Genomic DNA, 56203 nt, shown 5'->3' on the forward strand with positions numbered 1-56203 from the left:
GGTAAAAACGCGCTGATTATCGCGCACAGCAGGCAGACGGCGGTGGCGCTGTAGCACAGCAATGCGAAACCGGATATGTCCATCAACCAGCCGCCCAACACCGGTCCGGCCAGGGAGCCTACGGCAGTGGCTGATTGCAGCCGGGCAAGAATGTGCCCCCGTCCGCCGTCGCCGCAGCGGGCCAGTGCGTAAGCTTGGGCTGCGGCGATGAAACCGGCCAATGCGCCTTGTACCACGCGGATGGCCACCAGCCACCATGGATCAGGCGTAATCGCAGCCAGCGCCTGGCACACCGCCAACGCCAGCAGCGCGCGGATAATCATGAGCTTATGGCCGGTACGGTCGCCGAGTCTTCCCCACAGGGGCGTGAGAATCATCGCCGCCATCATCGGCCCGGCATACACCAGCGAAGACAGCAGGCCGGTGTACTGGGCATTTGCAGTGCCCAGCAGCTTCTGGATTTGCAGCGGCCAGAACGGGCCGCTCATTTCCATCGCCCCCATCGACACCAACTGAATCACCACCAGCAGCCTTAGCGCTGTGTTGTTAGTCGGCATTGGCGGCCGCGCTCAACGGGTTAGGCAACCGCCCGACGATATCGGCATGACTCTCCAGCAGGCGCATGCGCATGAACGACTTGGCCGGCCACGCGTGCTCCAGCAGTGCTTCGCGCTCGGTGGCCCAGCGCTGCGGATCAACCTGCGAGCGCAGGTCGTCAAAACACTGGTTGACCTGAGCCGACAGTTCATTCCAGAGCAGCGCCTGGGGGATGTCGAAGTGGCGCGCGGCAAGCAGGATGAGCTCGCCCAGATGGCACATGAATACGGTGTGCAGCAGCTTGTCCCGTACGAAACCAGCGTCGTCGTACAGCGTCATCTTCGGGTCGTGCAGTTCAATGTCCAGGCCGTGGGCGTGCAAGGTCTTGCGGTCGATTCGAATATCGCCGAAGTCGCGCAACAGAAGGCGGCTTAATTGTCCGTCTGCGGCCATCACCATGAAGGAGTTCTGTTGATGGGCCTCAAAAGCGATGCCGTAGCGCAAATACATGCCCAGCAGCGCCGGCACACTGATCGCCGCGTAATCATGGAAGAAGGCGAGCATGGCCGCCGCGTCATCCTTGCCTTGGCTCAGGCGCACCCATTGGCGCAGTAGCGGCTGGCCGTGTTGATCAATGGCAAACAGGCTGCCCACCGGCACCGCCATTTCGTCCGGCTGGAGCTGGCTCTGGGGATTGTCGCGATAGAGCACCGCCAGGTGGCGAGAGTGCTCATCATTGGCCGGTTGTGGCTGGAAATGCACACCGATCCGCTCGGGCACGATGTTCAGGAGTTGTTGAATCGCAGGCTCGCGGTCCAGGATGCTCAGCAGCAGATGGCTGATCCGTGGGCCCATGCGTGCTGAACGCGGCGATACGGTGCGCTGTACGCTGGTCAGGCGCAGTGACACTGGCAGTTTGACCATCGGCGCATTGCGACGGCCTTCAGGCAACACGGTTCTGAATGACATGGTGGGGTGGGCGGTGAACGCGACGATATCGGTCAGCACCAGCAGTTTGTCGCCGATTTCGTTGGCGAACAGTTGAGGCAGCTCCTGATGGGCCTGCCAAGGATGGGCAGGCAACGGCAGATAATCGCTTGCCTGAAGGCCGTGTGCTTGCAGGGCTGCGGTCAATTGCTGTGCCGCTTGTGGAAAGTGCTCGCTCCACCACTGCCAGTAATCTGCGGTGCCGCCCAAGCGTTCGACATGGGCAAACTGGCGATGTAACGCGCACAGCAGCACCGGGAAGCGTGCTTCGAACTCAGGCGAATAGTCGATGACTTGTGCGGTATTCAGGCCCAGCTTGGTCTTGTAGTTGGGGTGCCATGGATGACCCAATGTTCCCCACTGTTCAAGCACGGAAGTCGGATTGATAACGCTCGGGCTGTTCTTGAGATGACTCAGCAGATTGTTTTGATGCACCGGGCCCATGGACGCATGCAGCTTGAGCGTCCATTGCTCATGGAAGGCGAGGCACAAGGTGTCGTTGATGAAGCTGTCGTCGATCTCGACGTTGAGGCGGTTGAGCACTTCCCGGTCGGCAGGCGACTCAAGGCTGGCGTTAAGCAACGTCAACAACTGTGATGGGAACTGGATTTTCTGTTCGGGCTGGCCTTCGCGCAACAGGATGACTTTGCCACGCAGGTCCCAGCTTGCCATGCGGCCAGGACGCAAATGATCAAAACGTAGGTGAGCCTGGCAAGGCAGTGTCAGCGAGCATTGCCCATGTTCGTCATAAGTGAGGGTGCTGGGGTCCAGCAGGCTTTCACGAAACAATGCTTGGATCAGGCGTTGGAAGCTACGTTCGGCGGCGGGGGCCAGCGTATTGATCAGGGCGTCGAGGCTGATGTGGCTGGCCTGAAATTGCGCGGTAGCAAGCGCTTCGCTCCAGCGTTCCAGCAACGCATTTTCTGGCTTCCTGCTATTTCCGTGCATCAAATTGATTCCCTAAACGTGAGCCTGAATGAAAGGCGCACGAATGATATCGAGAATCATTATTTGTGTGTGCTTTTGTTACATTAATTTATACCGAATCTTTGACAAAAAAACCGCGCTCGAATGGCGCGGTTTTTGATGTAGACGGCCCGGCTGCGTGGGCCGGGCGTCAACATGATTTCAGAGCTTCAGGAGCTTTTTGCCTGGCGTTGCAGTTCGAGAGTTTCCAGCTCGTTTTTATAATTGTGGGCGTCGCTCTCGTTGTGAAACATGCCGACCAATACGTCTTGCTGATGGACATCCCAGATGTGAATCCCGTGGCCTACTGCTTCATGGGACATATGTTCATCGTCGCGTTCAGTTACTTTTACAGTCATCTGCTTGCTCCAATCTCTGGTTGATCTGCGGCAAGTCGTCGCAGGCCTCTGTTATATGATTTGTTAGCTTGCTAAGTAAACTGATTTTGCGCGCAACAATTCATTGCAGGGAATGCAACAATGCTGGAGGCCGTGTAAACCAAGGCATTGCGTCGCCATCGCAGAGGTTTTATGACAAAAGTTTCATGTTCAGGCCGGCTAGGTTGACCTCGGCACCGCTATCGCAGGCAAGCCAGCTCCCATCTTGGAATGCATTCCACTGTGGGAGCTGGCTTGTCTGCGATAGCGGTAGTGGCTCCCCCTAAAAATCTCAGGCAAAAAAAAGCCCCGCATTCAGCGAGGCTCTTTTCCAGCACATCAGCGCAATCAGCTGCCTTTGACGGCCTTACCGTCAACGGTGCCATCCTGCAGCATGATGTTGTATTCCTTGCCGTCAGTCTCGACCTGACGCAGGGCAACCAGGATGCCGCCCTGGTCCTTGGCAAACCACATCTGCGTGATGCGTTTGCTCTGCGACGGGTCGCGCACGCGCTCGACCTTGATCGCGTCGATCGAACCGACCTTGGTCTGGACCTTTTCCGAGCCGATCACGCGGAAGTCGTAGGTATCGGTATCGGTACCCTCAACCACACGGTAGCTCATGCTCTTTTTGCCAGCGGCAACATCGCGTTGCAGAGCAAGCTGGTAGGTGGACTTGTCGAGCATGCCGCTTTCGAGAGTGACGTTGACCGGGTCTTTGTTTTCAAAGCCGGTGACTTTCTTGGCGCTCTGGTCGAAGTCCAGGTTGATCTTCTTCGCCTTGCCCAGGCCGCCGCGTTCGAAGCTGTAGCTCTTGGGTTGCAGGGTGTCCTTGTCGAACAGGATCACACTGGTTTCGGTCAGGCTGGCAATCATCATCGAGGCCTTGAAATTCAAGGTCCAGGTACCGTCGCCATTCTTGCTCAGGCTGCGTTCAGCCGAACCGCTCATGGGCAGTTGTTTCCAGTCGGCGGTGTAGCTGACGGAGAAGGGGTGAAGGTCTGCCGCTTGTACGGCAGGCAAAGCGAACAGCGCAAAAGCGAAAAGCAGGGCGCGACGCATAAAATCTCCTAGGTTCGAATCAAGTGGCCGCTGGCCGCGAGTAACTGGCCGTCCAATAATGCACCCTGGTCGCCAAGAATCAACCGTCCTTCGGCAAACCAGCGAACAGCCAGCGGGTAAATCCTGTGTTCCTGGGTATGAACCCGTTGCGCAAGCGTCTGCGCCGAGTCGCCTGACTCTACCGGAACCACTGCCTGTACGACCAGAGGCCCGCCATCGAGTTCCTCGGTCACAAAGTGCACGCTGCAGCCATGTTCACGGTCGCCGGCGTCGAGAGCGCGCTGGTGGGTGTGCATGCCTTTGTACTTGGGCAGCAGGGAGGGGTGGATATTGAGCAGGCGCCCTTCGTAGTGCCGGACGAAATCTGCGCTGAGGATGCGCATGAAACCGGCAAGGACCACGAGTTTGGGGTTGAAGGCGTCGATCAGTTCGATCAAGGCGCTATCGAAAGCCTCGCGACCGTCGAACGCCTTGTGATCCAGGGCGCGGGTGTCGATACCCGCGTCCCGGGCGCGTTGCAGACCGTAGGCGTCGCTGCGGTTGGAAATCACCGCAGCGATGCGCACCGGGCTGTCGCCGGTGCGCGTGCTGTCGATCAGGGCCTGCAAGTTACTGCCGGTGCCGGAAAGCAGCACCACGACATCACAGGTCTGGGGCATCAGTGAGCCTTGAGGTTCTTCAGTTCAACCTGGGCTGCGCCTTCGGCGGCAGTGGCGATCTGGCCAATGACCCAAGGTTGCTCGCCGGCCTCACGCAGCACGTTCAGCGCGGTTTCAACGTGTTCCTGCGCGACGCAGATCACCATGCCTACGCCGCAGTTCAGCACGCGGTGCATTTCGGTTTCGTTGACGTTGCCTTTTTCCTGCAGCCAATCGAAGACTGCCGGGCGCTGCCAGCTGGCCACGTCGACAATCGCCTGGGCGCCTTTTGGCAGTACGCGCGGGATGTTGTCCAGCAGGCCGCCACCGGTGATGTGGGCCATGGCCTTGACGGCGCCGGTGTCCTTGATCAGCTTGAGCAGTGGCTTGACGTAGATGCGGGTCGGCGCCATCAGCAGGTCGGTCAGTGGCTTGCCGTCGAGCTGGATGTTCTCGATGTCGGCGCCGGACACTTCGATGATCTTGCGGATCAGCGAGTAACCGTTGGAGTGCGGGCCGGACGATGGCAAGGCGAGCAGGGCGTCACCGGCGGCTACTTTGGAGCCGTCGATGATCTCGGCTTTTTCCACCACACCCACGCAGAAGCCGGCCAGGTCGTAGTCTTCGCCTTCGTACATGCCTGGCATTTCAGCAGTTTCACCGCCGACCAGGGAGCAACCCGACAGTTCGCAGCCAGCGCCGATGCCGGTCACGACCTGGGTCGCGGTCTCGACATTGAGCTTGCCGGTGGCGTAGTAGTCGAGGAAGAACAGCGGCTCGGCGCCGCACACCACCAGGTCGTTGACGCACATGGCGACCAGGTCGATGCCGATGCTGTCGTGCTTGTTCAGGTTCAGGGCCAGGCGCAGCTTGGTGCCCACGCCGTCGGTGCCGGACACCAGTACAGGCTGCTTGTAACCGGCCGGAATTTCGCAGAGGGCGCCGAAACCGCCCAGGCCACCCATGACTTCAGGGCGCGCAGTGCGCTTGGCGACGCTCTTGATGCGTTCGACCAATGCTTCACCGGCGTCGATGTCTACACCGGCGTCCTTGTAGCTCAGGGAGGGTTGCTTGCTCATGATCCAGGCCTTTAGGGGGGATTTCTGGGTAACGACCGGGCGGGCGGGGGCTTTTGGAAAGGGCCCTGCCGTTGACGGTCTGCGAAGGCGCGCGATTTTATCAGGCTTGAGGGGCAGCGGCCATCCTCGGGCCGACGGGCAGGGCATATGAGCTCAAAAAAATGCAAATCGGGCCGGTAATCGTGCGTATTAAGGTATAGCCTTGAACCCGCTATCGTTATGACAGTACAAAAACTTACCGAGGCCCTGTGAATGTTTTGCCGGGTGCTGTGGTCACAGCCTGGCTAAACCGATTCACGCGGTCTGTTCCAGCCGCTAAATTTGTCGTTCGGGAATCTTCCATGCGTCTGTGTAAATTCTTCTTTGTAGGCTGCTTGTCGTTGGTCAGCCTGGCGAGTCATGCCGAAACCCTCAATGGCCTCTATCAAGTACTCGAACCGGTCAGCAGCCAGTCGCCCCAAGAGCGCGACCAAGCCACCCAGCGTGCCGTACAGACCCTGGTGATCCGCCTGACCGGCGACGCCAAGGCCGCCGATGGCCCGGGCCTGGCGGCGATCCGCAAAGACCCGCAACAAATCATCAGCCAGTACGGCTACGACGCCGGCCCGCCGGAAAGCCTGCAAGTGGACTTCGACCCGGTCAGCACCGACCGCGCCTTGCGTGATGCGGGCCTGTCGATCTGGGGCAGCAACCGGCCGTCGATCCTGGGTTGGTGGCTGAACGATTCAACTGAAGGCAGCAGCCTGGTCGGCGATGGCCAGGCCGTTGCCCAAGCCTTGCGCCGGGCCGCGCAGCACCGGGGTCTGCCGCTGCGCTTGCCGCTGGGAGACCTGGATGAACAGGTAGTCGCCACCGCGCCGAATCTTGAAAGCCCGGACGCCACGCCTTTGCGTGCAGCGTCCGAGCGTTACGGTGCCGATGCTTTGCTGGCCGTGCATGCGCGCCAGGAAGGCAGTCAATGGCAGGCCAAATGGCGCCTGTGGCTGGGCGACAAGGCTGAGGAGGGTACCGCCCAAGGCGCTGACACTGCCGCGCTTGCCGACGCGGTATTGCTGGCGGTCAGCCAAAAGCTGGCGCCACGTTTTGCGGTCAAGCCTGGAGTGAGCAGTGAGCAACTGCTTGAAGTGCAAGGCATGAATCTGGAGCGCTACGCCGCCCTGGGTCGCTTGCTGGAGCCCTTTGGCGGCCAGCCGCAGTTAGTGGATGGCAACCGGATTGTGTATCGCGTCAATGGCAGCGCCGAACAACTGCGCACCCAATTGAGCCTGGCCAAGCTGCAGGAAATTCCTGCTGGTGAAGCCCCGGCCCAGCCAGCCGTGATCGAAGGCACGCAACCGGCTGTTGCACCTGAGCCACAGGCGCAACTGCGTTTTCGTTGGTAAATAGTGTTCCTCTTTCTATATAGAAGAAGGGCGTAAAACAGATGGAGTGGTTTATGGCGGATACGCGTCGTTGGGTGTGGCTTGGCGGGATTGTCCTGCTGTGCGTTTTTGTGTTCTTGCTGCATTCGATCCTGACGCCATTCCTGGTGGCGCTACTGCTCGCCTATCTGTTCGATCCCGTGGTGGATCGCCTGGAAAAAGTCGGCATGTCGCGCACCTGGGGCGTGATCACGGTGTTTGCGCTGTTCACGTTGATCATCACGGCGCTGGTGTTGATATTGGTGCCGATGTTGGCCAAGCAGCTGTTTCGTCTCTATGAACTGGCGCCGCAGATGCTCGACTGGTTGCAGCACACGGCAATGCCGTGGGCCCAGTCCAAGTTCGGGCTGGCGGATGGCTTCTGGAAGTTCGACAAGGTCAAGGCGGCCATCAGCGAGCATATGGACAAGACCACCGATATCGTCACGGTGGTGCTCAGCCAGGCGACTGCGTCGAGCCTGGCGCTGATCGGCTGGTTGACCAACCTGGTGCTGATCCCGGTGGTGGCGTTCTACCTGCTGCGAGACTGGGACATCATGATGGCCAAGATCCGCAGCCTGCTGCCTCGTGACCGCGAAGAGCGTGTTGTTTCCCTGGCGGCGGAGTGTCATGAGGTACTGGGCGCGTTCGTACGTGGCCAGTTGCTGGTGATGCTGGCCCTGGGGGTGATTTACGCTGCCGGCCTGATGGCGATCGGCCTGGAGCTGGGGCTGTTGATCGGCTTGATCGCGGGCCTGGCGGCCATCGTGCCCTACATGGGCTTTGTGATCGGCATCGGTGCGGCGCTGGTGGCTGGGCTGTTCCAGTTCGGCGGCGACCTGTATCCGATGCTCGGGATTGTCGCAGTGTTCATGGTGGGTCAGGCGTTGGAAGGCATGGTGCTGACACCGCTGTTGGTGGGCGATCGGATCGGCCTGCACCCAGTGGCAGTGATCTTTGCGATTTTGGCGGGTGGCGAGCTGTTCGGCTTTACCGGCATCCTGTTGGCGCTGCCGGTGGCGGCGGTGATCATGGTGCTGGTGCGCCATGTGCACGACCTGTACAAGGATTCGGACGTGTATACAGGGGTGGATGAGCCCGAGTTGTAATCGCGGTGTCACAAACCCGGCCCTGGCCGGGTTTGTTGTTTCTGGCACCGGGTGCGTCAAACAATCTGCGTAAAACCGCCGGGTTAACGCAAACCTTTGATTTTGCTTGTGGTCTGCTGCATTGTGCGCCCGGCGTCACGGGTATAAACTTTGCAAACTTTACATAGAGGCCACTAACGGTTCGATGGGAGCCGTTCAGTCAGCATGAAACCGATTCAGCTGCCCCTAGGTGTGCGTCTGCGTGATGACGCTACCTTTATCAACTACTACCCAGGCGCCAATGCCGCTGCACTCGGCTATGTGGAGCGGCTTTGCGAAGCCGACGCCGGGTGGACTGAAAGCCTGATCTATCTGTGGGGCAAGCATGGCGTGGGGCGTACCCACCTGCTGCAGGCCGCGTGCCTGCGTTTCGAGCAGACGGGCGAGCCGGCGGTCTACCTGCCCTTGGCCGAGTTGATGGACCGCGGGGTCGGTATCTTCGATAACCTTGAGCAATATGAACTGGTGTGTCTCGACGACCTGCAGGCAGTGGCCGGCAAGGCGGAGTGGGAAGAGGCGCTGTTTCATCTGTTCAACCGGCTGCGCGACAGCGGCCGGCGCTTGCTGATCGCCGCGTCCACCTCGCCGCGTGAACTGCCGGTGAAGCTGGCTGACCTCAAGTCGCGCCTGACCCTGGCGTTGATCTTCCAGATGCGCCCGTTATCCGATGAGGACAAGCTGCGTGCGCTGCAACTGCGCGCTTCCCGTCGTGGCCTGCACCTGACCGACGAGGTCGGGCACTTTATCCTCACCCGCGGCACCCGCAGCATGAGCGCGCTGTTCGATTTGCTTGAGCAACTCGACCAGGCTTCCCTGCAGGCGCAAAGAAAATTGACGATCCCTTTCCTGAAAGAAACCTTGGGCTGGTAAGGTCTTGATTTCCCTTGTGTCGGCATTTTCAAGGCGTCAGAAAACCTGCGTTTGAGCCCGAAGGGCTACGCAATTGCAGCGATAAATGGAATCACGGCTTAGATGGCATAGTCGAAACGATAAGTCACATAGATCGCGATTGAATTTGCAAATCGATGTGATAGAGGGCATAGTCTCGGCTTCTTTACACATCAGCCACGGTCGTGCCCATGCTAAATCGCTTCGCACCCCTCGTGCCTCTCGCACTCGTTACCCTGTTGTTTGGTTGCGCCTCCCACCCTCAGCAGGTGGCAGAACAGCAAAAACCACAGGTTCAAAATCAGGCAAAGTTCGTTGCTGCACAGTCTGCTTCTGTTTATGAAGAAGAGGTGGCAACCGAAAAAGAACTCGCCGAGTTCTCTGACAGCAAGCCTTACCAACTGCCTCTTCTGGCCGACAGCATCCTTGAGCGCGGCATGTCCTTGATCGGTACCCGTTACCGTTTCGGCGGTACCTCGGAAGCCGGTTTTGATTGCAGTGGTTTCATTGGCTACCTGTTTCGTGAAGAAGCCGGCATGAATCTGCCGCGCTCTACACGCGAGATGATCAACGTGAATGCACCGTTGGTCGCACGAAACAACCTCAAGCCCGGTGATCTGCTTTTCTTTAGTACCAGTGGCCGCGGTCGTGTCAGCCACGCCGGTATCTACCTGGGCGATAACCAGTTTATCCACTCCAGCAGCCGCCGCAGCGGTGGTGTTCGGGTCGATAACCTGGGCGACAGCTACTGGAGCAAAACCTTCATCGAAGCCAAGCGCGCACTCGCCATGGCCCCGACTACGGTTACCGCTAGTAAGTAAAGTTAAAGTGATACTTGAAGTTTGACGTGTAAGCGCTAGAATCCCTGGACATTGTTGTTATCCGTTCGCGCGAGCTTTGCTTGCGCGTTCTGGTTTTCAACGTTCGGCAGCGAAAGCCGCATCCAGACCAGGATTGTTCTGCACATGTCGACCTCGGCCCGCCTGATGCTTATTGTTTGCGCCGCGCTGCTCAGCGCCTGCGCCAGTCGTACACCGCCGCCCGCGCCCGTCGCGGTCAAGCCTAAGCCGGTGTTCAACTATGCCACCCAGAATTTCTCGCCTGCTGCCGAAGACGTGCTCTTTCGTGCGCTGGGCCTGGTCGGCACGCCTTACCGCTGGGGCGGCAACACACCAGACTCGGGGTTTGATTGCAGCGGCCTGATCGGCTTTGTATTCCGCGACGCTGCTGGCATCTCATTGCCGCGCACCACCCGTGAATTGATCGTGATGCGTGGCCAGGACGTCAGCGAACAAAACCTGCAAACCGGCGACCTGCTGTTCTTCGCCACCGGTGGTGGTTCGCGGGTCAGCCATGCGGGTATCTATGTGGGGGAGGGCCGCTTCGTACACGCGCCGCAAACCGGCGGTACGGTGAAGCTGGATACGCTATCCAAAGCGTATTGGCAGAATGCCTACCTGAGTGCCAAGCGAGTACTCCCGGGGAACCTGGCGCGTAACCCCTAGCCGAATACAGCACCCTATGTGGGAGCGGGCTTGCTCGCGAAAGCGGTGGTTCAGTCAGAAAATTTATTGACTGATACTCCGCCTTCGCGAGCAAGCCCGCTCCCACATTGTTTTTGTGGTGCTGTTCAAATGGATTATTTGGCCGCCGACACCCGCCAAACCTTATTGCCCACATCATCGGCCACCAGCAAATCCCCCTGCTGATCTATCACCACGCCAACCGGCCGGCCCATAGCTTTCTCATTGCTATCAAGAAACCCCGTCAGCACGTCCACCGGTTGCCCTTTCGGCTGTCCCCCTTCGAAGGGGACGAAAATTACCTTGTAGCCACTATGCGGCTTGCGGTTCCAGGAGCCATGCTGGCCGATAAATGCGCCATTACTGAAGGGGGCGGGGAGTTTGCTGCCCTCGGCGAAGGTCAGCCCCAGCGACGCAGTATGAGGGCCTACCGCATAGTCGGGAGCGATGGCCTTGGCGACCATGTCCAGGTTCTGCGGGGTCACACGCACATCCACATGCTGCCCGTAATAGCTGAAAGGCCAGCCATAGAAGCCGCCATCCTTGACCGAGGTGATGTAATCCGGCACCAGATCACTGCCGATTTCATCGCGCTCGTTGACCGCCGTCCACAGCTTGCCGCTCTGTGGTTCCCACGCCATGCCGTTGGGGTTGCGCAGGCCGGAGGCAAAAATGCGGTGTTGGCCGCTGGCGCGGTCGACTTCCCAAATGGCGGCGCGACCCTGTTCGGCTTCCAGGCCGTTTTCGCCGACGTTGCTGTTGGAGCCGACGCTCACGTACAGCTTGCTGCCGTCCTGGCTGGCCACCACGTTTTTGGTCCAGTGGTGGTTCAAAGGGCCACCGGGTAAATCCACCACCTTGGTGCCTGGGGAGGTGATTGCGGTTTCACCGGGCTGATAGGGGAAGCGCAGCAACTTATCCGAATCGGCCACATACAGGTCGTTGCCCACCAAGGTCATGCCAAAGGGCGAATTGAGGTTTTCCAGGAACACCGTGCGAGTTTCTGCCACACCGTCATGGTCGGCATCGCGCAGCAAGGTTATGCGGTTCGGGCTCGGCACCCCGGCGCCAGCGCGATCCATGACTTTTTCCATCACCCAGCCGCGCAGGCCTTTGGCATCGTCCGGCTTGGGCGGTGCATTGGTCTCGGCCACCAGCACGTCGCCGTTGGGCAGCACGTAGAGCCAGCGCGGATGATCCAGACCTTCGGCGAACGCGGCCACTTGGGTACCGACGGCAGCGACGGGCTTGGCGCCTTCGGGCCAGCCGATGGCCGGGGCGATATTGACGGTGGGGATCAGCGTCTTGTTTGGCTCCGGCAGCTTGGGCGAGGGCCCGGTGCCATCGGCGACCTGCAGGGTCGAGCTTTCGCCGCACGCAGCGAGGCTGCCGGCGAGCATGATCAGTAGGGCGAGGCGGGTCTTAGGCATGGTTTTCTCCTTGATACCTGTAGGGGTAGAGAAGCACGAACGGCAGATGGTTCAAGTCCAAGGCCAGCTTTAATTGACGCTCCACCCCCAACCCACTAACCTTCGCGGCTTGTTCCAGGTGCTCTGTGGCGTGCGCGTCGACAGAGTGAAACAGGGAAGCCGGTGAGTGAGCGCACTTGTACACAGTGCAGCCGCGATTCCGGCGCTGCCCCCGCAACGGTAAATGAGTCAAGACGGTGCTGTTTGCCACTGTATCGCGTGCGATATGGGAAGGCGCATCCTCGGCTGCTTTCTATCAAAAGCGCCACTCATGAGCCCGGAGACCGGCCTGGATCATCCAACAGCATCACGGTGGGCGATGCTTGGCTGTCTGTTTTTTCTTTTTCCTGCCCGCCGTTTTTGTCCAGCCCCAACGGAGAGCTGCCATGACTGATTCCCCCGACCGCGACGAGCGCCACCTGGCGCGCATGCTGCGCAAAAAAGCCGTGATTGACGAGCGCATCGCCAATTCCCCCAACGAGTGCGGCCTGCTGCTGGTGCTGACCGGCAACGGCAAAGGCAAGAGCAGTTCGGCGTTCGGCATGTTGGCCCGGGCCATGGGCCATGGCATGCAATGCGGTGTGGTGCAGTTCATCAAGGGGCGTAACAGCACTGGCGAAGAATTGTTCTTCCGCCGCTTCCCCGAGCAGGTACGGTTTCATGTGATGGGCGAAGGCTTCACCTGGGAAACCCAGGATCGCCAGCGCGATATCGCCGCTGCCGAAGCGGCTTGGGCGGTGTCCCGGGCCATGTTGAATGACCCCTCCATCGGCTTGGTGGTGCTGGACGAACTGAACATCGCCCTCAAGCACGGTTACCTTGACCTGGACCAGGTACTCAGCGACCTGCAAGCTCGCCCGCCCATGCAGCATGTGGTGGTCACCGGCCGTGGCGCCAAGCCTGAGCTGATCGAAATGGGCGACACCGTCACCGAAATGGGCATGCTCAAGCACGCGTTCCAGGCCGGTATCAAGGCACAGAAAGGCGTCGAACTTTGAATCAGCCCCGTCATTGCCCGGCCGTATTGATCGCCGCTCCGGCGTCCGGCCAGGGCAAAACCACGGTCACCGCCGCGCTGGCGCGTTTGCACCGCAACCTGGGACGCAAGGTGCGCGTGTTCAAATGCGGGCCGGACTTTCTCGACCCGATGATCCACGAGCGTGCCAGTGGCGCGCCGGTGTACCAGTTGGACATGTGGATGGTGGGCGAGCAGGAAAGCCGCCGCCTGCTCTGGGAGGCAGCGGGGGAGGCTGACCTGATCCTCATCGAAGGCGTGATGGGCCTGTTCGACGGCACGCCTTCCAGCGCTGACCTGGCGCGGCACTTCGGTGTACCGGTGCTGGGTGTGATCGATGGCACCGCCATGGCCCAGACGTTCGGCGCCCTGGCCCTGGGGCTGGCGCGCTATCAACCCGACCTGCCGTTTGCGGGCGTGCTGGCCAACCGTGTTGGCACTCTGCGCCATGCGCAATTGCTCGAAGGCAGCCTCACCGAGGGCTTGCGTTGGTACGGTGCATTGTCCCGCGAGACCGGCATCGAACTGCCCAGCCGCCACCTGGGCCTGGTGCAAGCCAGCGAACTGAATGACCTCGACGTGCGCCTCGACGCCGCCGCCCAGGCGTTGGGCAGCAGTTGCGAAGTGGCCCTGCCGCCGCCGGTGACCTTTGCCGCGCCACACGTGATCGAAGCCGAACCCTTGCTGGCCGGTGTGCGTATTGCCGTGGCCCGTGACGAAGCCTTTGCCTTCACCTACGGCGCCAGCCTGGATCTGTTGCGGGCGATGGGTGCGGAGCTGAAGTTCTTCTCACCGATCCATGATCGCCAATTGCCTGAAGCGGACAGCCTCTATTTGCCCGGCGGGTATCCGGAACTGCACCACCAGGCATTGTCGGCCAATACCTCGATGCTGGACGCCATTCGTGCTCATCACGTCGCTGGCAAGCCGCTGCTCGCTGAATGTGGCGGCATGCTCTATTTGCTCGACTCCTTGACCGATGTGGAGGGTAGGCGCGCCGAACTGGTTGGCTTGTTGCAAGGCGATGCGGTGATGCAGAAGAAACTCGCGGCCCTGGCTCTTCAAAGCGTTGAGCTGCCGGAGGGGACCCTGCGTGGGCATACCTATCACCACTCCTTGACCAACACCACGTGGGAGCCAATTGCCCGTGGCCTCAGCCCTAACGGCGGGCGCGGTGCCGAAGCGGTCTATCGGCAGGGGCGCATGACCGCGTCCTATGTGCACTTTTATTTTCCGTCGAATCCTGGCGCGGTGGCCGCGTTGTTCGCGCCAGACCTTCAGACCGCTATCGCAGGCAAGCCAGCTCCCACAGGGGAATGCATTCCAAATGTGGGAGGGGGCTTGCCCCCGATGAGGCCATGACTGACAACGCCTTCCCCGAGGCCGACCGCCAGGCCGTCTACCGCGCCATCGCCGAACGCCGCGACATGCGCCACTTCAGCGGTGGCAGTGTCGCGCCTGAACTGCTGCAGCGCCTGCTCCACGCTGCGCACCAGGCGCCCAGCGTCGGCCTGATGCAGCCGTGGCGTTTTATCCGCATCAGCGACCGCTCGTTGCGCAGCCAGATTCAACAGTTGGTGGAAGAAGAGCGCGTACGCACAGCCGAAGCATTGGGCGAGCGCTCCGATGCGTTCATGAAGCTCAAGGTCGAAGGCATCAACGATTGTGCCGAGGTATTGGTCGCCGCCTTGATGGACGACCGTGAGCGCCACATTTTCGGGCGCCGCACCTTGCCGGAAATGGACATGGCCTCGCTCTCCTGCGCCATCCAGAACCTGTGGCTGGCAGCGCGCGTGGAAGGGGTGGGCATGGGCTGGGTTTCGCTGTTCGACCCCCAGGCCCTGGCCGAACTGCTGGGCCTGCCGCCTGGGGCAAAACCCCTGGCAGTGTTGTGCCTGGGGCCGGTGAGCGAATTTTACCCGGCACCGATGTTGCAGCTTGAAGGCTGGGCCGAGCCGCGGCCGCTAAGTGACATGCTGTATGAAAACAAGTGGGGAGTGAGTCAATGAGTGTGGCCTTGCTGTGTGTCGCTGCGGTGGCGCTGGATGCGCTGCTGGGTGAGCCCAGGCGCTGGCATCCGCTGGTGGCGTTCGGCAATTTCGCCGGGCGCATCGAGCAACGCTTCAATACCGGTGGGCGTGGCTGGCGCAGCCATGGCGTGACCGCATGGTTTATCGCGGTGGTGCCGTTGACCCTGCTGGCCACGGCGTTGTCGTGGGCACCTTATATCGGCTGGCTGCTGGAGATCCTGGCGCTGTACTGCGCCCTGGGCATGCGCAGCCTGGGCGAGCACGTGATGCCAGTGGCCCAGGCCCTGCGCCGTGATGACCTGGACGAAGCGCGCACGCGAGTGAGTTACCTGGTCAGCCGCCAGACCAGCGAACTGGACCACACGGAAGTCGCCCGCGCAGCCACCGAATCGGTGCTGGAGAACGGCAGCGATGCGGTTTTCGCCGCGTTGTTCTGGTTTGTGGTGGCCGGTGTGCCAGGCGTGGTGCTCTATCGTCTGAGCAACACCCTGGACGCCATGTGGGGCTATCGCAATGAGCGCTTTGAGCGCTTTGGCTGGGCAGCTGCCAGGATCGATGATGTGCTCAACTATATTCCTGCGCGGTTGGTGGCTTTAACCTACGCGCTATTGGGTAAAACCCGCCTGGCGCTCAAATGCTGGCGCACCCAGGGCCCGACCTGGGACAGCCCCAACGCCGGCCCAGTGATGGCGGCGGGGGCCGGTGCCTTGGGTGTGGAACTGGGCGGCGCGGCGATTTATCACGGCGAGGTGCATCAGCGCCCGCCATTGGGCGAAGGCCCGCCGGCCGACGCCGATTCCATTGATCGCGGCTGGCAACTGGTGCAGCGCGGCGTATGGCTGTGGCTGCTGGTCCTGTGCGTGGGGGCGCAAATCTATGCTTGAACATGGTGGTCGGCTGCGTAAGGCCGCGATTGAGTACGGCATTGCCGAAGCGGATTGGCTCGACTTGTCCAGCGGCCTGGCGCCCTGGCCGTGGCCGATTCCCGAGATTCCCTTGCGTGCCTGGGCGCGCTTGCCGGAAACCGATGACGGCTTGGAGAAGGCTGCCAGCGAGTACTACGGCGCCGCCCCATTGCTGCCGGTGCCGGGCTCCCAGGCGGCGATCCAACTGCTGCCGCGCCTGCGTCGTTCCGGCAAGGTCGGCGTGCTTTCGCCCTGCTATGCCGAGCATGCCGAAGCCTGGCGCCGTGCCGGTTATGTGGTGCGCGAAGTGCAGGAGCAGGAAGTCGACTTCTTTCTCGACAGCCTCGACGTGCTGGTCGTGGTCAACCCCAACAACCCCACCGGCTTGAGCCTGAGCCCGCAACGCCTGCTGGACTGGCATGCACGCCTTGCCCAGCGCGGTGGCTGGCTGGTGGTGGACGAGGCGTTCATTGACGTGACCCCGGACTTGAGCCTGGCCAGCCATGCCGATCAGGTCGGCTTGATCGTACTGCGCTCATTCGGCAAGTTCTTCGGCCTGGCCGGCGTGCGCCTGGGCTTTGTGTTGGCCGAGCGCAAGTTGCTCAAGCTGTTGGCCGAACAGGTCGGACCCTGGGCCGTCAGTGGGCCGACGCGGGTGCTGGGCCAAGTGTGCCTGCGCGATACCGACGGGCATGCGCGCCAGCGCAGTCGTTGCATCGCAGCCGGCCAGCGTCTGTTCGAGTTGCTTGAGCGCCGCGGCCTTCAACCCCACGGTGGCTGCGCATTGTTCCAGTGGTTGATAACCCCCCACGCTGAACGGCTGTACGAGTTCATGGCCCAACGCGGTATCCTGCTGCGCCTGTTTGTGCACAACAGCAGCGTGCGCTTGGGCCTGCCCGACACCGAGGCCGACTGGCTGCGCCTTGACGAAGCCCTGGCCGCCTACAAGGACGCCACATGACCACGTTGATGGTGCAGGGCACCACCTCCGACGCCGGTAAAAGCACCCTGGTGACTGCGCTGTGTCGCTGGTTGGTACGCCAAGGCGTCGCGGTGGCGCCGTTCAAGCCGCAGAACATGGCGCTCAACAGCGCGGTGACCGCTGAAGGCGGCGAGATCGGCCGCGCCCAGGCGGTGCAGGCCCAGGCTGCCAACCTGGCGCCCCACACCGACATGAACCCGGTATTGCTCAAGCCCAACAGCGACACCGGCTCCCAAGTGATCATCCATGGCCGTGCTGTCACCAGCATGAATGCCGTGGCCTATCACGACTACAAAGCCATTGCGATGCAAGCGGTGCTGGCCTCCCACACGCGTTTGAGCCAGGCCTACCCGGTGGTGATGGTCGAAGGCGCGGGCTCACCGGCCGAGATCAACTTGCGCGCCAATGACATTGCCAATATGGGCTTCGCCGAAGCGGTGGACTGCCCGGTGCTGTTGATCGCGGACATCAATCGCGGCGGCGTGTTTGCCCATCTGGTCGGCACCCTGGACCTGCTGTCGCCCAGTGAGCAGGCGCGGGTCAAGGGCTTCATCATCAACCGTTTTCGCGGCGATATCGCGTTGCTGCAACCCGGGCTGGATTGGCTCGAAGCGCGCACCGGCAAACCGGTGGTCGGCGTGCTGCCCTACGTGATGGACCTGCACCTGGAGGCGGAGGACGGCATCGACCAGCGCCAGATCGACAAGGCTGCCCAGGTGCTCAAGGTGGTGGTGCCGGTGCTGCCGCGCATCAGCAACCATACCGACTTCGACCCGCTGCGCTTGCACCCCCAGGTGGACTTGCAGTTCGTCGGACCGGGCCAGGCGATACCTGCCGCTGACCTGATCATCCTGCCGGGCTCGAAAAGCGTGCGCAGTGACCTGGCCTATCTGCGTGCCAATGGTTGGGACACCGCCGTGGCGCGGCATCTGCGTTATGGCGGCAAGGTGCTGGGGATCTGCGGCGGCTTGCAGATGCTCGGCGAGCAGGTCCATGACCCGCTGGGCCTGGAAGGGCTCGCGGGCTCCAGTGATGGCCTTGGGTTGCTGGCGTTCAGCACCACCCTGGAACAAGAGAAACAACTGCGCAATGTGCGTGGACGCCTGGTGTTTGAAGATGCCGCAGTCAGCGGTTATGAAATCCATGCGGGGGTGACCTCCGGCGCTGCCTTATCCAACGCTGCGGTGCTGCTGGACGATGGCCGCAGCGATGGCGCGCAGAGCGCCGATGGGCAAATTCTAGGCACCTACCTGCATGGGTTGTTCGAGACTCCGGCGGCGTGCAGTGCGTTGCTGCGTTGGGCTGGATTGCAGGATGTGCAAGAGGTGGATTATCACGGCTTGCGCGAGCGCGATATCGAGCGGCTGGCGGACTTGGTGGAGCATCACTTGGACACCGATTTGTTGCGCAAGCTATGTGGGATCTGACGGTGTTCACACGGTCCAGCTGTGGGAGCTGGCTTGCCTGCGATAGCGCCCTGGCGGTCGCCTCATGTTCACCTGGCGCATCACAATCTAACTGTGGGAGCGGGCTTGCTCGCGAATGCGATGGATCAGCCATGGGTGCATTCACTGACACACCCTATTGGCGAGCAAACCCGCTCCCACATTGTTTGCCAGGGGCCTTTGCATGTATCAATTGATCCTCGGCGGTGCCCGTTCGGGTAAGAGCCGCCTGGCCGAAAAGCTTGCCGCAGAGAGCGGGCTTGCCGTCATTTATATCGCCACCAGCCAACCGCTCGACGGTGAGATGAGCGAGCGCGTCGCGCTGCACCGCCAGCGTCGCCCCGACCATTGGGGCCTGGTTGAAGAGCCCATCGACCTGGCGCGTGTGCTACAGGAAAACGCCGCCACTGATCGCTGCCTGCTGGTGGATTGCCTGACCTTATGGCTCACCAATCTTCTGATGCTCGAAGACCCGGCTCGCCTTGCATCCGAGCGTGGTCAACTGTTGCAAACCCTGGCCTCGCTGCCGGGGGAAATTATTTTTGTCAGCAACGAGACCGGCCTGGGTGTCGTGCCGCTGGGCGAGTTGACTCGTCGTTATGTGGATGAAGCCGGTTGGCTGCATCAAGCCTTGGCCGAGCAATGTCAGCGCGTTGTGCTGACGGTTGCCGGCCTGCCCCTGACTTTGAAAGGTACTGCGTTATGACCGATTCCTGGTGGCTCAACCCCTGCAAGGCGGTGGATACCACGGCCCACGAACAGGCGCTGGCGCGCCAGCAGCAGTTGACCAAGCCCGCCGGCTCCCTCGGCCAGTTGGAGGCGCTGGCGGTGCAGCTGGCGGGTTTGCAGGGCCAGGTCAAACCGTCGGTGGATCACCTATGGATCGCGATTTTTGCCGGCGATCACGGTGTGGTTGCTGAAGGTGTGTCGGCGTTTCCCCAGGAGGTCACCGGGCAGATGCTGCAAAACTTTGTTACCGGTGGCGCGGCGATCAGCGTGTTGGCGCGGCAACTGGAAGCGCAATTGGAAGTGATTGACCTCGGCACGGTCACGCCGTCCCTGGATTTGCCCGGCGTTCGTCACCTGAATATCGGCGCGGGCACGGCTAATTTCGTGCATGGCCCGGCGATGACCCAAGCCCAAGGGCAGTTGGCCTTGCAAGCTGGACGAGACAGCGCACGCCGTGCCCTGGAAAGCGGCGCGCAACTCTTTATCGGCGGTGAGATGGGCATCGGCAATACCACTGCCGCCAGTGCCTTGGCCTGCGCATTGCTGGATTGCCAGGTCACTGACCTCACAGGCCCTGGCACCGGTTTGAATGCCGCAGGGGTCAGCCACAAGGTCGCGGTCATTGAGCGCGCCTTGGCGTTGCACGCCGGCCAGCGCAGCGATGCGTTGCAAACCCTGTTCAATCTCGGCGGTTTTGAAATTGCTGCCTTGGTTGGCGCCTACCTGGCCTGCGCCCAGGAAGGCATCGTGGTGCTGGTGGATGGGTTCATCTGCAGCGTGGCCGCACTGGTGGCGGTGCGCTTGAACCCGGCGTGCCGCGAATGGTTGGTGTTCGGCCATCGAGGTGCCGAGCCGGGCCATCGTCATGTGCTGCACAGCCTCGATGCGCAACCGTTGCTGGAACTGGGCCTGCGCCTGGGCGAAGGCAGCGGCGCGGCGTTGGCGGTGCCGTTGTTGCGCTTGGCGTGTGCGCTGCACGGGCAGATGGCGACCTTCGCCGAAGCCGCCGTAGCGGACCGCCCCGCATGACTTTGCGCCTGGACCTGCTGCGCCACGGCGAAACCGAGCTGGGCGGCGGCCTGCGTGGCAGCCTGGACGATGCGCTGACCGCCAACGGCTGGCAGCAGATGCGCGACGCAGTGGTGAGGCAAGGGCCGTGGGATCGGCTGATCAGCTCACCGTTGCAACGCTGCGCTCTGTTCGCCCAGGCGTTGGGGGCACAGCTCGATGTGCCGGTGAGTCTCGAGCCTGACCTGCAGGAGCTTCACTTTGGCGCCTGGGAAGGGCAGAGCGCGGCCGCGTTGATGGACACCGATGCCGAAGGGCTGGGCTTGTTCTGGGCCAACCCCTATAGCTTCACGCCGCCGGAAGGCGAGCCTGTCATCCAGTTTTCCGAGCGCGTGCTTGGCGCTGTCGTCCGGCTGCATCAGGCCTATGCTGGCCAGCGCGTGCTGTTGATCAGCCATGGTGGTGTAATGCGCCTACTGCTGGCCAAGGCGCGAGGGTTGCCCCGTGAGCAACTGCTGAATGTCGAAGTTGGCCACGGCGCCTTGTTCGGCCTGCAGGTTGAGGCTGATGGCGTGTTGAAGGAAGGACGCTGACGATGCTGCCGTTCTGGATCGCCCTGCAATTTCTCAGCAGCCTGCCCATTCGCTTGCCGGGCATGCCGCAGCCTCAAGAGCTGGGCCGTTCGTTGCTGTTTTATCCGTTGGTTGGGTTGCTGTTCGGCGTGCTGTTATGGGGCCTCAACCAAGTGTTACAGGGCGCCCCGTTGCTGTTGCACGCGGCGTTGCTGCTCACAGCCTGGGTGTTGCTCAGCGGTGGCCTGCACCTGGACGGCCTGGCCGACAGCGCCGATGCCTGGCTGGGTGGCTTTGGCGACCGGGAGCGCACCCTCAGCATCATGAAAGACCCGCGCAGCGGCCCGATTGCGGTGGTCACCCTGGGGCTGGTGCTGCTGCTGAAGTTCAGTGCGCTGGTGGCATTGATCGAACAAGACAATGGCGCCGCCTTGATCCTGGCGCCCCTGATCGGACGCGCTTCGATGCTGGCGCTGTTTCTCACCACGCGCTATGTGCGGGCGGGTGGATTGGGCCAGGCACTGTCAGACCATCTGCCGCGAATTGTCGGCCAACAGGTGCTGATCCTCAGCGGCTTGGCCTGCATTCTGATCGGCGGTTTCAGCGGCGGCATCGCGGTGTTGCTGGCGGCCCTGTGTTTTGTGTGGCTGCGCCAGTTGATGGTCAAGCGTCTGGGCGGCACCACGGGCGACACCGCTGGCGCACTGCTGGAGCTGCTTGAAGTTGCGGTGCTGGTCGGGCTGGCGTTGTAACGCTTTCTTGCAATTGGTTAACTCCGGGTATATACACGCTCTATGCTTGCCTCCCAATGTTTATGCACCAACCTGCGACGTGCCGCTCGTGGCGTCAGCAGGCACTACGACGGCGCTCTCGACGGCTTCGGGATCAACGTTGCCCAGTATTCTCTGTTGTGCAACCTGCAGCGCCTCGATCAACCGAGCATCTCCAGCCTGGCGGACGCCATGGGCCTGGATCGCAGCACGCTGGGGCGCAACCTGCGCGTCCTGGAAGGTGAGGGGCTCGTGCAGTTGGTCGAGGGTGACGATTTGCGCAACCGCCTGGTGGTGTTGACTGACGCCGGCCATGAACGGCTAGCCGCTGCGTTGCCGGCGTGGGAAGCAGCGCAACAGAAACTGATTGATAAGCTCGGCGCCGAAAAGCGCGAAATGTTGTTGGCCTTGCTGGATGAACTCGCCTGAAAGGCGGTTTGTTCGACTACAAGCGGGTATATACCCGCGAACGGAGAATAAGAAATGACCTCGATGTGGCGCACCAGTGGTTGGGTCCTTTTAGGCAGTGCGCTGATCCTGGCGTTGTCCTTGGGCGTACGGCATGGCTTTGGCCTGTTCCTGGCGCCGATGAGCAGCGAATTCGGTTGGGGGCGTGAAACCTTTGCCTTTGCCATCGCCTTGCAGAACCTGATCTGGGGCTTGGCGCAGCCGTTTACCGGGGCCTTGGCCGACCGTTTCGGCGCGACCAAGGCCGTGTTTGTGGGCGGGGTGTTGTACGCCGTCGGCCTGGTGCTGATGGGCATGTCCGACTCTGCCTGGTCATTGTCGTTGAGCGCAGGTTTGCTGATTGGCATCGGCCTGTCTGGCACTTCGTTCTCGGTGATTCTCGGCGTGGTTGGCCGCGCCGTAGCGCCCGAAAAACGCAGCATGGCCATGGGTATTGCCAGCGCGGCCGGCTCGTTTGGTCAGTTCGCCATGGTGCCCGGCACCCTCGGCTTGATTGGTTGGCTCGGCTGGTCGGCAGCGCTGCTGGCGCTGGGCTTGATGGTGGCCCTGATCCTGCCGCTGGTCGCCATGCTCAAGGACCGTCCGCTGGCGGTCACGGTGGGCCAGCAAACCCTGGGCGAAGCGCTGAAAGAGGCCTGCTCCCACTCCGGCTTCTGGTTGCTGTCCTTCGGCTTTTTTGTGTGCGGTTTCCAAGTGGTTTTCATCGGTGTGCATTTGCCGGCCTACCTGGTTGACCAGCATCTGCCGGCCTCGGTGGGCACGACGGTGCTGGCCTTGATTGGGCTGTTCAATGTGTTCGGAACCTACACCGCCGGTTGGCTTGGTGGCCGCATGTCCAAGCCGCGCCTGCTCACCGGCTTGTATCTGTTGCGGGCGGTGGTGATTGTGCTGTTCCTGTGGGTGCCGGTCACCGAAGTCACGGCGTATCTGTTTGGCATGGCGATGGGATTCCTGTGGTTGTCCACGGTGCCGCTGACCAATGGCACCGTCGCGACCCTGTTTGGGGTGCGCAACCTCTCGATGCTCGGCGGGATTGTGTTCCTGTTCCACCAGCTTGGTTCGTTCCTCGGTGGGTGGCTGGGCGGGGTGGTCTATGACCGAACCGGCAGCTACGATTTGATCTGGCAGGTCGCAATTTTACTCAGCCTGCTCGCCGCCGCGCTGAATTGGCCAGTGCGTGAGCGGCCGGTGGCGCGCATTCAGGCGCAGATGGAGGCGGCATGAGCATGACAGCGCGTCTTATGCTGTTGGCTGTGGGGCTGGGGTTGTTGCTGCTGGCTTGGTGGGGCTGGCAGCGGGGCGGCCTGGCATTGATGCAACTGGGCATGGCGATCTGCTAAGTTGTGGGTCTGAACCGACTCAAGGACTTTTGACATGCAGATGCGCTGGCTCGCTGTACCCGTCCTGATGGCTATTGGCAGCGTGGCGATGGCCGCCAGTTGCCCGCCGTTACTGGAGGGCCAATTGCCCAAGCTGCGGGCCAAGGAATCCATCGACCTGTGCCAGCAATTCGCTGGCAAACCCTTGGTGATCGTCAACACGGCGAGCTTCTGCGGCTTTGCCCCCCAGTTCAAAGGCCTGGAAGCGTTATATCAGCGCTACAAGGGCCAAGGCCTGGAAGTGATCGGCGTGCCGTCCGATGACTTCAAGCAGGAAGCCAAGACCGGGGAGGAAACCGCCAAGGTCTGCTACGTGAACTATGGCGTGACCTTCACCATGACCGAGCCGCAGAAGGTCAAGGGGCCGGATGCGGTGCACCTGTTCAAGGTGCTTGCACAGCAGGCCGACGCCGCGCCCAAGTGGAACTTCTACAAGTACGTGGTAGATCGCCAGGGCAATGTTGTGGCCAGTTTTTCCAGCCTGACCAAGCCGGACAGTCCGGAGCTGATCAAGGCGGTGGAACAGGCATTGGCTTCCAAACCCTGATCGCCAGCCAAACAAAAGCCCCGCCTCCTTCACAGGAGAGCGGGGCTTTTTTATACGACTGCGGTTAGAACTTGTAGGTCATGCCCAAGCCGAAACCGTTGGCGCTGTTTTCATACTTGGCGTTGTAGCTGGCCAATTGGTTGGAGCGCGAAATCTTGACGTCCTCTTCCTTCAGGTAAGAGTAGGCCAGGTCGATGGTCATGTTATCCATGACCTGGTAGCCCAGGCCCAGGCTGAAGATAGTACGGTCGCCGGTCGGGATGCGCGGTGAGCGATCCGTGTTGTTGGTGGGCGACTGGTCAAACGTCAAGCCGGTACGCAGCACCACCTGTTTGGTGAGCTGGTACGAGGTACCCACGGCGTAGGCCCAGGTGTCGTGCCAGTTCTGGTCTTCCTTGATTGTGCTGACCAGGCCTGGGGCAAGCGCGCCGCCGGTAGCGCCGCTGACGCCTTCGTTCTTGACGGTGATGTCTTTCAGGCGGCTCCAGCGTGTCCAGGTCGCACCGGCGTAGAGTTTTCACGCGTCGGTCAGGTCTTGAGTGACGGACAGGTCGTAGGACTCAGGTGTGTCGATTTTCAGCGACGCGTCATAGCGGTTGCTGCGCAGGAACGGCGAGGTCGCGGTCGGTGCGGTGACTTCGGTGTGGCCTTCCAGCTTGTAGCTGACCTTGGAGTGGTAGGTCAGGCCGACACGGGTGGTATCGGTGGCTTGAACCAGCACGCCGATGTTGAAGCCCAGCGCGGTGTCGTCACCCTTGATCTTGATATTGGTGTCTGGCGCGCGAGGGTTCAGCGTCAGGTCCGATTCCAGGGTACCGGCGATGCGGTTGATGGTCGGGCCAAAACCCACGGAAACGCGGTCGTTGAAGGCGTAGCTGACGGTCGGTTGCAAGGTGATGACTTTCACTTCGCTCTTGCTGCCAAAGCCACGGCCCTGGAAGCCGCTTTCGTAGTCAGTCACCAGGCCGAACGGCGCATAGACGCCGAAGCCGACAGCCCACTGGTCGTTGAGTTTATTGGTGTAGAAACCGAAAGGCACGGCGGTGAAAGGCACCATATCGCCTTTGTTGCTGCCAGCGGAGCGGCCGCTGACATTGCTGATATCGGTGGAGGCATCAATGGCTGCAACGCCACCGGTGATCTGTTGGCCTTCCAGACGTGCCATACCGGCAGGGTTACCGAACACAGTGCTCGCATCATCGGCAGAAGAAGAGCGACCTGCGAAACCGGTACCCATCCCGCTCACGCTCTGTTCGTTGAGGGCAAAGCCGCTGGCGAACAGTTGGGAGGATGCCATGGCAACGGCGAGGCTAAGTGTGGTCTTGAGCATTACTTTTTTCATTATTAGAACTCCGTGTGATCACCGCTGCGGAAAGTATCAATAAATTTCACATCGCGCTATAGGCTGTAATGCAGGAGATAGAGCGTTTTTGTAGGACAATCCGACCAAAATTGCCGTTTTTTGGCGAATCTTGCAATTTGCCCGGTCAGCAAGCTGCCTGTTTCATTGGGATTACACAGGTTTGCCAGGCTTGGGTGAAATCTCGCAGGCGGCCCTGGGGGTGGAATATTTCTTTCCAGATACGCGCCATGGCCAGTACATCGCCGGGTGCGGGCAGGGCAGGACGATGTTGTTCCACCAGCAACCAGGCGATCGCGGTGGCGTAGCGCAGGTTTACCGTCAGCTCCAACTGGGGCGCGCTGAGGAACGCATGTTGGCTGGCCAGCCCGCGCACCAGGCTGGCGCGTTCCGGGTCCAGCGCCAGGTAGTTATCCCAGAGGGCGCGGTGGCGTGGTTCGGTGATGCTGTAGAGGCCATGGCCGCGGCGGTCATGCAGCGCCGAGCCCAGTTCTGACTGGCTGGCGGCAATGCCCAGCAGCAGGGATTCGGCTGTCGAGCTGTGGCGGCCGAGGTACATCAGCGTCGGCCTGATCACATAACGACACAATTCACTGGCGGCAATACCCATACGAGCCTCAGTCCTTGCAAAGAGTGGACGAGCCTGAGAAGGGGAGCTTGGCAGCGGTGAATCGGATCTCAGGCCCGTCGTAAGCGGATCACGCCGCTTGAGTTGAAGTGTAGTGTCATATTCACGATGTAAAGGACTGTTTTTAAAACATCTTCTGCAACCGGTTATAACGTTTATATCCATTTGTACTTAGCCCGGCGGACTCAGGGCCAAGTTCCAGGCAATAAAAAAACCTGTTATTCAAACAGGGTTTTTGAGGTTTCAGCGACGCGGGTCGATCAGGCAGTCAGTGCCTGACGGGTACGATCGATCACAGCCTGCAGCGGTTCTGCGCTGGAGTATTGATCGGGGTACAGGCGTTCGCTGTGACGAGCGATGCCGTGTTCGTTGACCAGGGTGAAGCTGAAGCAGCCTTTGCGAGCAGCCATGATCAGGCAGTTCATTGGGGCAAAAGCGTTGGTGAGGGTGCGAATGGCATCCTGAGTGTGGATTTGAGCGTTCATATTATTGGTGTTCCTACAAATGACACGGATAAGAACCGTGCAACGTTAAAACGTTCCAGTAACGCTGATCACCATTGATCAAACGAAGAACCCGACTGGAACAAAGCAGCCAGTTTGAAGCGCTATTAAATTAGGCGCGCTTGGGCTGGCAGGTAGGTACTTAGGAGGGCAGGCAACACAACAAGGGCAAAGGTTCTGGGCCCGGGGTGAAGATCCTGATCAATTTGCAGGTTGGTTCGGTCAGAGTATTGGAACTTCGCGACACCCTTTGCTTGTTCAAAGGCTGTGTCGTCGCAAGGAATACCTGGAAACCATCGAGGTGGCCGATCCCATGTGGTTCAGGGGACGTGTTCGACCAGAATTGACTTTCAGCTTGGTACTAACGCCGCGGATAGTAACGGATTGAAACAGGGAAGGGAAGGCCGACTGCAAAAAAACTTCAATCAGCCGCCGAGCAACTCGCGATAGACCAGCACGGTCATGGACGCGGCCAGTGCGCACCCCAGCCCGTAGGCGGCGAGCGTCAGTCGCAAGGACTGGCCGGTCTCGATCATGTGGATCACCTCGCGCATGTCATTGATCCTTCCGTCACTGAGTTCGATGCACAGGATCACGGCGGTAAAGGCGGCTGACAGCAAGATAGCAATGGCGAACAGTGCGCCGTCCGGAGAGGGGAGCGCGGCATTGATTCCCAGGGAGATCGCGCAGATGGCCAGTAGCAGCCCGGCGAATAACAGAATTCCTTTCATCGGCCCTACTGGTTTGCATTGTCGGTGGCGCAGTGTGGCGAGCCGAGGCGGATTTGAAAAGCCCTCGGGTTTGCCCGGTCAGTAACATGTTTAACCGGTGTTGAATCAAAAAACGCCGACTATATAACCAGTCGATCGGGACTTGTGCACATTTATGGCCAAGGGTGTAACCCTGCTGTCACTGGTGTGCAAGTGCGCCCATTTGCCTGTAATCAAAATTTAAGTCAATGAAAAATCTCGCTTTTTTTTATTGGTGAAAAAATCGTCAGTTTGACTGCGGCCCCCGTTCCATGGGGCTTTGCGCCTGTTCAAGGGTGGTTGTCCACTGAGTTATCCACAGCTTCTGTGGATTGTCCCGAGCGCTTGCTCTAGGACGGGCGTGCACGGTTTTTTCAGCTTTACCTGTACGAAAAAAAGAGTAGAGTGGCGCGCCTTCCGTTCTGCCCCACAGTGCTTTATGAAGTTTCGCTCAGTATCACCTTCTGTTACCGACACACCCCAAACTGTTACCGCACCCAAGCGTTTTTCCTTGAAGGTCGCTTTGTGGCTGCTCGACAGCCCGCGCCTTGGGCAGAGCACCAATATCAAGCATCTTGCCGGACGCTTGCTCAAGCAGCCCGCCCGCGAAGGCGTGGTGGCCGCTCAGAGCCGTCTTGGCCTACTGATGTGCCGCGAGTGCGGAAATGCCCGTGACCGGCGCATCGGCCACGATTTGTTGCGTTCGGCGGCTCGCGCCGGCGACCGTCGCGCCCAGCGCGAACTGGGCCAGGTCGAAGACTGAGCTGTCCTCCGGCCTTAGGCTTGGTTACCCTTGATCTTTTTCGGTGATGGCAGAAATGGCTATGGTGTTTGACTGGACCAGTATTGCCTTAGGTCTTGTGGGCGCAGCCGTGCCGCTACTGGCGCTGTGCTGGCAACTCCAGCGGCGCCTGACCGCACGCACCACCGGCTGGGAGCTGCTGGAAGAACGCCTGGCAACCGCGCAACTGGCCCAGGAAGGGCTCGCCGCCCAACTGGACGCCAGCCGCGATGAGATCAGCGACCTGAGCCAGGCCAATGCCGCCAAGCAAGCTGACCTGGCGGCGCTGCGCCGTGAAGTCGAGCTGTTGCAGATCGACCGCGATAACGCCCGCGATGCCGCGCACGCCTGGAACCTCGACCGCAGCGCCAAGGAAGCCGAACTGCGTCGTCTCGACGCCTTGGCCGCTGCCCTGAGCGCCGAATTGCGCGAGCAGCAAGAGAGTCATCAGCAACGCCTCACTGACCTGCAAGGCTCACGGGACGAGCTGCGTGCGCAATTTGCCGAGTTGGCCGGCAAGATCTTCGACGAGCGTGAGCAACGCTTTGCCGAAACCAGCCAGGAACGCCTCGGTCAACTGCTGGACCCGCTCAAGGAACGTATCCAGTCCTTCGAGAAACGTGTCGAAGAAAGCTATCAGAACGAAGCCCGTGAGCGCTTTTCCCTGGCCAAAGAGCTTGAGCGCCTGCAGCAATTGAACCTGCGTCTGTCGGACGAAGCTACCAACCTGACCCGCGCCCTCAAGGGTCAGAAAACCCAGGGCAACTGGGGTGAGCTGATTCTTGAGCGGGTGCTGGAGCACGCGGGCCTGGAGAAGGGCCGTGAGTACCAGACCCAGGTCAGCCTCAAAGGCCCGGATGGCGAGCGTTTCCAGCCCGACGTGCTGATCATGTTGCCGGGCGACAAGCAGGTGGTGGTCGACTCCAAGGTCAGCTTGACCGCCTATCAACAGTACGTCGCGGCGGATGACGAGGTGATTGGCCAGGCCGCCTTGAAGCAACACGTGCTGTCCCTGCGCAATCATGTCAAAGGCTTGGCCGGCAAGGACTACAAGCGCCTGGAGGGGTTGCACAGCCTGGATTTCGTGCTGCTGTTCGTACCGATCGAGGCTGCCTTTTCTGCGGCATTGCAGGCCGAGCCCAACCTGTTCCAGGAAGCCTTCGACCGCCATATCGTAATCGTCAGCCCCACGACTTTGCTCGCCACCCTGCGCGTGATCGACAGCCTGTGGAAGCAGGAACGCCAGAGCCAGAACGCACGGGAAATTGCCGAGCGTGCCGGTTGGCTGTATGACAAGTTCGTGCTGTTTATCCAGGACTTGGACGAGGTGGGCAACCGGCTGCAACAGTTGGACAAGGCCTACAGCGCGGCGCGCAACAAGCTGACGGATGGGCGTGGGAACCTGGTCAGCCGTACCGAGCAACTAAGGTTACTGGGTGCCCGCGCCAGTAAGAGCTTGCCGGCGGATCTGCTGGAGCGGGCGATGACCGATTCGGATGGCGTGGCGCATCTCCCGGAATAAATAGGGGCCTAAATTGTGGGAGCGGGCTTGCTCGCGAAGTCATCGTGTCAGTCAGCGCATCTAAAACTGAAATACCGCTTTCGCGAGCAAGCCCGCTCCCACAAATAGATCGAATACGGCCCCGTTATAGGGGCAAATGCCTGCTCAACAGCGCCCGCAACGCCGCCGGCTTCACCGGCTTGGCCAAGTAATCCAACCCTGCCCCATGCACCTCGGCCACCATCTCCGGGCGGCCATCGGCGCTGATCACCACGCCGGGAATCGGCTCGGCCAGTTGCGCACGCAGCCAGCCCATCAACTCGGTGCCGGTTTCGCCGTGGTCCAGGTGGTAATCCACCAACGCCAGTTGCGGGCGGATACCGTCGGCCAGCAGTGCCGCGCATTCGGCCTGGTTGGCGGCCGTCCAGACTTCACAGCCCCAGCGCGTGAGCAGGCTGCGCATACCGATCAGGATGCTGTCTTCGTTATCCACGCACAGCACCCGTGCGCCACTCAAGGGCAGGCCGGTTTCTGTGGGCGCCTTGGGTTGCACGCTGGCCTGGTTGCGGGCCAGCGGCACGCACACGCTGAAGACGCTGCCTTTGCCGGGCCAGGAGCGTACGCTCAGGCGATGGCGCAGTACGCGGCACAGGCCGTCGGCAATCGCCAGGCCCAGGCCCAGGCCTTTTTCGGCACGGGTCTGGTGGCTGTCCAGGCGCTTGAACTCTTCGAAGATCACCTTTTGTTTATCCGGCGCAATGCCAGGGCCGCGGTCCCAGACCTCCAGGCAGAGTTCGCCCTTGCGGCGACGTACGCCTAGCAGTACCGGGCCGTCGGCATAACGGAAGGCATTGGTCAGAAAGTTCTGCAAAATCCGCCGCAGCAGCTTGATGTCGCTGTCCACTCGCAAACGGCTGCCGCGCCAGCGAAAGCGCAAGTGTTGCTCCTGGGCCAACGCCTTGAATTCTGCGCCCAGGGTGTCGAACAACTCGTTAAGGACAAAGGGCTGGCGTTGTGGATTGATCTTGCCGTTTTCCAGGCGCGAAATATCCAGCAAATCACTGATCAAGTCTTCAGCCGAGCGCAGTGAGCTGTCCAGATGCTGCACCAACTGCCGTGCCTCGCCGGACAGGCCATCGGCCTGGTGGGAGAGGGCGGCGGAAAACAGTCGCGCAGCGTTCAGCGGCTGCATCAGGTCATGGCTCACGGCCGCCAGGAACCGGGTCTTCGACTGGCTGGCGGATTCGGCCACGCCCTTGGCGTCGGTGAGGGCCACGTTCAGTTGCGACAGTTCATGGGTGCGCTCGGTCACCCGCTGCTCAAGGCCCTCGTTGGCTTCGGTCAGCGCTTGTTCGGCTTCGCGGAACGCGGTGATGTCGGTGAAGCTCATGACAAACCCGCCGCCGGGCATCGGGTTGCCGATCAACTCGATCACTCGGCCATTGGGGAACAGGCGCTCGGAGGTGTGCGCACGCCCCTGGCGCATCCAGTGCAGGCGACGCGCCACGTGCACTTGCGCTTCGCCAGGGCCACACAGGCCGCGCTCGGCGTTGTAGCGAATGATGTCTGCAATTGGCCGGCCCACGCTGATCAAGCCGTCCGGGTAGTTGAACAGTTCCAGGTAACGCCGGTTCCAGGCCACCAGCTTGAGCGACTGGTCCACCACGCTGATGCCCTGGGTGATGTTCTCGATGGCGCCTTGCAGCAGGGCGCGGTTGAACTGCAGCACCTCCGAGGCTTCGTCGGCGATACGGACCACGTCCTCCAGCTGCATTTCCCGCCCTTCGATTGCCGCTTTCACCACCGCCCGCGTCGAGGAGGCGCCGAGTACGCCCGCCAGCAAGCGTTCGGTGTGGGCGATCCAATCGTTATCGGCATTCTGGTTGGGGTTGAAGCCTTTGCCCTGGCGATAGGCGAAGCGAATAAAACTCTGCTGGGCCCGTTCTTCCCCGACGAAGCGTGCCGCCAGGCTGAGCAGGTCGCTGATCTGCACCGACAGCATGGAGCGCGCACTCGCACGTTGGCTGATTTCCTGGCCGATAAAACGGCCTGCCTGCCAGTGCTCGGAAACCCGTGTGCGCGACAGCATCGACACCCACACGAAGAGGGTGAAGTTACCTGCCAGGGAGAACACGGTGCCCAGGGTCAGCGAGGTGACCGACAGCCCGAACGGGTGGGAGTGCATCCAGGTCAGGCCGGGGAAAAGGTTGAGCGACCAGCCCAGGCTTTTGGCCGTCACCGGCAGCACCAAGGTGTAGAACCACAGGAAGGTACCGGTGGCTAAGCCGGCAAACACGCCACGTCGGTTGGCCTGCTTCCAATAGAGTGCGCCGAGCATCGCCGGGGCCAGCTGGGTCACAGCGGCAAAGGCGATCTGGCCGATGGTCGCCAGGCTGGCGGTAGAGCCCAGCAAGCGGTAGCTCACGTACGCCAGCAGCAGGATGATCACAATGCTCACCCGGCGTACCGACAGCATCCAGTGACGGAAGACTTCGAATGGCCGCTCGGCGCTGGAACGCCGCAATAGCCAGGGCAGCAGCATGTCGTTGGAGACCATGGTCGACAAGGCGATGCTCGCCACGATCACCATGCCAGTGGCCGCCGATGCACCGCCAATGAATGCCAGCACGGCGAGGGCAGGATGGGCCTCGGCCATTGGCAGGCTGATCACATAGGAGTCCGGCAGCACCGAGCTGGGCAGCAGCATCTTGCCACCCAGGGCGATGGGCACCACGAAGAGTGCCGCGAGAATCAAATAAGCCGGGAATACCCACTTGGCCAGGCGTAAATCCTGGGGGTCGATGTTCTCCACCACCGTCACATGAAATTGTCGTGGCAGGCAGATGATCGCCATCATGGCGACGCCGGTCTGTACCACCATCGATGGCCAGTTGATGGTCTCTTTCCAGTACTCCTCCAGGCGCGGGGCGAGCATGGCCTGGCTGAACAGGTCGCCGAAACCGTCGTACAAGCCGTAGGTGACAAACGCACCGACGGCGAGAAAAGCGAACAGCTTGACCAGCGACTCAAAGGCAATCGCCAACACCATACCGCGGTGGTGTTCGGTGGCATCGAGGTTGCGTGTACCGAACACGATGGTAAACAGCGCCAATACCAGCGACACAATCAAGGCCGTGTCCTGGGCGCGGGTGCCGGTGGTGTCGGGGCCGGCGCCGATCAGCAGGTTCACACCCAGCACGATACCTTTGAGCTGCAGCGCGATATAGGGCAGCACGCCGACCAGGCAAATCAGCGCCACCACCACCGCCAGGGACTGGGACTTGCCGTAGCGGGCGGCGATAAAGTCGGCGATGGAGGTGATGTTTTCCTGCTTGCTGATCAGGATCATCTTCTGCAGCACCCAGGGTGCCAGTACCAGCAACAGCACAGGTCCCAGGTAGATCGGCAAGAACGCCCACAGTTGTTCGGCCGCTTGGCCTACGGCGCCGAAGAAGGTCCAACTGGTGCAGTACACCGCCAGCGACAGGCTATACACCCAGGCACGCACGCGCGGCGGCAGCGGCGCATGGCGGCGGTCACCGTAAAAGGCGATGGCAAACATGGTGGCCATATAGGCCAGGGCAACGGCGGCGATCAGCCCGCTGGACAGCGTCATGGTAACTCCGAGCATAAGAACACCCGGGCATTCCAGGCCCGGTTGGACAGTCTCGCATGATGCCTGGTGTTAGTCAGTGTCGACCAAGGTCGTGTGGGATCGAATGTCGCAGGCGGCGCTCAGCGTGGCGGCAGGGTTTTCTGACGCAAGATGTAGATCGTCACCAGCACCGCACTGGTCAGCATAAAGCCCCGTGCCCACGGCAGTGGCACCAGGTAGCAGGAGATCGAGATGCTCAACCACATCAAGCCAATGGCGTAAACCTTGCCTTTGAGCGGGATGCCATTGCCGTCCAGGTAATCGCGCACCCAGGGCCCCAGGCGCGGGTGTTCCACCAGCCAGTGGTAGAAGCGCGGGGAGCTGCGAGCGAAGCAGGCGGCGGCGAGTAGCAAAAAGGGTGTGGTTGGCAATACCGGCAGGAAAATACCGATGACTCCCAGCGCTACGCTTAGCCAGCCGATGGCCAGCAGCGCATAGCGCAGGAGCAGTGGACGGTTGCCCATGGGGTCCACGGGCAAGCGACTCAGTGGTGACGTGGTTTGAGGATCGCCGGTTTTTCGTCAGGCGCGTTGCACAGCAGGTACAGCGCGGTCAGGGCTTCCGGGATCTGCACGATCATGTCGTCCATCAGGTTGGCGTCAGCGGCGATGTCGGAGAACTCTGCTTCCTCTTCGAACAGGCCCGAACCGACCATGATCGGCAGCAGCATTTCGCTGACTTCTTCTTCGGCGGTTTCGAACCAGGCGGCTTCGCGCAGGAACACGCCTTCCATGAAGCCGATGCACCAGCCGCGCAGGTCGGAGTCATCCGGATCGTCGCCCAGGTCCAGCTCGCACGGCAGCTCGAACTCTTCGTCGGAGGCCAGTTGGCGTGCGATGTGGGCCTTAAGGGCGAGCAGGGTGGATTCGATTTCTGCGCGCTGGGCGTCGTCGCTGTAGTGAGGCTCTTCAGCGAACAGCGCGTCGATCCATTCACGGTCCGGGACGGGGTCGGAGCAGATCGACAGGGCGGTCAGGTAGCCGTGGGCGGCCACGTAGTCCAGCGCCTCGTCATGCAGCTCATCGGCGTCGAGGAAGGCTTGCAGGCGGGTTAGTTGCTCAGCGAAGGACATTGAAGGGCTACCTTGGGAATAAACGATGCTGAATTCTAGGCTTTCTTGAGCGCCCAGGCCAGCCGCACGGCATATTTGCCCGGTTTTAGCGTGGTGCGTCTATTCGTCAGTCGCGCCCTTTGGTGGATAACGCTCGGGTATACTGCCGCGTTTTGTGATGCCCCTGCAGGCCCAGCGCCAATCCGGGAAAACTTCGCTTACGGATTATTTTTCGTGAACGCGGATTTTTTCGGCCAGCCTGTATAGAGGGATTTCGGCACCATTTTGGAGTTTTACATGCTCGAGCAGGCTCAACGCGTCCTCAAGGACATCTTCGGCTACGACAGTTTTCGTGGCCGCCAGGGTGCGATCATTGAGCGCGTGGCCAGTGGCGGCGATGCCCTGGTGCTGATGCCTACCGGTGGCGGCAAGTCGTTGTGCTTCCAGGTGCCGGCGTTGTTGCGCAATGGCCTGGCCGTAGTGGTGTCGCCGCTGATTGCGTTGATGGACGATCAGGTCGCCACCCTTGAAGAACTCGGTGTCGCCGCCGCGTCGTTGAACTCCACTCTCAGCGCCGAGCAGCAGCGCGACCTGGCCGCACGCATCAAGCGTGGCGAGGTGAAAATGCTTTACCTGGCGCCGGAGCGCCTGGTGCAACCACGCATGCTGGCTTTTTTGCAGAGCCTGGAAATCGCCCTGTTCGCCATCGACGAAGCGCACTGTGTGTCGCAGTGGGGTCACGATTTCCGGCGCGAATACCTGCAGCTTGGCCAATTGGCCGAACTGTTTCCCGATGTGCCGCGTATCGCGCTTACCGCCACCGCCGACAAGCGTACCCGCGAAGAGATCGTCGAGCGCCTGCATTTGCAGAACGCCGAGCGCTTCCTGTCGAGTTTTGACCGGCCCAATATTTTCTACCGCATCGTGCCCAAGGAGCAGCCGCGCAAACAGTTGCTGGCGTTCCTCTCCGAGCGGCGCAGTGACGCCGGCATCGTGTATTGCCTGTCGCGCAAGAAAGTCGACGAGGTCGCCGCGTTCCTCTGTGAACAAGGCTACCCGGCACTGCCTTACCATGCCGGCCTGCCCAATGAAACGCGATCAGCGCACCAAAAACGCTTCCTGAACGAGGAAGGCCTGATCATGGTGGCGACCATTGCCTTCGGCATGGGCATCGACAAATCCAACGTGCGTTTCGTGGCGCACATGGACCTGCCCAAGTCCCTTGAGGCCTATTACCAGGAAACCGGGCGTGCCGGCCGCGATGGCCTGCCGGCGGATGCCTGGATGGTCTACGGCCTGCAAGACGTGGTGATGCTCAAACAGATGCTGCAGAACTCCGAGGGCGACGAGCGCCACAAACGCCTGGAACAGCACAAGCTCGACGCCATGCTCTCGTTGTGCGAAGAGACTCGCTGCCGCCGCCAGACCCTGCTGGCGTATTTCGACGAAGACATGCCTGAGCCCTGCGGCCACTGCGATAACTGCATCGACGGCGTGCAAACCTGGGACGCTACCGAGCCGGCGCGCCAGGCGTTGTCGACGATCTATCGCACCGGCCAGCGTTATGGCGTGGGCCATCTGGTGGATGTCCTGCTGGGCAAGGACAACGAAAAAATCCGCAGCTTCGGCCACGAGAAACTCTCGGTGTACGGTGTCGGCAAAGCTCGCGCCGAAGGTGAGTGGCGTTCGCTGTTTCGCCAGATGGTTGCCCGTGGGCTTGTCGACATCGATATAGAAGGCTACGGCGGGCTGCGCCTGAATGACAGTTGCCGGCCCTTGCTCAAGGGCGAAGTGAGCCTGGAACTGCGCCGTGACCTCAAGCCGCAGACCACCGCCAAAAGCAGCAGCACCAGCCAGGCCAGCCAGCTCGTACGGGGTGAAGAGCGCGAACAATGGGAAGCGTTGCGCACCCTGCGGCGCAAACTGGCGCAGGAGCACAGCGTGCCACCCTACGTTATCTTCCCCGACTCCACCTTGCTGGAGATGCTCCGCGAGCAGCCCACCACCATGGCCGAGATGGCCCGGGTCAGCGGTGTGGGCGCGCGCAAACTGGAACGCTACGGCCAGGCCTTCCTGGAAGTGCTCGGCGGCCAGGCCGAAGCGCCGAAGGAAATCGCCGATATTCGCCACGAACTGATCAGCCTGGCCCGCGCCGGTATGACCCCGATCCAGATCGCCGGCCAGCTGCAATGCTCGGAAAAAAACGTGTACACCTTGCTCGCCGAAGCCATCGGCAAGCAGCAATTGTCCCTGGAACAGGCCCTTGATTTGCCTGAGGATTTGCTCGGTGAAATCCAGGACGCTTTTCTCGATGGAGAAGGCGAATTGCCAGCTGTGACGGAGATTGCGCCGTTGTTTACCGGGCGTGTTCCGGAAGGCGTTTTGTACTGCGTGCGTGCTGCTTTGCAGTCGGAATTCGAAATTTAGTGTGCCAATTACGACAATGTAACGAATCAGTACATAGCGGGCCTTGCCTACGGGCAGGGCTCATGCTTAGCTGACTAATAATTAGCCATACTTTATTTTCAGTCTTAAACACGAGTTTTTTATGCCGTTAACCGATCAACACCGTTTTGGCATGCAGTTAGCGCAAATGTCCCGAGGTTGGCGCGCCGAACTGGACCGCCGCCTGGCGGGGCTGGGCTTGTCCCAGGCGCGTTGGCTGGTGCTGCTGCACCTGGCCCGTTTTGTCGAAGCACCCACCCAGCGTGAATTGGCCCAAAGTGTCGGCGTGGAAGGGCCCACCCTGGCCCGTCTGCTCGATAGCCTGGAAGGCCAGGGCCTGGTGCAACGCCAAGCCGTGGTGGAAGACCGCCGCGCCAAACGTATCGTGCTGTGCGATACCGCCCAACCGCTGATCGACCAGATCGAAACCATCGCCACGGCGTTGCGCCATGAATTGTTCGTGGGCGTGAATGAGGAAGACCTGCGGGTGTGCATGCGGGTGCATGAGCACATCCTGGCGAACCTGGAAAAGTCCTGATCTTGCCTGCGAAGCCTTCTGTAGGAGCGAGCTTGCTCGCGAAAAAACGTCAACGATAACGCGCGTTTCCTGAATAAACGCGGTGTCTGTGGGTTTTTCGCGAGCAAGCTCGCTCCTACAAAAAATCCTTGGCAATCCCTCTCCCACATTTGGGTTTGGCTTGCCTAGAAGGTCTGGCCCAGGTTCAAGTACACCGCTTTCTGATTATCATCATTGAACCCATAGCTGAAATTCAGCGGCCCCAAGGGTGTATCAAACCCCAGGAAAATACTCGCGGCGTTGATATAGCCGCTGTCGAACTCGTTATCGTTGTTCCACGCCCGGCCCCGTTCCAGGGATGCACCCAGGTACAACGGGAAGTCCAGCGGCAGGTAAGAGCGTGGGGTGAGCCTGCGGAAGTACACCGCGCGCATCAGGCTGATGTTCTGCCCCGAAATCGCATCTTGGCGGAAGCCCGACAATTGCCGTGCGCCTCCCAGCAGGAAGCTGGAGATCACTACATCCGAATTATCCAGTGTGCGACCGTAACGACCGCCCAGTATCAAGGTATCCGGGCCGTGGCTCATGGCCTTGTCCAGCTTGAATTCCCACTGGCGGTAGCGCTGGTCGGAGCCCAGGCCGGGCTCGAACTCGCGAAAGGCCAGGCCGATGTCTTCGCCGCTGTGGGGGAAGTACACGTTGTCCAGGGAGTCGAAGGAATATTTGAGTTCATAGAAGCCTTCGCTGAAGCTCACGCTCGGCAGGTCGCGGTCGCCAATGCGCACGTCTGCTTTGCCCCAGGCTTCGCCCACGCCAAAGCGGATCTCGCCGCTGTTGCCGATCTGCCGGCCTACGTTCAAACCAAAGCCATAGCGTTCCAGGCGGTATTCGGAGATGGGGTCGTTGTCCAGGATCAGCTCGACGTTCTGCGCCTCGGCCCTGATGTAGGGGGCCACAAAGTAGCGTGAGCCGGTGTCCATGGGTTGGTAGAACTCGCTATAGAGCTCCTGGCGATCACCAATTTGCACCCGTGTGAGCCATTCCGCGCCGAGGCGGTTGATGCCGTTCACACGGTAACTGGCGCCGAGGTTGAAGGCGCTGTCGCCGCGCATGTCGTCCGACAGGTTCAAGCCCAGGCGCAGGTAGTCGGTGCCGCTGCGCTTGCCACGTGCGCTGATCACCAGGGTGTTGTCCTGGCCCTTTTTCACTACGCGGTATTGCACCTGCTCGAAGTAGTCCAGGCCGTACAGGGTGCCCATGTCTGATTGCAGGCGGCCCAGGTTCAACGGTTCTCCCAGCCCCTGGCGGATGTAGTAGCGGATGACGTCGTCGCTGACCTTGGAGTCGTTCTCCACCTGGATCGCGGTGATCACCGGGGTGCGTTCGCCCGGCGTGCGCGCGGCTATCAGGTCGGCGTCGATGGGTTCGGCAGGGCGCAGGTGTGCCAGGCGTACGTCGAGGGCACGGGTGGCGCGGTAGCCGGCATCGATCATGTCCTTGGCGCGGCCGAAATCGGTGACGCCATAAGCGGCCAGCGGCGGTTGGATCAACACATCCTTGGGGTACAGGGCCTTGAGTTGTTCCTCGGAGTTACGCCGGGTCATCAGGGTGATGGACTGGTTGAGCACGTCCACCACGGTGGCCAGTTGTTTGCGTGAGCGCAGCGGGGTGCCGATGTCGACCACGATAGCGATATCGACGCCCATCTCCCGCGCCACGTCCAGAGGGATATTGTCGGTCATGCCGCCGTCCACCAGCAGGCGCCCATCCAGCTCCACGGGGGCGAACACCGCGGGGATCGACATGCTGGCGCGTATCACCTGGGGCAGGTGGCCCTTGCTGAACACCACTTTTTCGCCGGTGGTGATGTCGGTGGCCACGGCACGGAAGGGGATCGGCAGCTTGTCGAAGTTACGCGTGTTGCTGCTGTGGGCGAACATGCTCTCCAGCAGCAGCGCCAGGTTCTGGCCCTGGATCACACCCAGCGGCAGGCCGAGGCTGCCATCGTCGCGGAAACTGAGTTTTTGTTTGACCAGGAAATCCCGGTCATCCTGTTTGCGCCGAAACGGTACGTCTTCACGCGGTGGTGCGTCGGACAGGGCCTGCTGCCAGTCGATACCCAGCGCCAACTTCTCCAGCTCGTCAATTTTGTAGCCCGACGCGTACAACCCGCCAATCACCGCACCCATACTGGTGCCGGCAATCGCATCGATATGAATACCTTGCTCTTCGAGCGCCTTGAGCACGCCGATATGCGCCAGGCCACGGGCGGCGCCGCCGGACAGCACCAGGCCGATTTTTGGGCGGGGGGCTTCTACCGCGTCGGCAAGTAGGGGGACAAGGCACAGGAACAGGCAAGACAGCAGGCGGCGCATCATCAATCTCGTGGCTGGGCGACAAAGGCCGCTATTATAGCCACCCGATTCGCTGAGCCTGTTACGCCAGGAGCCGCTTAATGATGTCTGCATGCAAACCCGAGATCGTTATCACTTACTGCACACAGTGCCAGTGGTTGCTGCGCGCCGCGTGGCTGGCCCAGGAGTTACTCAGCACCTTTGCCGATGATCTGGGGCGCGTGGCGCTGGAACCGGCCACCGGCGGCGCGTTTCGCATCACCTGTGATGGCGTGCAGATTTGGGAGCGCAAGGCCGATGGCGGTTTTCCCGAGGCCAAGGTGCTCAAGCAGCGAGTGCGCGACCAGATTGATCCCGAGCGCGACCTGGGCCATAACGATCGTACGCAATGAAGGTCACCGCCACTGGGGGACGGTGACCCCTCTCGCTATTTGGCGGCGAGTTTCTGCTTGATAAACCCGACCACCCACGTCAGTACCAACCCGCCGACACCACCGCCGACAATATTGCTGCCAACCGCGGCCACATCCAGCGCTTCGCCGCTGGTGGTGCCTGTCAGTGCGGCGACAACCTGGCCCAGCACGAGGCCACCGACCCCGCCGAGGAAAGTATTGAGTCCGGTCCCCAGGCCTTGTTTGGTCATGCCGGCGATGTTGCCACCGACGGCACCGCTGATGATCTGGACCAGCAAGCTGATAAGCATTTCCATGATGAAGTCTCCTGCATCGCATTGAGAGGTGACCACTCGCTTGCAGCAACTTCAGAAAACGCCAAGGCTGTCGTCGAGGAGTCTTTATCCGTAGAACGACTACTGACTGTTGAGGACGTTTAAAGTATAGATCAGGCCGTTGCCACCGGTTGCTTGGCCTGGCTGGCGCTGCCCATCAGGCCGGAGAGCACAATGGCGACGATGATCAAGGCGCCGCCCAGCAGCATGCGCAAGGTCGGGGTTTCGGCAAACAACAGCCAGGCCACGGTGATGCCGTAGACCGGTTCCATGGCAAACACCACCGAGGCGGTGCGTGCCTTGATCACGGCGAGGCTGGCGACAAACAGGCTGTGGGCCAGGCCGGTACAAAACACCCCCAGCAGCCCGATCCACAGCCAGTCGATTGCACGCACATCTGCCAGCCCCGGCGCGGCCACGGGCAGCAGGCAGGCGGCAACTACGACGTTCTGGCACAGCGCGGCCTGTACCGCTGGAATGCGCCCGGAACTGGCGCGATTGTTCAGCGACAACAACGAGAACAACAGCCCCGAGGCGATGCCCCACAGCAGGCCGCCCGTGGCCTCGCTAGCGAGATTGAAATCCGGGGTCACAAGCACCAGGCCAACGGTGACCAGCACCACCAGCAGCACTTCATTGGCGCGAATGCGCTCGCGGAAGATCAGCCCTTCAAGGATCACGGTAAAGGCCGGAAAGGCGGTGAACCCCAAGGTCGCCACGGCCACGCCGGCGACTTTGACGGCGATAAAGAACGTCACCCAATGGGCGGCCAGCAAGACGCCGCTGACCAGCAGGCGGCGCCAGTCACGCATCTCCAGTTTTTTCCAGGGAGCGTTGCTGGCAAAGCGGGCGAATACCGCCAGCGCCAGCACGGCAAACGCCGCCCGGCCAAACACGATGATGGCGGGGGAGGCGGCTGCGAGTTTGCCGAACACGCCGGTAAGGCCAAACATCAATGCGCCGATATGCAGGGCGCCAAGGGCTGAGCGGGGAGTCATTGCGATCCTTGATCCAACAGGGGGTGACAGCCTCGCAGTCTAGAGGGTTGGCGGGTGTGCGTCTGTCGCGGACGGGGTGATTTTTAGCGCAAGACTCTTGCTAGCCCTCCCGACGCAATGCCCCGGGCGAGGCGCCAAACGCCCGTAGCATGGCCGCGCAAAATGCGCTTTGCGAGGCGTAGCCTACGCGCTCGGCAATCTCGCCGATGGGCAGGGGGGTTTCGCGTAACAGCCTGAGCGCCATGTGCAGGCGACGACCGCGTAGATAGTCCATCGGCGTCTGCCCGCACTCAGCCATAAACCGTGCATGCAGACGCGGCACTGACAACTCGGCAATCCGTGCCAGGTCGGCCACCTGTAACGGGCGCGCCGCATGGCGTTCGATATGGGCATTGAACGCGGCATAAGGCAGACGCCGGCCCGGCAGCGGTTGGGCCTGAGGATGGTTGAGGCTGGCCAGTAACAGCACTGCGCCTTGCTGGACAATCAGCGGATCGTGCACCGGGCTCTGTGCCAGCCACTGCACCAGTTGGTGTTGCCGGGCATCCAACGCCAGGCGCGTGGGTTGGTCGAGCAAGCGGCGGCTGGCATCGGCATGTTCGCCCAAGGATTGCACCATCCAGTTTTCCGTCGGCACATCCAGCACCAGGCAGCGGCTGCCATCGCGGCTGATACAGGCGTGATGGGCGCAGAAGGGCAGCACCATCACGCTGCTTTCGCGCACCTGGCTGCCACGGCCATCGACTTCCAGGTCCAGATGCCCGGACAGGCCGAATACCAACTGTGCATGGTCATGGCTGTGGGCAATGGGCGCTTCGAGGTAGTGGCGTAGCGTGAGAGTCGGGCTCATCGCGGTCTCCAGGGCGGCAAGCCGTCAGTCTACAACGCTTGGCGGGCAGCGGGCGCTGTCATCAGACTGACGCACGCTTGTCATGGGCTATTAATCGCCAAGGCGCAAGCTCGCCAAAACAGCGTCGAGGGATGCCCATGACCCGTGCCGAGTTCACCAAGCCCAGCCGCAAGCAACGGGTGCGAACCCTGTGGATTTCCGACGTGCACCTGGGCACTCGGGATTGCCAGGCCGAACATCTATCGCACTTTCTCAAGGGCTATCACGCCGACAAGGTCTACCTGGTCGGTGACATCATCGATGGTTGGAAAATGCGCGGCGGCATGTATTGGCCCCAGGCCCACACCAACGTGATCCGCCGCTTGCTGACCATGGCCAAGCGTGGCACCGAGGTGATCTATGTCACGGGCAACCATGACGAGTTCCTGCGTCGCTATTCCAAGCTGATCCTGGGCAATATCCAATTGGTCGATGAGGCTGTGCACGTCACTGCTGATGGCCGCCACTTGCTGGTGATTCATGGCGACCAGTTTGATGTGATCACGCGCTATCACCGCTGGCTCGCCTTCCTCGGCGACTCGGCCTACGAATTCACCCTGACGCTGAACCGGTGGCTGAACCACTGGCGAGCACGGTATGGCTACGGCTACTGGTCGTTGTCGGCGTACCTGAAGCACAAGGTCAAGACGGCGGTGAGTTTTATCAGCGATTTCGAAGAGGCGATCGCCCACGAAGTGACCAAGCGGGAATTGCACGGCGTGGTGTGCGGGCATATTCACCATGCCGAGATTCGCAAGGTGGGCGAGGTGGATTACCTCAACTGCGGGGATTGGGTGGAGTCGTGCACGGCCTTGATCGAGCACTGGGATGGGCATATCGAGTTGTATCGGTTGGCGGATGCGCAGGCCAAAGAGGCACTGCTAAAGGCTGAAATGGTTGCCGGCTAAAGGCTTTTTGTAGGAGCGAGCTTGCTCGCGAAAAACTCGCAGGCGCCGTGTTCATTCAGAACGCAGGCGTTATCGTTGACGTTTTTCGCGAGCAAGCTCGCTCCTACAGAAGGCGTTCAGTTGGAGACGTCAGCGATGGCTTGAGCCAGCAACGTCAAGCGCGTTGCATCAACCCCGGCCACGTTAGCCCGCCCCGAACTGACCATATACACGCTGTGCTTCTCGCGCAGTTGCTTGACCTGCTCGGCACTCAAGCCGGTATAGGAAAACATCCCGCGCTGCGCGCCGATATGTGCGAATTTCTCGGCCAGGCCATGGGGCGCAAGCGCTTCCACCAACCCTGCGCGCAACTGGGCGATCCGCGAACGCATAGCCTCGACTTCCTCGCTCCACTGCTTTTTCAGCTGTGCATCACCGAGGATGGTCGCCACCACGGCTGCACCGTGATCCGGCGGCGTCGACCACAGGTTGCGCGCGATATTCGCCAGTTGGCTGCGTACATCGGTGAGCTTTTCAGCGTCCGCCGCACACACAATCAATGCACCTACACGGTCGCGATACAGGCCGAAGTTCTTCGAGCAGGAACTGGTGATCAGCACTTCCGGCAACTCGGCGGCAAACAGGCGCACCGCCCAGGCGTCCTGCTCCAGGCCATCGCCAAAGCCCTGATAGGCGAAGTCGATCAGCGGCAGCAACTGGCGTTCACGCACGATCTGCAAGACCTGGCGCCAGTCATCCTGGGACAGGTCAAAGCCGGTCGGGTTATGGCAGCACGCGTGCAGTAATACCACGTCGCCCTTGGGCACGCTGGACAGGGTTGCCAGCATCGCCGTCACATCCAGGCGGTTGTCGCTGCCCACGTAAGGGTAATGACTGACCTTGAGCCCGGCTTTGGCAAAAATGGTTTCGTGGATCGGCCAGGTCGGGTTGCTCAGCCACACGCCACGGCCCGGCAGGCTGTGGGCGATAAAGTCGGCACTCAAGCGCAGGGCGCCGGTGCCGCCTGGGGTTTGCGTGGCGCCAGCGCGGCGGTCACGCAGCAAGGCCGAGTCGGCGCCGAGCACCAGTTCGCTGATCAGGCTGCCAAAGGCCGCATCGCCATGGCCACCGATATAGGTCTTGGTCACTTGGGTCTCGACCAGGCGCTGTTCCGCCAGCTTCACCGAGTGGGGAATCGGCGTCAGGCCCTGGTCGTCCTTATAGACACCTACGCCCAGGTCGAACTTGTTCGGGTTGGCGTCCTGGGTATACAGGTCCATCAGCCCGAGGATTGGGTCGCCAGGCACGCGGTCGATGGCATCGAAATGCATTACTTGCGGCCCTCGGCAGTCTTGGCCACTTCGTCGGTGCGCGCGGCCATGATGAAGTCGTTACGGTGCAGGCCCTTGATGGAGTGGCTCCACCAGGTCACGGTGACTTTGCCCCACTCGGTGAGCAGGCCTGGGTGATGGCCTTCGGCTTCGGAGATTTCACCCATCGCGTTGGTGAAGGCCAGGGCGAATTTGAAGTTCTTGAACAGGAAAACCTTTTCCAGCTGCATTACGCCGTCGCGCACTTCGATGTTCCAGTCAGGGATCTGCTTGATCAGTACCGGCAGTTCTTCATCGCTGACTTGCGGGGCATCGGCGCGGCAGGCTTCGCAGTGGGCTTGGTTCAAGGTGGTCATGGAAGGTGTCCTGAATTCGAATGATTGAAGGTCAGTGGCGTTACCCTAAAGCAACGCGGGGCCAGGGAACAGACTCACCTGGCCTTAAAACGCAAGGTTCACGCGGCTTTGGGTTTGGGCGGAAATTTCGGGGCGTGCAGACCCAGCTGCATACCGCGCTCGACCATGCCCATGATGTCTTCCTGCGCCACGTCGAACAGGCGCTTGAGCTCGGGCAATACGAAATACAAAGGTTGCAGGATGTCGATGCGATAGGGCGTGCGCATCGCTTCCAGCGGGTCGAAGGCCTGGTGCTCGGGCTCGTCCGACAGGCAATACACACTTTCTTTAGGTGACGACAGAATGCCGCCACCGTAGATACGCCGGCCCTGAGGCGTGTCCACCAGGCCGAACTCGATGGTCATCCAGTACAGGCGCGCCAGGTACACCCGTTGTTCCTTGGTGGCCGCCAGGCCGAGCTTGCCGTAGGTGTGGGTGAATTCAGCGAACCAGGGGTTGGTCAGCAGTGGGCAGTGGCCAAAGATCTCGTGAAAAATATCCGGCTCTTGCAGGTAGTCCAGTTCTTCATGGGTGCGAATAAAGGTCGCCACCGGAAACTGCTTGCTGGCCAGCAATTCAAAAAAGGTCTGGAAGGGAATCAGCGCCGGCACGCGGGCGACTTGCCAGCCGGTGGTGTCGGCCAGCACCTTGTTGATCTCGCCCAGTTGGGGAATGCGGTCCAGGGGCAGGCCGAGCTTGTCGATACCGTCTAGGTATTCCTGGCAGGCGCGGCCCTCAATCACTTTCAATTGGCGAGTGATCAGGGTGTTCCACACCGCATGTTCTTCTGGCGGGTAGTGGATAAAACCTTGCGCATCGGGCTCGCGGGCCACGTAGTGCGTCTGCTTCATACGGCTCTCCTGCTAGGCATTCGTTCTTGTTATGTCCTGGGATACACCTATTGATAACCGGATAGGCGCCGGATTCCATCAGCCTTTAACGGACGGACGTAGGAAAAATTACCGATTATCGTAAAGTATTCGTTACGATAGGCCCGCTCGTCGCAGCTGTGGGCTGGGAAAAGCCACCGAGCTGTCACATAATCTTGACGACTATCTACGCCCAGCGACAAAAAGACGCGGCGCCTACTCCCTTTTCGAGTTTTTCCATGCGTATCAAAGTGCACTGCCAGAACCGCATCGGCATCCTGCGGGACATCCTCAACCTGCTGGTGGAGTACGGCGTCAACGTCGCCAAGGGCGAAGTCGGCGGTGAGCATGGCAATGCCATCTATCTGTTCTGTCCCAACCTGGTGAACATGCAATTCCAGGCGCTGCGCCCGCAGTTCGAGGCGATTGCCGGGGTGTTCGGGGTCAAGCGGGTAGGGCTGATGCCCAGCGAGCGGCGGCATATGGAACTCAATGCGTTGCTCGGTGCCCTGGAGTTCCCGGTGCTGTCCATTGATATGGGCGGCTCCATCGTGGCCGCCAACCGGGCGGCGGCGCAGTTGCTTGGGGTGCGGGTGGATGAAGTACCGGGGATTCCCCTGTCGCGTTACGCCGAGGATTTCGATCTGCCGGAACTGGTGCGCGCCAGCAAGTCGCGAATCAATGGCCTGCGGGTCAAGGTCAAGGGCGACGTATTTCTGGCGGATATCGCGCCCCTGCAATCCTCCGAGCACGACGACAGCGAAGCCATGGCCGGCGCCGTGCTCACCCTGCACCGTGCCGACCGTGTCGGTGAGCGTATCTATAACGTGCGCAAGCAAGAGCTGCGCGGTTTCGACAGCATCTTCCAAAGCTCCAAGGTCATGGCCGCAGTGGTGCGTGAAGCGCGGCGCATGGCGCCGCTGGATGCGCCGCTATTAATAGAAGGCGAAACCGGCACCGGCAAGGAGCTGTTGGCCCGGGCCTGTCACTTGGCCAGCCCGCGTGGGCAGTCGCCGTTGATGGCGCTCAACTGCGCAGGGTTGCCCGAGTCGATGGCCGAGACTGAACTGTTTGGCTACGGCCCCGGCGCGTTTGAAGGGGCGCGGGCGGAAGGTAAATTGGGCCTGCTTGAGCTGACGGCGGGCGGTACTTTGTTTCTCGACGGTGTGGGAGAAATGAGCGCGCGCTTGCAGGTCAAGCTGCTGCGCTTTTTGCAGGACGGTTGTTTTCGCCGGGTGGGCAGTGATGAAGAGGTGTACTTGGATGTGCGGGTGATCTGCGCGACCCAGGTGGACTTGTCAGAACTCTGCGCCCGGGGTGAGTTTCGTCAGGACCTTTATCACCGGCTGAATGTGCTGTCGTTGCATATCCCGCCGTTGCGCGAATGCCTGGATGGTCTCGCACCGTTGGTCGAGCACTTTCTCGACCAGGCCAGCCGGCAGATTGGTTGCCCACTGCCCAAGCTGGCCCCAGCTGCCATGGACAAACTCAGCCACTACCACTGGCCGGGCAACGTGCGGCAACTGGAAAACGTGCTGTTCCAGGCGGTGTCGTTGTGCGAAGGCGGCACGGTCAAGGTTGAGCATATTCGGTTGCCGGATTACGGCGTGCGTCAGCCGCTGGGTGATTTTTCCCTGGAGGGGAGCCTGGAGGATATCGTCGGGCGCTTTGAGAAAGCGGTGTTGGAAAGCCTGTATGCCGAACACCCCAGCAGTCGCCAGTTGGGCAAGCGCCTGGGGGTGTCGCACACCACCATTGCCAACAAACTGCGCGATTACGAAGTGCTCAAGGCCGATCGCAGTTAAAACTGTGGGAGCGGGCTTGCCTGTGGCATATCAGTGCCTGCCCAATCGCTATCGCAGGCAAGCCAGCTCCCACATTGGTTGGGTATTGCCCACGCAATCAGCGTCCGGCATCAATCCCCTGTGGGAGCGGGCTTGCTCGCGAATGCGGTAGGTCATTCAACCTATCAGTGCCTGAGCCACCGCATTCGCGAGCAAGCCCGCTCCCACATTTGATCGTTGTCGTTTTCCAGGCCGGTGTTTGCCGCAGGCGGCAGTAGTCCGCCGTTTTTTCGACTGTTTCTCCCATCACCTCTTTCAGCTACCTCCACGAAACCCCCGCCCAGCCTGGATTTTCTCCTCTTTTAAAAAGTTGGTTCGCAAATTGCTTAAGCCTCCTCAGTACAGCGGTGGGCGGCAAGCGTCCGTCAGAAAGAGGATAGAGCGTGGACAAGTACCTTTATGTGGCAATGACCGGCGCCAGCCAGAATGCACTGGCGCAGAAGGCCCATGCCAACAATCTGGCGAACATTTCCACCAACGGTTTCCAGCGCGACCTGGAGCAGGCGCGTTCGATGCCGGTGTTCGGTGACAGCTTTCCGGCGCGGGCGTTTGCCATGACCGAGCGGCCGGCTACCGACTTTTCACCGGGCGCGATGATCGAGACCGGCCGCGACCTGGACGTAGCCGTCAGCGGTGACGGCTGGATGGCCGTGCAAACCCCGGATGGCGGCGAAGCCTACGTGCGCAGCGCCAGCATGAACGTGGATGCCCTGGGCGTGCTGCGGGCCGGCAACGGTATGCCGATCATGGGCAACGGTGGCCCGATTGCCGTGCCGCCCCAGCAGAAAATCGAAGTGGGTTCAGACGGCACCATCAGCATCCGTGCCATGGGCGAAGGCCCACGGGTAATGGCGGAAGTGGACCGTATCAAGATGGTCCAGCCTGACCTCAAGAACATGACCAAGGGCCTGGACGGCACCATCCACACCAAGGATGGCCAACCGGCCCAGGCCGACGCGAACGTGCGGCTGACCTCGGGCTTCCTGCAGGCGAGCAACGTCAATGCCGTGGAAGAAATGACCGCGGTGCTGGCGCTGGCCAAGCAGTTCGAGCTGCACATCAAGATGATGAACAGCGCTAAAGAAGACGACCAGGCCATGACACGCGTCATGCAGATGAGCTGATTCAAGCCCATTAACTAATTTGCAACGCAGCGCCAACCATCCGGCGCACGAAGGAGAACAGCATGCTTCCGGCTCTATGGGTTGCCAAGACAGGCCTGTCCGCCCAGGACACCAACCTGACGACCATTTCCAACAACCTGGCAAACGTGTCGACCACGGGCTTCAAACGTGACCGCGCCGAGTTCCAGGACTTGCTCTATCAGATCAAGAAGCAACCGGGCGCCCAATCGACCCAGGACAGCGAACTGCCGTCGGGCCTGCAACTGGGTACCGGTGTGCAGATCGTCGGCACCCAGAAAAACTTCAGCGCCGGCAACCTGCAGCAAACCGGCCAGCCCCTGGACATGGCGATCAATGGCCGGGGCTTTTTCCAGGTACTGCAGCCGGATGGCACCACCTCTTACACCCGTGACGGCACCTTCCACCTGGACTCCAACGGCCAGATCGTGACCGCCAACGGTTTCGCCCTGGAGCCTGCTGTCGTGGTGCCGCCCGACGCCAAGACCTTCACCGTCGGCAACGACGGCACCGTGTCCATCACCGTCGCTGGCAACCCGGCGTCTCAGGTGATCGGCAACCTGCAAACCGCCGACTTCATCAACCCGGCCGGCCTGCAGGCGATGGGCAACAACCTGTTCCTGGAAACCGCCTCCAGTGGCGCGCCGCAAATCGGCACCCCAGGCTTGAACGGCTTCGGCACCACGCTGCAAAGCACCCTGGAAACCTCCAACGTCAGCACCGTTGAGGAGATGGTCAACATGATCACCACTCAGCGCGCCTACGAGATGAACTCCAAGGTGATTTCCACCGCCGACCAGATGCTTTCGTTCGTTACGCAGAATCTGTAATCAGTCTATGGGGCGCCCTTGAGGGTGTCTGCAACACCGTGAGGTTAGGGTCATGAATCGCTATGTTTGTGTGTTGGCATTGAGTGGGATCGCCGTGCTTGCGGGCTGTGTCGCCCCCACGCCAAAGCCCAATGACCCGTACTACGCGCCGGTGTTGCCACGCACACCACTGCCGGCGGCGGCCAACAATGGCTCGATCTACCAGGCCGGTTTCGAGCAGAACCTGTACAGCGACCGCAAGGCGTTCCGGGTCGGTGACATCATCACCATTACCCTGAACGAGAAGACCCAGGCCAGCAAGAACGCCAACTCGCAAATCGGCAAGAACAGCAAGACCAGCATCGGCCTGACCTCGCTGTTCGGCGGCGGCCTCAACACCAACAACCCGCTGGGCAGTGGTGACCTGAGCCTGGACGCCGGCTACAGCGGCGACCGTGCCACCAACGGCAAGAGCGCGGCCGGGCAGGGCAACAGCCTGACCGGTTCGATTACCGTGACCGTCGCTGATGTATTGCCCAACGGCATCATTGCCGTGCGTGGTGAAAAGTGGATGACCCTCAACACCGGCGACGAGCTGGTGCGCATCGCCGGCATGGTCCGCGCCGATGACATCTCCACCGACAACACCGTGCCGTCGACGCGCATTGCCGATGCACGCATTACCTACTCGGGCACCGGTTCGTTTGCCGATGCGAGCCAGCCGGGCTGGTTCGACCGCTTCTTCCTCAGCCCGCTGTTCCCTTTCTAGGTGGCCATTTTGAAGTTCAAACAGCTGATGGCGATGGCGCTTTTGCTGGCCTTGAGCGCTGTGGCCCAGGCCGAGCGCCTGAAGGACATCGCCAGTATCTCCGGCGTGCGCTCCAACCAGTTAATCGGCTATGGCCTGGTCGTGGGGCTCAACGGCACGGGTGACCAAACCACCCAGACGCCGTTCACCCTGCAAACCTTCAACAACATGCTCTCGCAGTTCGGCATCAAGGTGCCGCCAGGCTCGGGCAACGTGCAGTTGAAGAACGTTGCAGCCGTGTCGATCAGCGCCGATCTGCCCGCGTTCGCCAAGCCGGGGCAGGTGGTGGACATCACTGTTTCGTCCATGGGTAACTCCAAGAGCCTGCGCGGCGGCACCTTGCTGATGACGCCGCTCAAAGGTATCGACGGCAACGTCTACGCCATCGCCCAGGGCAACCTGGTGGTCGGCGGTTTTGACGCCGAAGGCCGTGACGGTTCGAAGATCACCGTCAACGTGCCGTCGGCCGGGCGTATCCCCGGTGGTGCCACGGTTGAACGCACCGTGCCGAGTGGTTTCAACCAGGGCAACAGCCTGACCCTGAACCTCAACCGCTCCGACTTCACCACCGCCAAGCGCGTGGTCGATAAGATCAACGACATGCTCGGCCCTGGCGTGGCCCAGGCCATCGACGGCGGCTCGGTTCGCGTCACTGCGCCTTTGGACCCAAGCCAGCGTGTGGACTACCTGTCGATCCTGGAAAACCTTGAGGTGGACCCCGGCCAGGCCGTGGCCAAAGTCATCATCAACTCCCGCACTGGCACCATCGTGATCGGCCAGAACGTCAAGGTTTCGCCAGCGGCGGTGACCCACGGCAGCCTGACGGTGACCATCACCGAAGACCCGATCGTCAGCCAGCCTGGGCCGTTGTCCGGTGGCCAGACTGCCGTGGTCCCGCGTTCGCGCGTCAATGCCCAGCAAGAAGCCAAGCCGATGTTCAAGTTCGGCCCCGGCACCACTCTGGATGAGATTGTCCGTGCGGTGAACCAGGTGGGCGCTGCGCCCGGCGACTTGATGGCGATCCTCGAAGCTTTGAAGCAGGCCGGCGCGTTGCAAGCCGACCTGATCGTGATCTGAGGCCATGGCCATGGATATGCGCAAGAGCGGTATCAGCAGCACGGCGGACTCGGGGTCTTACTCCGACCTGAACCGGCTTAACCAGCTCAAGGTCGGTGCCGACAAAAACAGCGAAGGCAACCTGCGCAAAGTGGCGCAGGAATTCGAGTCGCTGTTTTTGAACGAGATGCTCAAGTCCATGCGTTCGGCCACCGAGGCCCTGGGCAAGGACAACCCGCTGAACACCCCGGCCGCCAAGCAGTACCAGGAAATGTACGACCAGCAATTGGCGGTGTCGATGTCCCGCGAAGGCGGTGGTATCGGCCTGGCCGATGTGCTGATGCGCCAGATGCAGAAGAACAAGCCGGTGGAGGCCCAGGCCGCCACCTTGCAAGGCCCGGCGGCGGATGCGCCGGTGAAGAAAGTCGATGTGCCGACCGAGATTGCCGCCGGTACCCAGGCCGAAGGCCCGTTAGGCCGCTCCAATGGCCAGCGGCCTTTGTGGGCGTATCGCGTGGCTGTGCCTGAGGGCGCCAGCACCCATGCCAACGACATGGAACTGATGAACCAGCGCCGTATCGCCTTGCCCAGCAAGCTGGCCGACCGCCTGCTGGCGGGCATCGTGCCGAACGCTCCGGTCGAGGCCAAAGCCGCGCCCCTGCGTAACAGCGCTGCCGACGACACGGTCATCAACAGCAGTGCGCGTAGCTTTGCCGTGCCGAGCGGGCGCATGCAGGTGTATGGCCGCGCCATTGCCCAGCCACCGCTGGCGCCGGCCAAGAAAGCCTTCAGCTCCCAGGATGAATTTGTCGCCACCATGCTGCCGATGGCCAAGGCCGCCGCCGCACGTATCGGTATCGACCCCAAGTACCTGGTGGCTCAAGCCGCGCTGGAAACCGGCTGGGGTAAATCGGTGATGCGCGCCGAGGACGGCAGCAGCAGCCACAACCTGTTCGGCATCAAGGCCGGCCAGAGCTGGCAGGGCGGTCAGGCCCGGGCGATCACCAGCGAGTTTCGCGATGGCGCGATGGTCAAGGAAACGGCGCAGTTCCGTTCCTACAGCTCCTACCAGGACAGCTTCCACGACCTCGTGACCCTGCTGCAAAGCCATGATCGCTATAAAGAAGTTGTGAAATCAGCCGACAACCCGGAACAGTTTGTACGCGAGTTGCAAAAAGCCGGTTATGCAACCGACCCGGATTACGCCAGCAAGATTTCGCAGATCGCAAAAACCATGAACAGTTACCAGAACTACGCTGCCGCTGGCGCAACCACACATTTATAAGGTCTGAACCATGAGTTTGCTCAGTATCGGGATGTCAGGGCTCAATGCCGCTCAAGGATCGTTGTCGGTCTTGAGTAATAACATCGCCAACGTGAATACCCCGGGGTACTCGCGTCAGCAGACCACGCAAAATACCAACGCGTCGAACCCGTTCGGCGGTGTGTTCATCGGCACCGGAACCACCCTGGCCGACGTGCGCCGGGTGTACAACGAATACCTGGACACCGCCTACCAGAACAGCACGGCCCTGAACAACGATGCCAAGGCGTACCTTGACCAGGTCGGTGCCGTCGACAAAGTGCTGTCGGACAAAACCACCGGTCTGTCCTCGGTGCTCAGTTCGTTCTTCGCCACCCTGCAAACCGCCGCGTCCAACCCCAGCGACCTGTCGGCCCGCCAATTGCTGGTGACCAACGCCCAGACCCTGAGCAGCCGTTTCAACGCGATCTCGACGCAGTTGACCCAGCAGAAAGAGACGATCAACAACCAACTGAGCAGCATGAGTGACCAGGTCAACCAATTGACCGCCTCGATTGCCTCGCTTAACAAGCAGATCTCCCAAGTGCAAGGCGCGTCGGGCAATGCACCGGCCAACCTGCTGGACTCGCGTAACGAGGCGGTACGCTCGCTCAATGAACTGATCGGCGTCACGGCCACCGAGAAGAACGGCCAGTTCAGCGTGACCACCGGCAGCGGCCAGTCGCTGGTGGAAGGCGGAATTTCCAACACGATTTCGGCGGTGCCGAGCAAAACCGATAACAGTCAGTACACCATTGAGTTGAACATGAACGGCACCACCATGGATCTGGGCGGCGTCATCAGTGGTGGCAGTATCGGCGGCCTGTTGCGTTATCGCAGTGACGCCTTGATGCCGGCTATCAACGACCTGGGCCGTATCGCCATCGCAACTGCAGACACCATCAATAACCAACTGGGCCAAGGCCTGGACCTCAATGGTGACTTTGGCGTTTCGTTGTTCAAAGACATCAACAGTGCCGCCGCCATTGCTTCGCGCAGCCAGGGCGCCTCGGGCAACAGTGCTGGTGCAGGCAACCTGAACGTGACGATCAAGGACAGCAGCCAGTTGTCCACGTTTGACTACACCGTGACCTTCAGCGACAAGACCGACCCCAATAAGGTCACGGTACTGCGCTCGGACGGCAAGGCCATGGGCACCTTCGACATGGGCGCTACACCGCCGCCGACCATGGATGGCTTTACCCTGGCGCTGGACGGCAAGGGCACCATGGCGTTTGGCGACAGCTTCAAGGTCAGCCCGACCGCCACTGGCGCCAGCGGTATTGGTGTGGTGCTCACCGATGCGAACAAACTGGCGTTCGCCGGCCCGTTGGCAGGTACCAGCAGCAAGACCAACAGCGGCACAGGCACCTTTACCCAGCCGGCCTTGACGGTGCCTTTGGATATCCATGGCGGCACCGACACCGCCCAGTTGCGCGCCGGTATTGAAAACTCGATGCCGGTGAAAATGGTGTTCGGCAAGCCTGCCGCCGACGGCACGCAGTCGTATACGATCAGCGACTCCAAGGGCAACCCGATTAGCACCGGCTCGATCATCCCGGGGCAGGGCAACAAGATCACCGTGGATGTGCCGATGCGCGACGCCAGCGGTGCAGCCATTCCTGGCAAGAGCTTCAAGTTCGACACCACCGTCAACGGCTCCCCGGCAGACGGCGACAGCACCACCTTCGCCTTCAATAGTGGCGGCAAGTCCGACGGCCGCAACGCCCAGGAACTGCTGAACCTGCAAACCAAGGCCACCGTCGGCATGGGCGAGGGCAACGGCGGCACCAGCCTGGTGGGGGCCAATAGCAAGCTAGTCTCCACTGTCGGTGCCAAGGCCAGCCAGGCCGGGGTCGACAGCGCCGCCACCGGTGCGTTGCTGAGCGCCAATAAAGATGCGCGCAACTCGGTGTCCGGGGTCAACCTGGATGACGAAGCGGGCGACATGATCAAGTTCCAGCAGTATTACACCGCGTCGTCGCAGATCATCAAGGCTGCGCAGGAAACCTTCACCACACTGATGAATGCTCTTTAAGGGAGGCTGGGACGATGCGTATTTCTACACAGCAGTATTTCGAGACCAGCTCTGCCAAGTACCAGAGCAACTATTCCAGCGTGGTCAAGGCCCAGGACCAGGCCAGCACCGGCGTCCGTGTGCAAACCGCCGCGGATGATCCGGTAGCGGCGGCGCGGTTGCTGATGCTGCAACAGCAGAAAGATATGCTGGCGCAATTCAACGGCAATATCGACACGTTGAAGAACTCGCTGACCACCCAGGACGGCGTGCTGGAAAACATCAATATCGCGATTCAACGGGCCAGTGAGTTGGCGCTGAAAGCGGGTAACGTCGGCATCAGCGACGCTGACCGCAAATCGACTGCCGCCGAGATCGGCGCCATTGAAGATCAGGTGCTGGGCCTGCTCAATACCAAGGACGCCAGCGGTAATTACTTGTTCTCCGGCAGCAAGACCGACACGCCGCCCTACGCCCGCAACAATGACGGCACTTACAGCTACCAGGGCGATGACACGCCGTTGAGCCTGAAGATCGCAGAGAACCTGTCGGTTGCCATGGGCAATACTGCCAAGAGCATGCTTGAAAGCTCGGCGAATACTGGCCGTACGCAAACCGCGCCGATCCTCGTGCCGCCAGCGGTCGACGATGGCAAGGTCACCGTATCCGCCGGGTTGATCGCGGCCAACAGCAGCTATAACAGCAGCTTTTCCGATGGGCAGCCGTACAAGTTGACCTTCACCAGCAGCACCCAATATGTCGTGACGGACAATGCCGGCAAGGACATCACCTCGGAGATTCCGGGCAACGGCACTTTCGATGCCACCAAGGAAGGCGGTTCGAGTATCAATCTGCGCGGGGTCAAGTTCGACATTGGGTTGAACCTGGGCAAAGACGCACTGGGCAAAGACATACTGCCTGGCGCGCCGTCGGACGCCATCGTCAAGGATCGCGAGTTCAGCCTGTCGGTCAAGCCGGACACCTTCAGCGTTTCGCGCACCCCGAGCAATCCGTCCACTGCCCAATTGAGCGGCGGCACGGTGAGCGATCCGGCGGCGTACGCCAGCACCTTTCCCAACTCGGGCGTGATCGTGAAGTTCGGTGCCGCTGGCGCCTATGACCTGTATGCCCAGCCGTATACCGCAGACAGCAAATCCATCGCCAGTGGCACCCTGGCGGCCGGCGCCACCACCATCACGGCGGCAGGGGTGACCTTTGATGTCACCACCGCACCGGCGCCGGCAGCCGGCGACCAGTTTTCGATAAGTGCCACCAGCAACAAGAACGAGAACGTCCTCGACACCCTGAGCCACTTGCGCAAAATCCTGGAAACGCCGTCAGACGGCAACCCGGCGGCGCAGAAGGAACTCAAGGATGTGGTGGCCAAGTCCATCGGCAACCTGACCAATGCCTACAGCCAGATCGACCAGGCGCGTGGCTCCCTGGGGGCGCGCCTCAATGGCCTGGACATTCAGTCCAAGGAAAACGTCAGCCTGGACCTGGCCAATACCACCACCATGAATGCCCTGGGCAATGTCGACTTCGCCGAAGCCGCCATCAACCTGAGCTTGCAGCAAACCATGTTGCAGGCCTCGCAATTGGCCTTTGTGAAAATCTCGCAGTTGAGCCTGTTCAACAAGATGTAAACGGCGTTTCGTCA

The 56203-nt window shown here is 61.1% G+C and carries 52 protein-coding genes, 1 pseudogene and 1 riboswitch (1 of these 54 running past the window's edge); of the genes and pseudogenes, 32 read left to right on the forward strand and 21 right to left on the reverse strand.

Annotated features, from left to right (window positions below; all coding sequences use genetic code 11):
- The 6 genes from ODQ19_RS07455 to purM all read right to left on the reverse strand — a co-directional run.
- Window positions 1-557, reverse strand: partial view of an MFS transporter gene (locus tag ODQ19_RS07455; RefSeq protein WP_116667002.1) — the beginning only. The gene continues 664 nt to the left of window position 1, outside the view; only the first 557 of its 1221 coding nucleotides appear in the window; its start codon is at window positions 555-557; its stop codon lies off the left edge, out of view.
- Complete coding sequence (locus tag ODQ19_RS07460; RefSeq protein ID WP_330209704.1) at window positions 547-2472, reverse strand: IucA/IucC family protein; 1926 nt, start codon at window positions 2470-2472, stop codon at window positions 547-549. The genes ODQ19_RS07455 and ODQ19_RS07460 overlap by 11 nt, the downstream gene beginning before the upstream one ends.
- Window positions 2473-2660: 188 nt before the next feature.
- Entirely contained in the window at window positions 2661-2849 is a 189-nt protein-coding gene (locus ODQ19_RS07465; RefSeq protein WP_003193064.1) for a hypothetical protein, read from the reverse strand.
- Between the two features lie 366 nt (window positions 2850-3215).
- Window positions 3216-3929: a DUF3108 domain-containing protein gene (locus ODQ19_RS07470; RefSeq protein ID WP_014719399.1), complete on the reverse strand. Its 714-nt coding sequence runs from the start codon at window positions 3927-3929 to the stop codon at window positions 3216-3218.
- Window positions 3930-3937: 8 nt separating this feature from the next.
- Window positions 3938-4588 carry a phosphoribosylglycinamide formyltransferase gene (gene purN, locus ODQ19_RS07475; RefSeq protein ID WP_330209705.1) on the reverse strand — a complete coding sequence of 217 codons (651 nt, stop codon included), beginning with the start codon at window positions 4586-4588 and terminating at the stop codon, window positions 3938-3940.
- A complete protein-coding gene (purM, locus tag ODQ19_RS07480) occupies window positions 4588-5646 on the reverse strand; it encodes a phosphoribosylformylglycinamidine cyclo-ligase (protein WP_014719398.1) in 1059 nt (352 codons plus the stop codon). Before purM ends, purN begins: the two co-directional genes overlap by 1 nt.
- Window positions 5647-5987: 341 nt before the next feature.
- Between purM and ODQ19_RS07485 the strand changes: the two genes are divergently transcribed.
- The 5 genes from ODQ19_RS07485 to ODQ19_RS07505 all read left to right on the forward strand — a co-directional run bounded on the left by ODQ19_RS07485 (window position 5988) and on the right by ODQ19_RS07505 (window position 10587).
- Window positions 5988-7028, forward strand: coding sequence for a DUF2066 domain-containing protein (locus tag ODQ19_RS07485; protein ID WP_116666998.1), 1041 nt, complete (start codon window positions 5988-5990; stop codon window positions 7026-7028).
- Between the two features lie 53 nt (window positions 7029-7081).
- Window positions 7082-8155: an AI-2E family transporter gene (locus tag ODQ19_RS07490; RefSeq protein WP_003193054.1), complete on the forward strand. Its 1074-nt coding sequence runs from the start codon at window positions 7082-7084 to the stop codon at window positions 8153-8155.
- 204 nt (window positions 8156-8359) lie between these two features.
- The gene (gene hda / locus ODQ19_RS07495) at window positions 8360-9064 is read left to right on the forward strand and encodes a DnaA regulatory inactivator Hda (RefSeq protein WP_116666997.1); all 705 of its coding nucleotides are present in this window, start codon (window positions 8360-8362) and stop codon (window positions 9062-9064) included.
- 209 nt (window positions 9065-9273) lie between these two features.
- Window positions 9274-9903 (forward strand): C40 family peptidase, encoded by a 630-nt coding sequence (locus ODQ19_RS07500; protein WP_003193051.1) that lies wholly within the window; start codon window positions 9274-9276, stop codon window positions 9901-9903.
- A 144-nt stretch (window positions 9904-10047) separates the two neighbouring features.
- Window positions 10048-10587 (forward strand): C40 family peptidase, encoded by a 540-nt coding sequence (locus ODQ19_RS07505; protein WP_116666996.1) that lies wholly within the window; start codon window positions 10048-10050, stop codon window positions 10585-10587.
- A 134-nt stretch (window positions 10588-10721) separates the two neighbouring features.
- Here the strand turns inward: ODQ19_RS07505 and ODQ19_RS07510 are convergent, their stop codons facing one another.
- Window positions 10722-12035, reverse strand: coding sequence for a PQQ-dependent sugar dehydrogenase (locus ODQ19_RS07510; protein WP_330209706.1), 1314 nt, complete (start codon window positions 12033-12035; stop codon window positions 10722-10724).
- A gap of 99 nt (window positions 12036-12134) precedes the next feature.
- A riboswitch (cobalamin riboswitch) is annotated at window positions 12135-12381 on the forward strand.
- A gap of 79 nt (window positions 12382-12460) precedes the next feature.
- Between ODQ19_RS07510 and cobO the strand changes: the two genes are divergently transcribed.
- The 13 genes from cobO to ODQ19_RS07575 all read left to right on the forward strand — a co-directional run bounded on the left by cobO (window position 12461) and on the right by ODQ19_RS07575 (window position 23924).
- Window positions 12461-13072: a cob(I)yrinic acid a,c-diamide adenosyltransferase gene (gene cobO, locus ODQ19_RS07515; RefSeq protein ID WP_005790169.1), complete on the forward strand. Its 612-nt coding sequence runs from the start codon at window positions 12461-12463 to the stop codon at window positions 13070-13072.
- Complete coding sequence (locus tag ODQ19_RS07520; protein WP_330209707.1) at window positions 13069-14451, forward strand: cobyrinate a,c-diamide synthase; 1383 nt, start codon at window positions 13069-13071, stop codon at window positions 14449-14451. The genes cobO and ODQ19_RS07520 overlap by 4 nt, the downstream gene beginning before the upstream one ends.
- A complete protein-coding gene (gene bluB / locus ODQ19_RS07525; protein WP_330209708.1) occupies window positions 14448-15098 on the forward strand; it encodes a 5,6-dimethylbenzimidazole synthase in 651 nt (216 codons plus the stop codon). The genes ODQ19_RS07520 and bluB overlap by 4 nt, the downstream gene beginning before the upstream one ends.
- Complete coding sequence (gene cbiB / locus ODQ19_RS07530; protein ID WP_116666992.1) at window positions 15095-16003, forward strand: adenosylcobinamide-phosphate synthase CbiB; 909 nt, start codon at window positions 15095-15097, stop codon at window positions 16001-16003. Before bluB ends, cbiB begins: the two co-directional genes overlap by 4 nt.
- A complete protein-coding gene (gene cobD / locus ODQ19_RS07535; RefSeq protein ID WP_116666991.1) occupies window positions 15996-16985 on the forward strand; it encodes a threonine-phosphate decarboxylase CobD in 990 nt (329 codons plus the stop codon). The genes cbiB and cobD overlap by 8 nt, the downstream gene beginning before the upstream one ends.
- Window positions 16982-18433 (forward strand): cobyric acid synthase, encoded by a 1452-nt coding sequence (locus ODQ19_RS07540; protein ID WP_330209709.1) that lies wholly within the window; start codon window positions 16982-16984, stop codon window positions 18431-18433. Before cobD ends, ODQ19_RS07540 begins: the two co-directional genes overlap by 4 nt.
- A 202-nt stretch (window positions 18434-18635) precedes the next feature.
- Complete coding sequence (gene cobU, locus ODQ19_RS07545) at window positions 18636-19157, forward strand: bifunctional adenosylcobinamide kinase/adenosylcobinamide-phosphate guanylyltransferase (RefSeq protein ID WP_330209710.1); 522 nt, start codon at window positions 18636-18638, stop codon at window positions 19155-19157.
- Window positions 19154-20209 (forward strand): nicotinate-nucleotide--dimethylbenzimidazole phosphoribosyltransferase, encoded by a 1056-nt coding sequence (gene cobT, locus ODQ19_RS07550; protein ID WP_330209711.1) that lies wholly within the window; start codon window positions 19154-19156, stop codon window positions 20207-20209. The genes cobU and cobT overlap by 4 nt, the downstream gene beginning before the upstream one ends.
- A complete protein-coding gene (cobC, locus tag ODQ19_RS07555) occupies window positions 20206-20781 on the forward strand; it encodes an alpha-ribazole phosphatase family protein (protein ID WP_330209712.1) in 576 nt (191 codons plus the stop codon). Before cobT ends, cobC begins: the two co-directional genes overlap by 4 nt.
- A 2-nt stretch (window positions 20782-20783) precedes the next feature.
- A complete protein-coding gene (locus tag ODQ19_RS07560) occupies window positions 20784-21512 on the forward strand; it encodes an adenosylcobinamide-GDP ribazoletransferase (RefSeq protein WP_330209713.1) in 729 nt (242 codons plus the stop codon).
- A 42-nt stretch (window positions 21513-21554) separates the two neighbouring features.
- Complete coding sequence (locus ODQ19_RS07565; protein ID WP_003193031.1) at window positions 21555-21959, forward strand: MarR family winged helix-turn-helix transcriptional regulator; 405 nt, start codon at window positions 21555-21557, stop codon at window positions 21957-21959.
- Window positions 21960-22013: 54 nt separating this feature from the next.
- Window positions 22014-23222: an MFS transporter gene (locus ODQ19_RS07570; protein ID WP_442962730.1), complete on the forward strand. Its 1209-nt coding sequence runs from the start codon at window positions 22014-22016 to the stop codon at window positions 23220-23222.
- A 150-nt stretch (window positions 23223-23372) separates the two neighbouring features.
- The gene (locus ODQ19_RS07575) at window positions 23373-23924 is read left to right on the forward strand and encodes a glutathione peroxidase (RefSeq protein WP_034136127.1); all 552 of its coding nucleotides are present in this window, start codon (window positions 23373-23375) and stop codon (window positions 23922-23924) included.
- 64 nt (window positions 23925-23988) lie between these two features.
- Here the strand turns inward: ODQ19_RS07575 and ODQ19_RS07580 are convergent.
- From ODQ19_RS07580 to ODQ19_RS07595, 4 genes and pseudogenes are all read right to left on the reverse strand, one after another.
- A pseudogene (locus tag ODQ19_RS07580) lies at window positions 23989-25266 on the reverse strand (OmpP1/FadL family transporter).
- Window positions 25267-25411: 145 nt separating this feature from the next.
- On the reverse strand, window positions 25412-25894 hold the full coding sequence (locus tag ODQ19_RS07585) for a hypothetical protein (RefSeq protein ID WP_032903131.1): 483 nt from the start codon (window positions 25892-25894) through the stop codon (window positions 25412-25414).
- Between the two features lie 278 nt (window positions 25895-26172).
- The gene (locus tag ODQ19_RS07590; protein ID WP_003193022.1) at window positions 26173-26397 is read right to left on the reverse strand and encodes a hypothetical protein; all 225 of its coding nucleotides are present in this window, start codon (window positions 26395-26397) and stop codon (window positions 26173-26175) included.
- Between the two features lie 443 nt (window positions 26398-26840).
- On the reverse strand, window positions 26841-27146 hold the full coding sequence (locus tag ODQ19_RS07595; RefSeq protein ID WP_330209714.1) for a hypothetical protein: 306 nt from the start codon (window positions 27144-27146) through the stop codon (window positions 26841-26843).
- Window positions 27147-27603: 457 nt separating this feature from the next.
- Here ODQ19_RS07595 and ODQ19_RS07600 point away from each other — a divergent pair, with 457 nt between their 5' ends.
- Together ODQ19_RS07600 and rmuC are read left to right on the forward strand one after the other, a co-directional pair.
- Window positions 27604-27927 carry a sel1 repeat family protein gene (locus tag ODQ19_RS07600; protein WP_330209715.1) on the forward strand — a complete coding sequence of 108 codons (324 nt, stop codon included), beginning with the start codon at window positions 27604-27606 and terminating at the stop codon, window positions 27925-27927.
- A 175-nt stretch (window positions 27928-28102) separates the two neighbouring features.
- Window positions 28103-29467, forward strand: coding sequence for a DNA recombination protein RmuC (gene rmuC, locus ODQ19_RS07605; protein WP_169856798.1), 1365 nt, complete (start codon window positions 28103-28105; stop codon window positions 29465-29467).
- Window positions 29468-29591: 124 nt separating this feature from the next.
- Here the strand turns inward: rmuC and ODQ19_RS07610 are convergent, their stop codons facing one another.
- The 3 genes from ODQ19_RS07610 to ODQ19_RS07620 form a co-directional block, all read right to left on the reverse strand.
- Complete coding sequence (locus tag ODQ19_RS07610) at window positions 29592-33062, reverse strand: hybrid sensor histidine kinase/response regulator (protein WP_330209716.1); 3471 nt, start codon at window positions 33060-33062, stop codon at window positions 29592-29594.
- A 119-nt stretch (window positions 33063-33181) separates the two neighbouring features.
- Window positions 33182-33565, reverse strand: a complete 384-nt coding sequence (locus ODQ19_RS07615) for a YbaN family protein (protein ID WP_019818414.1) — start codon at window positions 33563-33565, stop codon at window positions 33182-33184.
- Between the two features lie 20 nt (window positions 33566-33585).
- Window positions 33586-34173: a YecA family protein gene (locus ODQ19_RS07620; RefSeq protein WP_330209717.1), complete on the reverse strand. Its 588-nt coding sequence runs from the start codon at window positions 34171-34173 to the stop codon at window positions 33586-33588.
- 276 nt (window positions 34174-34449) lie between these two features.
- Here ODQ19_RS07620 and recQ point away from each other — a divergent pair, with 276 nt between their 5' ends.
- Both recQ and ODQ19_RS07630 read left to right on the forward strand, forming a co-directional pair.
- Window positions 34450-36579, forward strand: coding sequence for a DNA helicase RecQ (gene recQ, locus ODQ19_RS07625; protein WP_014719373.1), 2130 nt, complete (start codon window positions 34450-34452; stop codon window positions 36577-36579).
- A 121-nt stretch (window positions 36580-36700) separates the two neighbouring features.
- A complete protein-coding gene (locus ODQ19_RS07630; protein ID WP_330209718.1) occupies window positions 36701-37135 on the forward strand; it encodes a MarR family transcriptional regulator in 435 nt (144 codons plus the stop codon).
- A 164-nt stretch (window positions 37136-37299) separates the two neighbouring features.
- Here the strand turns inward: ODQ19_RS07630 and ODQ19_RS07635 are convergent, their stop codons facing one another.
- Entirely contained in the window at window positions 37300-39489 is a 2190-nt protein-coding gene (locus tag ODQ19_RS07635) for a patatin-like phospholipase family protein (protein WP_330209719.1), read from the reverse strand.
- An 83-nt stretch (window positions 39490-39572) separates the two neighbouring features.
- Between ODQ19_RS07635 and ODQ19_RS07640 the strand changes: the two genes are divergently transcribed.
- Entirely contained in the window at window positions 39573-39860 is a 288-nt protein-coding gene (locus tag ODQ19_RS07640) for a SelT/SelW/SelH family protein (protein WP_073527233.1), read from the forward strand.
- 35 nt (window positions 39861-39895) lie between these two features.
- Here ODQ19_RS07640 and ODQ19_RS07645 read toward each other — a convergent pair whose 3' ends face one another.
- The 3 genes from ODQ19_RS07645 to ODQ19_RS07655 all read right to left on the reverse strand — a co-directional run bounded on the left by ODQ19_RS07645 (window position 39896) and on the right by ODQ19_RS07655 (window position 42043).
- Complete coding sequence (locus ODQ19_RS07645; protein ID WP_198716384.1) at window positions 39896-40177, reverse strand: hypothetical protein; 282 nt, start codon at window positions 40175-40177, stop codon at window positions 39896-39898.
- A gap of 131 nt (window positions 40178-40308) precedes the next feature.
- Complete coding sequence (locus ODQ19_RS07650) at window positions 40309-41193, reverse strand: DMT family transporter (RefSeq protein ID WP_116666977.1); 885 nt, start codon at window positions 41191-41193, stop codon at window positions 40309-40311.
- A 100-nt stretch (window positions 41194-41293) separates the two neighbouring features.
- Window positions 41294-42043, reverse strand: coding sequence for a helix-turn-helix transcriptional regulator (locus ODQ19_RS07655; protein ID WP_330209720.1), 750 nt, complete (start codon window positions 42041-42043; stop codon window positions 41294-41296).
- Window positions 42044-42180: 137 nt separating this feature from the next.
- Between ODQ19_RS07655 and ODQ19_RS07660 the strand changes: the two genes are divergently transcribed.
- The gene (locus tag ODQ19_RS07660) at window positions 42181-42990 is read left to right on the forward strand and encodes a UDP-2,3-diacylglucosamine diphosphatase (protein ID WP_003192999.1); all 810 of its coding nucleotides are present in this window, start codon (window positions 42181-42183) and stop codon (window positions 42988-42990) included.
- A gap of 116 nt (window positions 42991-43106) precedes the next feature.
- Here the strand turns inward: ODQ19_RS07660 and ODQ19_RS07665 are convergent, their stop codons facing one another.
- The 3 genes from ODQ19_RS07665 to phhA all read right to left on the reverse strand — a co-directional run bounded on the left by ODQ19_RS07665 (window position 43107) and on the right by phhA (window position 45546).
- Window positions 43107-44300 (reverse strand): amino acid aminotransferase, encoded by a 1194-nt coding sequence (locus ODQ19_RS07665; RefSeq protein WP_330209721.1) that lies wholly within the window; start codon window positions 44298-44300, stop codon window positions 43107-43109.
- Window positions 44300-44656, reverse strand: a complete 357-nt coding sequence (locus tag ODQ19_RS07670; RefSeq protein ID WP_003192995.1) for a 4a-hydroxytetrahydrobiopterin dehydratase — start codon at window positions 44654-44656, stop codon at window positions 44300-44302. The genes ODQ19_RS07665 and ODQ19_RS07670 overlap by 1 nt, the downstream gene beginning before the upstream one ends.
- A gap of 98 nt (window positions 44657-44754) precedes the next feature.
- Window positions 44755-45546, reverse strand: a complete 792-nt coding sequence (gene phhA, locus ODQ19_RS07675; protein WP_330209722.1) for a phenylalanine 4-monooxygenase — start codon at window positions 45544-45546, stop codon at window positions 44755-44757.
- Between the two features lie 257 nt (window positions 45547-45803).
- Here phhA and ODQ19_RS07680 point away from each other — a divergent pair, with 257 nt between their 5' ends.
- From ODQ19_RS07680 to ODQ19_RS07715, 8 genes are all read left to right on the forward strand, one after another.
- The gene (locus ODQ19_RS07680) at window positions 45804-47369 is read left to right on the forward strand and encodes a sigma-54-dependent phenylalanine hydroxylase transcriptional regulator PhhR (RefSeq protein WP_003192990.1); all 1566 of its coding nucleotides are present in this window, start codon (window positions 45804-45806) and stop codon (window positions 47367-47369) included.
- 422 nt (window positions 47370-47791) lie between these two features.
- Entirely contained in the window at window positions 47792-48532 is a 741-nt protein-coding gene (locus tag ODQ19_RS07685) for a flagellar basal body rod protein FlgF (protein WP_003192988.1), read from the forward strand.
- 62 nt (window positions 48533-48594) lie between these two features.
- Window positions 48595-49380: a flagellar basal-body rod protein FlgG gene (flgG, locus tag ODQ19_RS07690; protein ID WP_003192986.1), complete on the forward strand. Its 786-nt coding sequence runs from the start codon at window positions 48595-48597 to the stop codon at window positions 49378-49380.
- A 52-nt stretch (window positions 49381-49432) separates the two neighbouring features.
- Window positions 49433-50128 carry a flagellar basal body L-ring protein FlgH gene (gene flgH, locus ODQ19_RS07695; protein WP_014719364.1) on the forward strand — a complete coding sequence of 232 codons (696 nt, stop codon included), beginning with the start codon at window positions 49433-49435 and terminating at the stop codon, window positions 50126-50128.
- A 6-nt stretch (window positions 50129-50134) separates the two neighbouring features.
- The gene (locus ODQ19_RS07700; protein ID WP_161793221.1) at window positions 50135-51244 is read left to right on the forward strand and encodes a flagellar basal body P-ring protein FlgI; all 1110 of its coding nucleotides are present in this window, start codon (window positions 50135-50137) and stop codon (window positions 51242-51244) included.
- A 4-nt stretch (window positions 51245-51248) separates the two neighbouring features.
- Window positions 51249-52508 (forward strand): flagellar assembly peptidoglycan hydrolase FlgJ, encoded by a 1260-nt coding sequence (gene flgJ / locus ODQ19_RS07705; protein ID WP_116666973.1) that lies wholly within the window; start codon window positions 51249-51251, stop codon window positions 52506-52508.
- A 10-nt stretch (window positions 52509-52518) separates the two neighbouring features.
- Window positions 52519-54564: a flagellar hook-associated protein FlgK gene (gene flgK, locus ODQ19_RS07710; protein ID WP_330209723.1), complete on the forward strand. Its 2046-nt coding sequence runs from the start codon at window positions 52519-52521 to the stop codon at window positions 54562-54564.
- 14 nt (window positions 54565-54578) lie between these two features.
- Window positions 54579-56189 carry a flagellar hook-associated protein 3 gene (locus ODQ19_RS07715; RefSeq protein WP_330209724.1) on the forward strand — a complete coding sequence of 537 codons (1611 nt, stop codon included), beginning with the start codon at window positions 54579-54581 and terminating at the stop codon, window positions 56187-56189.
- The last annotated feature ends 14 nt before the right edge of the window (window positions 56190-56203 follow it).

The organism is Pseudomonas sp. AM4(2022) (genome assembly GCF_036346515.1).
In the GTDB taxonomy this organism is placed as follows: Bacteria; Pseudomonadota; Gammaproteobacteria; order Pseudomonadales; family Pseudomonadaceae; genus Aquipseudomonas; species Aquipseudomonas paracarnis.

What these genes read in the sequence shown, in the direction of transcription:
- phhA (WP_330209722.1), bottom strand. Translation starts at nt 45,546, where the DNA reads ATGAAGCAGACGCACTACGTGGCCCGCGAGCCCGATGCGCAAGGTTTT.
- ODQ19_RS07595 (WP_330209714.1), bottom strand. Translation starts at nt 27,146, where the DNA reads ATGAAAGGAATTCTGTTATTCGCCGGGCTGCTACTGGCCATCTGCGCG.
- ODQ19_RS07620 (WP_330209717.1), bottom strand. Translation starts at nt 34,173, where the DNA reads ATGTCCTTCGCTGAGCAACTAACCCGCCTGCAAGCCTTCCTCGACGCC.
- cbiB (WP_116666992.1), top strand. Translation starts at nt 15,095, where the DNA reads ATGAGTGTGGCCTTGCTGTGTGTCGCTGCGGTGGCGCTGGATGCGCTG.
- ODQ19_RS07565 (WP_003193031.1), top strand. Translation starts at nt 21,555, where the DNA reads ATGCTTGCCTCCCAATGTTTATGCACCAACCTGCGACGTGCCGCTCGT.
- ODQ19_RS07460 (WP_330209704.1), bottom strand. Translation starts at nt 2,472, where the DNA reads ATGCACGGAAATAGCAGGAAGCCAGAAAATGCGTTGCTGGAACGCTGG.
- purN (WP_330209705.1), bottom strand. Translation starts at nt 4,588, where the DNA reads ATGCCCCAGACCTGTGATGTCGTGGTGCTGCTTTCCGGCACCGGCAGT.
- cobO (WP_005790169.1), top strand. Translation starts at nt 12,461, where the DNA reads ATGACTGATTCCCCCGACCGCGACGAGCGCCACCTGGCGCGCATGCTG.
- ODQ19_RS07505 (WP_116666996.1), top strand. Translation starts at nt 10,048, where the DNA reads ATGTCGACCTCGGCCCGCCTGATGCTTATTGTTTGCGCCGCGCTGCTC.
- ODQ19_RS07635 (WP_330209719.1), bottom strand. Translation starts at nt 39,489, where the DNA reads ATGCGCCGCCTGCTGTCTTGCCTGTTCCTGTGCCTTGTCCCCCTACTT.
- flgG (WP_003192986.1), top strand. Translation starts at nt 48,595, where the DNA reads ATGCTTCCGGCTCTATGGGTTGCCAAGACAGGCCTGTCCGCCCAGGAC.
- flgH (WP_014719364.1), top strand. Translation starts at nt 49,433, where the DNA reads ATGAATCGCTATGTTTGTGTGTTGGCATTGAGTGGGATCGCCGTGCTT.
- ODQ19_RS07665 (WP_330209721.1), bottom strand. Translation starts at nt 44,300, where the DNA reads ATGCATTTCGATGCCATCGACCGCGTGCCTGGCGACCCAATCCTCGGG.
- ODQ19_RS07640 (WP_073527233.1), top strand. Translation starts at nt 39,573, where the DNA reads ATGTCTGCATGCAAACCCGAGATCGTTATCACTTACTGCACACAGTGC.
- ODQ19_RS07600 (WP_330209715.1), top strand. Translation starts at nt 27,604, where the DNA reads ATGAAGTTTCGCTCAGTATCACCTTCTGTTACCGACACACCCCAAACT.
- ODQ19_RS07680 (WP_003192990.1), top strand. Translation starts at nt 45,804, where the DNA reads ATGCGTATCAAAGTGCACTGCCAGAACCGCATCGGCATCCTGCGGGAC.
- ODQ19_RS07570 (WP_442962730.1), top strand. Translation starts at nt 22,014, where the DNA reads ATGACCTCGATGTGGCGCACCAGTGGTTGGGTCCTTTTAGGCAGTGCG.
- ODQ19_RS07485 (WP_116666998.1), top strand. Translation starts at nt 5,988, where the DNA reads ATGCGTCTGTGTAAATTCTTCTTTGTAGGCTGCTTGTCGTTGGTCAGC.
- ODQ19_RS07615 (WP_019818414.1), bottom strand. Translation starts at nt 33,565, where the DNA reads ATGGGCAACCGTCCACTGCTCCTGCGCTATGCGCTGCTGGCCATCGGC.
- ODQ19_RS07500 (WP_003193051.1), top strand. Translation starts at nt 9,274, where the DNA reads ATGCTAAATCGCTTCGCACCCCTCGTGCCTCTCGCACTCGTTACCCTG.
- ODQ19_RS07560 (WP_330209713.1), top strand. Translation starts at nt 20,784, where the DNA reads ATGCTGCCGTTCTGGATCGCCCTGCAATTTCTCAGCAGCCTGCCCATT.
- ODQ19_RS07660 (WP_003192999.1), top strand. Translation starts at nt 42,181, where the DNA reads ATGACCCGTGCCGAGTTCACCAAGCCCAGCCGCAAGCAACGGGTGCGA.
- cobD (WP_116666991.1), top strand. Translation starts at nt 15,996, where the DNA reads ATGCTTGAACATGGTGGTCGGCTGCGTAAGGCCGCGATTGAGTACGGC.
- ODQ19_RS07590 (WP_003193022.1), bottom strand. Translation starts at nt 26,397, where the DNA reads ATGAACGCTCAAATCCACACTCAGGATGCCATTCGCACCCTCACCAAC.
- ODQ19_RS07510 (WP_330209706.1), bottom strand. Translation starts at nt 12,035, where the DNA reads ATGCCTAAGACCCGCCTCGCCCTACTGATCATGCTCGCCGGCAGCCTC.
- cobC (WP_330209712.1), top strand. Translation starts at nt 20,206, where the DNA reads ATGACTTTGCGCCTGGACCTGCTGCGCCACGGCGAAACCGAGCTGGGC.
- ODQ19_RS07540 (WP_330209709.1), top strand. Translation starts at nt 16,982, where the DNA reads ATGACCACGTTGATGGTGCAGGGCACCACCTCCGACGCCGGTAAAAGC.
- ODQ19_RS07715 (WP_330209724.1), top strand. Translation starts at nt 54,579, where the DNA reads ATGCGTATTTCTACACAGCAGTATTTCGAGACCAGCTCTGCCAAGTAC.
- ODQ19_RS07655 (WP_330209720.1), bottom strand. Translation starts at nt 42,043, where the DNA reads ATGAGCCCGACTCTCACGCTACGCCACTACCTCGAAGCGCCCATTGCC.
- ODQ19_RS07630 (WP_330209718.1), top strand. Translation starts at nt 36,701, where the DNA reads ATGCCGTTAACCGATCAACACCGTTTTGGCATGCAGTTAGCGCAAATG.
- ODQ19_RS07650 (WP_116666977.1), bottom strand. Translation starts at nt 41,193, where the DNA reads ATGACTCCCCGCTCAGCCCTTGGCGCCCTGCATATCGGCGCATTGATG.
- purM (WP_014719398.1), bottom strand. Translation starts at nt 5,646, where the DNA reads ATGAGCAAGCAACCCTCCCTGAGCTACAAGGACGCCGGTGTAGACATC.
- ODQ19_RS07470 (WP_014719399.1), bottom strand. Translation starts at nt 3,929, where the DNA reads ATGCGTCGCGCCCTGCTTTTCGCTTTTGCGCTGTTCGCTTTGCCTGCC.
- cobT (WP_330209711.1), top strand. Translation starts at nt 19,154, where the DNA reads ATGACCGATTCCTGGTGGCTCAACCCCTGCAAGGCGGTGGATACCACG.
- ODQ19_RS07610 (WP_330209716.1), bottom strand. Translation starts at nt 33,062, where the DNA reads ATGACGCTGTCCAGCGGGCTGATCGCCGCCGTTGCCCTGGCCTATATG.
- recQ (WP_014719373.1), top strand. Translation starts at nt 34,450, where the DNA reads ATGCTCGAGCAGGCTCAACGCGTCCTCAAGGACATCTTCGGCTACGAC.
- ODQ19_RS07670 (WP_003192995.1), bottom strand. Translation starts at nt 44,656, where the DNA reads ATGACCACCTTGAACCAAGCCCACTGCGAAGCCTGCCGCGCCGATGCC.
- ODQ19_RS07490 (WP_003193054.1), top strand. Translation starts at nt 7,082, where the DNA reads ATGGCGGATACGCGTCGTTGGGTGTGGCTTGGCGGGATTGTCCTGCTG.
- ODQ19_RS07465 (WP_003193064.1), bottom strand. Translation starts at nt 2,849, where the DNA reads ATGACTGTAAAAGTAACTGAACGCGACGATGAACATATGTCCCATGAA.
- ODQ19_RS07585 (WP_032903131.1), bottom strand. Translation starts at nt 25,894, where the DNA reads ATGGGTATTGCCGCCAGTGAATTGTGTCGTTATGTGATCAGGCCGACG.
- hda (WP_116666997.1), top strand. Translation starts at nt 8,360, where the DNA reads ATGAAACCGATTCAGCTGCCCCTAGGTGTGCGTCTGCGTGATGACGCT.
- flgK (WP_330209723.1), top strand. Translation starts at nt 52,519, where the DNA reads ATGAGTTTGCTCAGTATCGGGATGTCAGGGCTCAATGCCGCTCAAGGA.
- flgJ (WP_116666973.1), top strand. Translation starts at nt 51,249, where the DNA reads ATGGCCATGGATATGCGCAAGAGCGGTATCAGCAGCACGGCGGACTCG.
- ODQ19_RS07645 (WP_198716384.1), bottom strand. Translation starts at nt 40,177, where the DNA reads ATGGAAATGCTTATCAGCTTGCTGGTCCAGATCATCAGCGGTGCCGTC.
- ODQ19_RS07575 (WP_034136127.1), top strand. Translation starts at nt 23,373, where the DNA reads ATGCAGATGCGCTGGCTCGCTGTACCCGTCCTGATGGCTATTGGCAGC.
- bluB (WP_330209708.1), top strand. Translation starts at nt 14,448, where the DNA reads ATGACTGACAACGCCTTCCCCGAGGCCGACCGCCAGGCCGTCTACCGC.
- cobU (WP_330209710.1), top strand. Translation starts at nt 18,636, where the DNA reads ATGTATCAATTGATCCTCGGCGGTGCCCGTTCGGGTAAGAGCCGCCTG.